This window comes from Streptomyces sp. NPDC088194, assembly GCF_040702025.1.
GTDB lineage: Bacteria > Actinomycetota > Actinomycetes > Streptomycetales > Streptomycetaceae > Actinacidiphila.
In genome coordinates, this window is record NZ_JBFBIV010000005.1 from 122,358 (window position 1) to 177,762 (window position 55,405).

The following is a 55,405-nucleotide window of genomic DNA, read 5'->3' on the forward strand; positions in this document are numbered from 1 at the left end:
CACCCCGCGGTCGGACGCGGTGTCGAAGACCACCCCGCGGTCGGACTCCAGCTCCGCGATCCGCTGCTCCAGCTCGTCGGAGGGCTGGAGCAGCCCGCGGGCCAGCGCCCGGTCCACCGTCGACATGGCCCTGGCCAGGTAGGGCAGCACCGGCCACAGCACGAACAGCGAGGTGAGCGTCACCGCGAAGGTGACGATGCCCCACGGCAGCCGGATCGAGAAGTAGAGCGCGTGCCGCCAGGCCACCGGGTCCTTCAGCGACGCCCACAGCCAGGGCAGGAACCCGCCCAGCGTCTTCTTCCGCAGCGGCCGCGGCTCCTCCACGTGCACCCCGAGCAGCTTGCGCACCCTGGCCCGCTCCAGCTTGCCCAGCAACCGGCAGCCGCCCAGGCCGAACGCCAGCAGCGGCAACCCGATCACCGTCACGGACAGCCCGGCGCCCAGCGACAGCGTGGTCACCACGTAGATGAAGCCGATCAGCGACATGAAGAGGTTCAGCAGGAGATTCGCGATCTCCTTCCACGTCACGGTGTCGAAGGCGAACCGGGCCGGGGGCAGCGGTTCGGACGTCGAGGTCGCGGAGCTGCGCGGGGCGGGCGAGGTGTCCATGGGTCAAGCCTGCCGTTCCGGCGGGGGCCCGCGCCATGGGGTGCGCGCTCCGGCGTGTGGTGGGGTTATCCCCCGTATCCGCTGGAAGCGGCCCGGCGGTGCGGGTTGAGTGCATTCGCCGGGGCTCGTCCCGGGGCTCGCACCGCGGTCCCCTCGGCCGCCCGCCGCGGTCCGGCCGCCCTCTCCTCCGTCATCCGTGGACGGCTGCGTCCGCCGGTGGGACCAGGGCCTAGACTCCCTCCGTATAAATCGTCTAAAGATCCATCCGGATCGCTGGACATCGCTGGTCAACGAGTGAACGAGGGGCGGACGGACGTGGACTACTTCCACGGCTACTCGGTCGTCGGTCTGGTCGCGGTCGTCGGCGTGCTCTTCGTGACGGTCTCGTTCACGGCCGGGCGGCTGCTGCGGCCTGACGTGCCGACGCGGGAGAAGCTGCTCACCTACGAGTGCGGCGTGGACCCGGTCGGCGAGGACTGGGCGCACACCCAGATCCGCTACTACGTGTACGCGTTCCTCTATGTGATCTTCGCGGTGGACGCGATCTTCCTCTTCCCGTGGGCGACGGTCTTCGCGGCCCACGGCTTCGGCGGCACCACGCTCGTCGAGATGTTCGTCTTCCTCGGCTTCCTCGCGGTCGGGCTGCTCTACGCGTGGAAGAAGGGCGTGCTCGAATGGACGTGACCCTGCCCGACCCGGCGCAGCCGGCCCCGCCCGGGGTGGCGCTGCCCGAGCCCCGCCGGCTCGGCCCGCTGGCCCGGCTGGCGCCCGAGCCGATGAAGGTCGTGCTCAACTGGGGCCGCCGCTACAGCCTGTGGGTGTTCAACTTCGGGCTCGCCTGCTGCGCGATCGAGTTCATCGCCGCGTCCATGGCCCGGCACGACTTCATCCGGCTCGGCGTGATCCCGTTCGCGCCCGGTCCGCGCCAGGCCGACCTGATGGTGGTCTCCGGCACGGTCACCGACAAGATGGCGCCCGCGGTGAAGCGGCTGTACGAGCAGATGCCCGAGCCGAAGTACGTCATCTCCTTCGGCGCCTGCTCCAACTGCGGCGGCCCGTACTGGGACTCGTACTCCGTGACGAAGGGCGTCGACCAGATCATCCCGGTGGACGTCTACGTGCCCGGCTGCCCGCCCCGGCCCGAGGCGCTGCTCCAGGGCATCCTCAAGCTCCAGGAGAAGATCGCCCGGGAGTCGCTGGGCGAGCGGTACGGCCACGGGCCGGCCGCGCGGCCCTCGACCGCCGCGCTGACCAGTGGCCTCGTCACACCGCCGCCCCCGCCGGCGCCGTCGGCTGCCTCGGACTCACCCGGGGACGGCTCGGGGAACGCCGGACCGGAGGCGGACGGACCGGAGGCGGGGGAGCGGTGAGCGCCTTCGAGCAGCTCCCCGAGGGCGCGGCCGAGGTCTTCGGCGAGGGCGCGACCGCCGAGGAGGCGTACGGCCTGCTCACCGTCGACGTCCCGCCCGCCGGGTGGGTGGCGGCGCTGACCGCGGCCCGGGACACCCTCGGCTGCACCTTCTTCGACTGGCTCAGCGCGGTGGACGAACCCGGCACCGGCTTCCGGGTGTGCGCCCATGTCGTACGGCTCGAACGCGGCGTCGGACGGCTGCTGGTGCGGACCACCGTGCCGCACGACGCGGCCGAACTGGCGACCGCGACCGGGGTCTACGCGGGCGCGGGCTGGCACGAGCGCGAGACCCACGAGATGTTCGGGGTCGCCTTCACCGGGCACCCGGGGATGGCGCCGCTGCTGCTGCCCGAGGAGTTCGAGGGGCACCCGCTGCGCAAGGACTTCGTGCTGGCCGCGCGGGTGGCCAAGGCGTGGCCGGGCGCGAAGGAGCCGGGCGAGTCCCACGACGGCGGCCCGAAGCGGCGGCAGATGCTGCCGCCGGGCGTGCCGGACCCGAACGAGTGGGGCCCGTTGAAGGGCCAGCTGCCGCCGGCGCCGGCCCGCCCTGCGCGGCGCGCGGGTGCCGCGGGTGCGGGTGCCGGTGCTGGTGCGGGTGGCGCGGGTGCGGGGGAGCGGCCCGCCCGCAGGACCCGCAGCGCGGGCGACGGCTCGGCGAGCCAGACCCCGTCCCGCCCGGCCCGGACACCGCGCCCGGCCACACCGGACGCGCCCTGGCAGAAACCGGCGGAGCAGCCTCCGGCGGACCAACCGCCCGCCGAGCGGCCCCCGGCCGAGCAGTCTCCGGCGGAGCAGCCCCCCGCCGCGCAGCCCCCGGCGCCGCCCGCCCGTGACGAACCCCCCACCGCCGAACCGCCCACCGCCGAACCGCCCACCGACGAAGGAGGCCGTACCCCGTGAACGACACGCTCCATGTCGTCCTGCGGCTGGTCGCCGTCCTCGTCGTGTTCCTGGTGCTTCCGCTGGTGGTCGGGCAGACCGAGCACAAGGTGATGGCGCACATGCAGGGCCGGCTCGGCCCGATGTACGCCGGCGGCTTCCACGGCTGGGCCCAACTCGTCGCCGACGGCGTGAAGTTCGCGCAGAAGGAGGACGTGGTCCCGGCCGACGCGGATCGCCGGATCTTCCAGCTCGCGCCCGCCGTCGCCCTGTTGCCGTACCTCCTGGTGCTGATCGTCATCCCGGTCGGGCCGCACGGCTTCGTCGGGGAGGCGATCGACGCCGGGCTGTTCTTCGTGCTCGCCGTGATGGGTGTCGGCGTGCTCGGGTCGCTGATGGCCGGGTGGGCGTCGGCGAACAAGTTCTCGCTGCTCGGCGGTCTGCGCACGGCCGCCCAGCTGATGGCGTACGAACTGCCGATGCTGCTCGCCGCCGCGTCCGTGGCGATGGCCGCGGGCACCTTGTCGCTGCCGGGCATCGTCGAGTCGTACCACTGGTGGTGGACGCTGTGGCAGCTCATGGGCGGCCTGGTGTTCTTCACCGCCGGGCTCGCCGAGTTGCAGCGGCCGCCGTTCGACATGCCGGTGGCCGACTCGGAGATCATCTTCGGCGCGTACACCGAGTACACCGGGCTGCGCTTCGCGCTGTTCCTGCTCGCCGAGTACGCCGGGATCGTGGTGCTGTGCGCGCTGACCACGGTGCTGTTCCTCGGCGGCTGGCACGGGCCGTGGTCGGGCAGCGTCGGCTGGCTGTGGACGCTGCTGAAGACCGGCGTGCTCGCCTTCGTGGTCATCTGGCTGCGGGTGAGCTACCCGCGGCTGCGCGAGGACCAGTTGATGAAGTTCGCCTGGACCGTGCTGATCCCGATCTCCCTCGTCCAGATCGCCCTGACCGGCGTCGTCAAGGTGGTGACCTCGTAAGCCATGCCTCTTCCCGGCTCCGGTCTGGCCAAGGGCCTGGCCGTCACCCTGCGCACGATGACGAAGAAGACCGTCACCGCCCGCTATCCCGACGCGCAACCCGAACTCCCCCCGCGCAGCCGCGGCGTGATCGCGCTGTTCGAGGAGAACTGCACGGTGTGCATGCTGTGCGCCCGTGAGTGCCCCGACTGGTGCATCTACATCGACTCGCACAAGGAGACGACGCCGCCCGCCGCGCCCGGCGGCCGCGAGCGCAGCCGCAACGTGCTGGACCGCTTCGCGATCGACTTCTCGCTGTGCATGTACTGCGGCATCTGCATCGAGGTGTGCCCGTTCGACGCGCTGTTCTGGTCCCCGGAGTTCGAGTACGCGGAGACCGACATCCTCGAACTCACCCACGAACGCGACAAGCTGCGCGAGTGGATGTGGACGGTGCCGGCGCCGCCCCCGCTCGACCCGGCGGCGGAGGAGCCGAAGGAGATCGCGGCGGCCCACAAGGCGGCGGAGAAGGCGGCGCAAGCGGCGGCGCAGGAAGCGGCGCAGGAAGCGGCCCAGGCGGCGGCTGAGGCGGCGGCTGAGGCGGCGGACCGGTCCGCGGACCAGGCTGCCGACCAGGCCCAGGCGCCCGACGAACCCGGGGAGGACGCGTCGTGAACGTCCACCACAGCGCCCTCGCGCACCACGGCTTCCTCTCGCCCACCGGTGTCGAGATCACCTTCCTGCTGGTCGGCCTCGCCACCCTCGGCGCGGCCGTCATCACCGTCACCACCCGGCAACTCGTGCACGCGGCACTCTGGCTGGTGGTCGCGCTCGGCGGCATCGCGGTGGAGTACCTGCTGCTGACCGCCGAGTTCATCGCCTGGGTGCAGGTGCTGATCTACGTCGGCTCGGTCGTCGTGCTGCTGCTGTTCGGGCTGATGCTCACCCGGGCGCCGATCGGCCACTCGCCCGACGCCGACTCCGAGAACCGCTGGGTCGCCCTCGCGGTGGCGGTCGCCGCCGCGGCCACCCTGGTGTGGGTGGTGGTGGACGCCTTCCGCAGCACCTGGATCGACGTCCACCACGCCGCCGGGCAGAGCGCCACCAAGGTCACCGGCACCAGCCTCTTCCGGTTCTGGGTGCTGCCGTTCGAGGCGCTGTCGGTCCTGCTGCTGGCCGCCCTGGTCGGCGCGATCGTGCTGTCGAAGCGCGGGCCCGACGCGGCGCCCCCCGGCGGCGCGAACGGCCCGGCCGTACCCGGCTCCGGCGGCCCCGCCGCCCCGAACGGCAAGGACCGCTGATGCACCTCGTCTACCCCGCCGTGCTGGCCGCCCTGCTGTTCTGCGTCGGCCTGTACGGGGTGCTCGCCCGGCGCAACGCGATCCTCGTCCTGATGTCCGTCGAGCTGATGCTCAACGCCGTCAACCTCAACCTCGTCGCCTTCGACACCTGGCTCGGCGACCGGCTGCACTCCGGGCAGGCGCTCACCCTGTTCACCATCACCATCGCCGCCGCGGAGATCGGGATCGGCCTGGCGATCGTGCTGCTGGTGCACCGCAACCGCGGCACCGCCGACATCGACCGCCTCACCGACCTGGCCGACCCCGGGCAACCCCTCGGCGTGCCCGGGCCCCCGGAACCGGGCCCGGCCACCGCCTCCGGCCACGACGAGAAGGCAGAGGCCACCGCGTGACCCTGACCGCCCTTGCCGCGCTCGTCCCCGCACTGCCCTTCCTGGGCGCGGCCGCCGGACTCCTGCTCGGCCGGCGCGCACCCGGCTTCGTACGCCCGCTTGCGGTGCTGCCGACCGCGGTCTCCTTCGTGCTCGCCGCGATCGTCGCCGCCCGGCAGGGCACCGGAGCGGCCACCGACGCCTCGCACCGGCTGACCGTCACCGGCTCCGTGCCGATCGACCTCTCGCTGCACCTGGACGGCTTCTCCGTCCTGATCGCGCTGCTGGTCGGCCTGGTCGCCACCTGCGTGCAGGTCTACTCCGTCTCCTATCTGCGCGACGACCCGCGCTACCCCTCCTACGCGGCCGTGGTCTCGCTGTTCACCTCCGCGATGCTGCTCGTCGTCTACTCCGGCGACCTGATGGTGCTGCTGGTCGGCTGGGAGGTCATGGGCATCTGCTCCTACTTCCTGGTCGGCCACTACTGGGAGACCGAGGCGGCCCGCTCGGCCTCGATCAAGGCGTTCCTGGTCACCAAGCTCGGCGATGTGCCCTTCCTGATCGGCGTGTTCGCGCTCGCCGCGGACGCCGGCACCTTCCGGATCAGCGGCATCCTGCACGCCGCCGCCGACGGGCGGCTGCACCACCCGACGGTGATCGCGCTGCTGCTGCTCGCCGGCGTGGCCGGCAAGTCCGCGCAGTTCCCGCTGCACACCTGGCTGCCCGACGCGATGGCCGGCCCCACCCCGGTCTCCGCGCTGATCCACGCCGCGACCATGGTGGCCGCCGGCATCTACCTGGTGGCCAGGCTGCTGCCGGTGTTCACCGCGTCGGCCGCCGCGCTCGTCGTGCTGGCCGTGATGGCCGCGGTGACCATGGTCGGCTCGGGCCTGGCCGCGCTCGCCCAGGACGACATCAAACGGGTCCTCGCCTACTCCACGATCGGCCAACTCGGCTACATGGCGGGCGCGCTGGCCGTCGGCGACCGCGACGCCGCCGTCTTCCACCTCCTGTCGCACGGCGCGTTCAAGGCGCTGCTCTTCCTGGGCGCGGGCGTGGTGATCCACGCGGCCGGCACCAACTCGCTGACCGCGATGTCCCGTACGGGCGGGCTGCGCAAGCGGGTGCCCGACGCGATGTGGACGATGGCCCTCGCGCTGGCCGCGCTCGCCGCCCTGCCGCCGCTGTCCGGCTTCTTCTCCAAGGAGTCGGTGCTGCGAGCCGCCGAGCACGCCTCCTCCGGCGACACGGCGCACGTGCCGTCGGCGGTCGGCTGGACCGTGCTGGTCGCCGGGCTGGCCGCGGCCGTCCTCACCGGCGCCTACGCCACCCGCCTGTTCCTCCTCGCCTTCCTCGGCAACGGCCCGGCCGCCCCCGACCACGGACGGCAGCCGTTGCCGATGACCGCCGTGCTGTGGGTGCTGGCGATCCCCACCCTCGCCTTCGGCGGGCTCACCTACCGCAAGCTGCCCGACTGGTTCGGCGGCGGCACCCCGCTCGGCCCGACCCTGGTCACCTCCCTCCTCGGTACCGGGCTCGCCCTGGTGGGCGTGCTGATCACCTACGGGGCCTGGAAGGCGGTCGCCGCCACCCGCCGGGCCGTGCCGATCGGCGCGGTCGTCTCCGAACCGCCCGGCACCGGCAGCGCGCTCACCGACCACCTGGACGCGGACTCCGAACCCGCCCTGATCGAGGCCGAGGCCGAGGACAGCCACAAGGAGGTCTACGGCGACGTCGCCACCGCGCACGACCCCGGCGACCCGGGCCGGCTGCTGCTCGGCCCGCTGCACGCATCCGCCGCGCACGGCTTCCGCCTCGACGCCCTCTACACCGCGGTGTTCGTCCGCCCGGTGCTGGCCGCGGCCGCGCTGGTCCGCTTCCTGGACCGGGACGTCGTGGAGACCTGGGTACGCGGCGCCGCGGGCACCCCGAACCTGCTCGGCGCGGCCGTCCGCAAGGCCCAGACCGGAAACGTCCAGACCTACCTCAGCGCGCTGCTGGCCGGTGCGGTCGTCCTCGCCGTCCTCGTCGCCGTCGGAGGCTGAGCCCGAAGTGAACGACACCGCCCTTCAGTACATCCTCGCGGCGATCCTCGTGCTGCCGCTGCTCGGCGCGGTCGGCGCCCTGCTGCCGCCTCCGCCCGGTCTGCGCGGCCGCGGCCCGGACCAGGCGGTGCTGCGGCACGGCGTGACCGTCACCGGCGCGGTGCTGGTCCTCGCGATCGTGCTCGCCGCCGGCTTCGACCACGACCACCCGGCGAAGATGCAGGCCACCACCGACCTCAACTGGATTCCCGCGCTGCGCATCCACCTCCACCTCGGTGTCGACGGCATCTCGCTGCCCCTGCTGGTGCTGACCGCGCTGCTGACCTTCCTGTGCGCGCTGTACTCGTACTTCAAGATGCCGGACGGCCCGCGGCCCCGGGCCTTCGTCGCGCTGCTCCTGCTGCTCGAAGGCGGCACGCTGGCCAGCTTCGCCGTCCTCGACCTGATCCTCTTCTTCCTCGCCTTCGAGACCGTGCTGGTCCCGATGTACTTCCTCATCTCCCGCTGGGGCGGCGCGAACCGGGAACGCTCGGCGCTGCGCTTCATCGTCTACACCCTTCTCGGCTCCGTGATCATGCTGCTCGGCCTGCTCCTCATCGGGGTGAAAGCGGGCACATTCGACATGGTGGCACTCGCCACTGACAACGGGTCACACCTCAGTCACACCACGCAACTCGTCGCGGTCCTCGCGATCGGTCTCGGCCTCGCCGTGAAGGCCCCGATGTGGCCGCTGCACAGCTGGCTGCCCGACGCCCACACCGCCGCCCCCACCGTGGGCTCGGTGCTGCTCGCCGGGGTGCTGCTGAAGATGGGCACCTACGGCCTGGTCCGCGTGGTGCTGCCGATCGCGCCCGGCGGGATGCGCACCTTCGCCCCGTACCTGGCGGCCTTCGCGGTCGTCGGCATCATCTACGGCTCGCTCGCCTGCCTCGCCCTGGTCCGGCAGGGCAACGGCGGCGACCTCAAACGGCTCATCGCCTACTCCTCGGTCGGCCACATGGGCTTCGTGCTGCTCGGCATCGCCTCCATGAACCCCACCGGCGTCAACGGCGCCCTGTTCGCCAACGTCGCCCACGGCCTCATCACCGGCCTGCTCTTCTTCCTCGTCGGCGCCCTGAAGGACCGCTACGGCAGCAGCGACCTCGACCAGCTCGCCGGCCGCACCGGCGCGGCCCTCTACGGGCGGGCGCCCCGGCTGGGCGGACTGCTGGCCTTCGGCGCCGTCGCCTCGCTCGGGCTACCGGGCCTGGCCGGGTTCTGGGGGGAGATGCTGGCGATGTTCGGCGCCTTCAAGCCCGGCGCCGGGCTCAGCCGTCCGGCGTATCTCACCTTCACCGCCGTCGCCGCCTTCGGCACCCTGCTGACGGCCGCCTACCTGCTCACCGTGGTCCGCCGGATGTGCATGGGCGACCGCGACACCGCGCGGGCCCAGCCGGCCCTGGCCGACGTACGCGGCTACGAGTTCGCCGCGTGGACACCGCTGGCCGCGCTCACCGTGCTGGCCGGGCTGTGGCCCGCGCTGCTGCTCGGCCTCACCGATCCGGCCGTACGCTCCCTGCTCGGAGGAAGCTGATGACCTCCCTCGGCGCGATCCCCGCCGCGATCCCCGCCGCGCTTCCGGGTGCGATCGCCACCGCGGGCCCCGCCCCCAGCCCGGCCCCCGGCCTGGTGCACGGCCCCGGGTTCGCGCTGGCCTCCTCGCTGACCGAGTCCGTCGACTGGAGCGCGGTCGCCCCGGCCGCGATCCCGGCCGCGCTGGCCGTCGTGCTGCTGGTCGCCGACCTGTTCCTGCCGCCGCGCCGCAAGCAGCTGCTGGCCTGGGTGACGGTCGCCGGGCTCGCGCTCGCGCTGCTCTCCCTGATCCCGCTGCGGGCCGGCCACCACGCCACCTTCTGCCGTACCGACGTCACCGGCGGCGGCTGCTCGTACACCGCCGACCGCTTCGCGCTCGTGGTGCAGGTGCTGGTGCTCGGCGGGGCGCTGCTGACCGCGCTGCTGTCCGCGCCCGCGGTCGAGGAGGAGCTGCCGGCCGGCGAGTTCTGGTTCCTGCTGCTGGCCTCCGCGGCCGGCGCCACCCTGCTGCCCGCCTCCCGCGACCTGGCCACGCTGATCGTCGCGCTGGAGGTCACCACGCTGCCGTCGTTCGCCCTGGTCGGGCTGCGCCGCGGCGACCGGCTGAGCAGCGAGGCCGCGCTGAAGTTCTTCCTCACCTCGGTGACCGCCACCGCGGTGTCGCTGCTCGGCGTCAGCTTCCTGTACGCCACCACCGGCACGCTCTACCTGGACCGGATCGGCCGTACGCTCGGCCACGAACCCGGCCAGCTGCACACCCTCGGCAAGGCCGGTGCCGCCCTGACGCTGCTCGGCTTCGCCTTCAAGCTGGCCGTGGCGCCCTTCCACTTCTGGGTGCCCGACACCTACGCGGGCGCCCCGCTGCCGGTGGCCGCCTACCTCTCGGTGGTCGGCAAGGCGGCCGGTTTCTCCGGCCTCATCCTGCTCACCACGCTCGCCTTCCACCCGTACGCCGGCACCCTGGGCCCGGCGATGGGCGTCCTCGCCGCGCTGACCATGACCGTCGGCAACGTCGGCGCCCTGCGGCAGCGGCCCGACGCCGAGCGCGGCGCCGTACGCCTGCTGGCCTGGTCGTCGATCGGGCAGGCCGGCTACCTGCTCGTGCCGCTCGCCGCCGAGGCCGCCGGCCGCCCCGCGGGCTACCACGTCGGCACCACCGTGGCGTACGCCCTGATGTACGCGGTGGTGAACCTCGGCGCCTTCGCCGTCGCGGCCCTGGTCAGCCGCGGTGCGCCGCGCGGCCGGCTGACGGACTACCGCGGCCTGTACGCGTCCCGGCCCGCGGCCGCCCTCGCGCTCGCCTTCTTCCTGCTGTGCCTCGCCGGGCTGCCGCCCGGGCTGATCGGCCTGTTCGCGAAGGTGGCCGTCTTCTCCACGGCCGTCGACGCCCAGCACGGCTGGCTCGCGGTGATCATGGCCGTCAACGTGGCGATCGCCCTCGTGTACTACCTGCGGTGGACGGCGCTGCTGTTCGGACGCGCGAAGAGCGGGCAGGAAGGGGACATGGACGGCACGGTGGGCACGGCGGGCGACGCAGCGGGCCTCGCGACGGCCGCACGTACGCCCTTCGCCCTGACCGCCGCCATCTCGCTCGCCGCGGCGGCCGGCGTGGTGCTGTCCGGCGCGCCCCAGATCGTGCTGCGTTACGCGGAAGGGGTGCTGCTGTGAGCGCCGCCGCGGGCGCCGCAGGTGGGACGGGTCGCCGACGCGGATCGGACGGTAGCGCTGCGTGCGCGCGGGGGAACCAACGGCGTCCGAGTCGCGTTGACCAGTGCAGGAGGTTTTCCTGAAGGGGGAGATCCCCCCGACGCACACTTTGGAGGGCGCACGTGCACCGCCGGCACAACGGGCTGAAGACCGCCGTACTCCTCGGCGGGCTGTCCGCACTCATCCTGGTCATCGGCGCGTTCTTCGGCCGGACCGGGCTCATCGTGGCGCTCGTCATCGCCCTGGGCACGAACGCGTACGCGTACTGGAACAGCGACAAGCTGGCGCTGCGGGCCATGCGCGCGCGCCCGGTCAGCGAGTTCGAGGCGCCCGAGATCTACCGGATCGTGCGCGAGCTCTCGACGGCCGCCCGCCAGCCGATGCCGCGGCTGTACATATCGCCCACCGAGGCGCCGAACGCGTTCGCCACCGGCCGCAACCCGCGCAACGCGGCGGTCTGCTGCACCGAGGGCATCCTGCAGATCCTCGACGAGCGCGAGCTGCGCGGAGTGCTCGGCCACGAGTTGAGCCACGTCTACAACCGGGACATCCTGATCTCGTCGGTGGCGGGCGCGCTCGCCTCCGTCATCGTCTTCGTGGCGAACTTCGCCTGGCTGATCCCGATCGGCCGCTCCGACGACGACGACGGCCCCGGCATCCTCGGCATGCTCCTGCTGATGATCCTCGGCCCGATCGCCGCCTCCGTGATCCAGCTCGCCGTCTCCCGCTCGCGGGAGTACGAAGCGGACGCCTCCGGTGCCCGCCTCACCGGCGACCCGCTCGCGCTCGCCTCCGCGCTGCGCAAGCTGGACGCCGGCACCCAGCAGCGCCCCCTGGCGCCCGAACCCCGGCTGGAGACCACCAGCCACCTCATGATCGCCAACCCGTTCCGCCCGGGCACCGCCTCCAAGCTGTTCTCGACCCACCCGCCGATGGCAGAGCGCATCTCGCGCCTGGAAGAGATGGCAGGTCGTAACCGATGAAGACGATCCTGAACGTGATCTGGCTCGTGCTGTGCGGGCTGTGGATGTGCCTGGGCTACTTCCTGGCCGGGCTGATCCTGTGCATCACCATCATCGGCATCCCGTTCGGCATCGCGGCCTTCCGGATCGGCATCTACGCCTTGTGGCCCTTCGGCTACACGGCGGTCGAGCGGCGCGACGCCGGAGCCGGTTCCTTCGTCGGGAACGTGCTGTGGCTGATCCTCGCCGGCTGGTGGCTGGCACTCGGCCACATCGTCACCGGGATCGCGCTGTGCATCACGATCATCGGCATCCCGTTCGGCCTCGCGAACTTCAAGCTGATCCCGCTGTCGCTGATGCCGCTGGGCAAGGAGATCGTGCCGACCGATCAGCCGTTCGCCACGCGCTGAGCGGGCGGGACCGGACCGGGGGCCGGGCGCGCGCCGGTCGACTCGGGGCGGGGCGCGAGGTGGGGCACGGGACGGGGCGACCTACGGCGGGGCGCAGGGTCGGGCGTGCGGTGAACGGACCGTCGCCCGGGCCCGTACTCTCCTAGTCCAGCCCTTACCGAGGAGATCGCGATGACCCTGCAAGTCGGCGACAAGGCACCGGACTTCACCCTCCCCGACCAGTCGGGCACGGGGGTGACGCTCAGCGAGCGGCTGCGGGAGAAGGTCGTCGTCCTGTACTTCTACCCCAAGGACAACACCCGCGGCTGCACCGCCGAGGCGTGCAGCTTCCGCGACGGCTACGAGAGCTTCACCGACGCCGGTGCCGAGGTGATCGGCGTCAGCTCCGACACCGTCGAGTCGCACGAGAAGTTCGCCGGGCGGCATGAACTGCCCTTCACCCTGCTCTCCGACCGCGACCGCGCGGTCCGCAAGCAGTACGGCGCCACGACGCTCGGCGTCGTCCCCGGCCGGATCACCTTCGTCATCGACCAGGACGGCACCGTCCGGCACGCCTTCTCGTCGATGATGAACATCGGCGGGCACGTGGACGACGCGCTGGCGGTGGTGAAGCGGTTGCAGGGGGAGGGCGCCGCCGCGGGTGAGGGCTCAGGTGCGGGTGCGGGCTCGGGCGAGGGCTCAGGTTCGGGTGGGGGCGCCGGCTCGGGTGAGACCGGGAGCGGGGAGTAGCGGAGCGCGGAGGCGGAGACGGAGGCCGGCGTGGGTGCGTGGACGCCCAGCCGGCCTCTCGCGCCGCCTAGCTCGTGCGCTTTCGCAGCTCAGCGCCATCTCCTGGCGCGGTTCGTAACGCGTGATCGCCACGGAACCACGACTCCGGGGTGATCACGGCGTTGAGCCTTCAGGGGCGTGGTGGACGAGGTAGTCCGATCGTGTGGTCGTACAGGTGCCAGGCGGGTACGCGCAGAGCGCCACCGCCACCGCCGTCTCCGGTCGCGAGTAGTTGCCGCCGCCGGAGCATCAGGCGGAGATGACGGCCTGCGTCGGTCGCGACGTCGTGTCCGAGGTCGAGGAGAACTGCCCGCGTACTCTGATCGCTTCGGGTCACGGCATCGGCTTGGTGGCCGTTCACCGCGGCATCGAGCTCGACGGTCGATCCGGGTTGGCTGGACAGCAGGGTGTACAGCCGTTTCAGCAGTTCGTTGTATCCGTCGTGGTCGGCTCGGTCGGGCGCCTCCGTTGACGCAGAGGCCCGGAACAGGGCAGCGCCGATTCCGCCACGTTGCTGCCAGAGGCCGGCATCGCCAACGACGATCAGGTGTGAGCGAGCACGGGTGATGGCGACGTTCCACAGGTTGAGCTGTCGGTCGATCCAGCCGATCGCACCGGGGTGCATCCCCTCACCCGCGACCAGGGAGAAGATCACGACGTCGCGTTCGCCACCCTGGAAGGTGTGGACCGTTCCGGTGCGGACCCGCTCCGGATCGTAATCACGGAGGCGCCGCTGCAGCGCTTCCTCCTGGGCCTTGAAGGGGGTGACCACCCCGATGGATGCTTCGGGAGGCAGATCTTGGAGCAGGCTCCGGACGAAGCTCGCCACCTTGGTGATCTCGCCCTCATTGACCCAGGAGCTACCCGAGCGTGGCCTTGCAGCCGGAGCTCTGACATCTGACCAGAAGAGCGCTGGTCGGTCCAGCGACGGGCGCGATCGGACGTCAGTGAGAACGGTCAGCTGGCCGTCGTAGAAGAGACGGTTGGAGACTGCGGCGATCGCTGGATGGCAGCGGAAGTGCTCGTCCAGGAGCATGCTCGTGCCTGCGGCCCGCTCTGCGGCGTGGAAGGCACTGTGTCGCCGGTAGGCGAGCTGGTGGCGCTCGAGCCAGTCCGAGCGTAGACCGCTTCCCCGCCGGATCACCGATTCGTGCTCCGGGCCGATCTTGGCGATGTGCGGAAGTTGCATGGCATCGCCGATGATCAATGCTCGACGTGCCCGAAACAGCAGGGGAAGTACATGGGGGATGGCACACTGGCTGGCCTCGTCGACGATCACCAGGTCGAAGAGGGCGGCATCCGGCGGGAAACGCCGGGCAGAGAGGCTGGTCACCGCCCATCCTCGAACCGAGGGCAGCACGGACTTGACCGCGGGCCAGTCACTCCCGCTGGCGTCGCGAGCGGTCAGCAAACCCATGATCGCCTGCCGCCCGGTACGGGCCGCCGTCCGTACCGCGCTGTCGAGCAGTATGCCGCTGGCCGAGCGCACCCCTGACTCGACGTTGTCGAGTTTCTCGGTCAGCAGGGCGTCGTCCAGGACGGTCGATGTGCGCTCGCGTCCTCTGCGCCAATCCTGTTCGGTCGTGGCGAAATCCGCCAGAGCAGAGCAGACTTCGGCGGTCGGCCGCCCGGCGGGCGCGATCCCGACCCGGCGCAGCAACCGCTTGCGGCGCCTTTCGCCGAAGAACCAGGCACGTGCCAGTCCTGCAGCTTGACGGGCCAAGCGCTCCGGATCGTCAACACCCAGCAGCTCGACCAGATCGCGGACCGGGGTGCCGAGTCGATCAGCATGCTGTTCTCGTGCCTCGCCAGTCCGGCGCAATGCACGCTCGGCGCTTGCGATCCGGGCGAACTCCTCCTGTAGCTGGGAAAGTTGGTCGGCCGCGACGTCGACCGCCAACTCGGCGGTCTTGGTATTGCGGTCCGGCGCGGGAACCTCCAGCAGCTTGCGCAGAGTCGCGGCTTCGATCTCCCGGTAGTCGACCTCACGCCCGGTCGACCCGGTGCGCACGACGCTTCCCGGCGAGTGCTGTTCGCAGCGTCGCCAGACCTCGTCCACAGCCTGGTTGTTGGTGGAGGCGATCAGCACCCGCTCGCCAGTGGCCAGGGCCGTGGCGACGAGGTTGGCCACCAACTGGCTCTTGCCGGTACCGGGGGGTCCGGTGGCCACCGTGAGTCGACGCGTCATCGCCGACCGCAGTACGGCTGACTGCGCCTCGTTGGAGGGCAGCGGTGTCACCAGCCGGACCGATTCAGGCTTCCGCTCGTCGGACGCGGAGCGCTCTTCGGGTATCGGGGAGAGCGCTGCGAGCGAGGTCCGCCCGATCTCGGAGATCTTCTTGGCGATGCTGTCGAAGTCGGCCAGCAGCTTCTTGGTTGCCTTCGAGTCCCGGGGTGCCAGGAAGAGCACGGCGGAGTTTCGTGCACCATTGCCTGGTGTGCGGATGTCGATCCGGTCGGCCAACTGATCGGGGCGAGGCTCTTGGACGCAGGGAAGCTCGTACTCCTGCATCAGGAGATTGTGGACGTCCACGGCCATTCGGTCATGCTGCCCCGCGTGCCAGGTGGGCTGGTAGGTCTCCGAGAGTTCTGCGGCTTCCTCTTTGCCGAGCCATTCCTCGGCGAAGCGTGGATGCGGGACGACCGGCCCGTAGGGCTTCAGGCGGGGGCTGCCCTCGTGGTGCACCACCTCGACTCGGCGCACCAGGAGCGGAGCGAACTTCGGGGCGGACCAACTCCTGCCGTTGCGCGGGCCGTTGATGAGAACAGCGGGGTAGCCGGCCCAGAGGTCGGCATCCTGGGCTGCGGCGGCCTCGATCAGGTCCGCAGCCTCGGAGGGTACTTCGGTGCAGTCGTCCTCATCCAACTCGCCGGACAGCAGGCGCTCTGATCCGGTGAGGCAGACGTACGAGGTGCCGTGGTCGTGAACGGACATGAGCGGAGTGTCTGCCTCGTCCGACAGCACGCACTCCCGGTAGTAGGTGAGGAGTTCGGGCCAGCCTGGCTGGCTCCGGCCCGGCGTTGCCGCCTTGGGGCTCTGCGTGGTCGAAGGAGTCTGTGAGGGAGCCCGCCGGGTGAAGGGTGCGAGTCGCGGAGCGCTGCCGACAGGGCAACTGGCGAGGATCATCCGATCGTCGACGCCTTGGGCTGAGTTGACCGGAATCTGGCTTGACCCCTTGGCGCGCATGCGTCGGTTGACGTAGTCGAATAGCTCGCCAACGGAGACTTCGCCGGTCCCGCTCTTGCTGACCTTGCCGGTCCGCAGGGCTTCGACGACCTCCGCAGTGAAAGCCGACGGCTCGACTGCGCCATCGGTCTGGGCGCCGCTGTAGGAGTCCTCACCCGCTCGTGAGGATGAGAGCACATAGACGCCGTGGCTGCGCAGTGGTGCGTCCTCGCCGGACTTCGCGGCCGCAGGAGCGGACCGATCCGTTGTTCGCAGGCCGACCGCGAAGCCACCGCTCCGGCAGCAGTCGATCATTACGACCTTCTGCCTCGCCCAGCAGGCTTCCAAGCGCTCGTTGACGAAGCCCGCACCGACCGCGGTCGCGGCGACCCGGTCGTAGTCGGTGTCCTTGGCTACGAAATGGAATTCGCCGCCCGCGCTGGCGGAGAGCCTGGTGCCGTGACCGGAGATGTAGAGCAGCGCAAGTTCGTCCTGATCACAGCTTTCGAGGAACTCGCTGATCTCGTACTGCATGTCGTCCGCGGTGAGGTCGGCGGCCGTCTTCACGGAGACGAAGGCGCCGATGCTGCGGTGCTCGAGCACTTGTGCCAGGTGCCAGATGTCGGCCTGGGTGGACGGCAGGGAGCCGAAGCGGCCGTCATCGTAGTTCTCGTTGGCGATCAGCAGCGCGCGGCGGCGCACCAGGCGGGTCACTCCTGTTCGCCTTCAGGAGCGACCGGTTCGTCGGCATGGTCGAGGAAGGCGCGAATGATGCGCTCCTGCGCGTCGTCGGGGCGACCGGTCACGGTGATTGACCGGTCTCCTTCGGTGATCGCCACCTTGCGGTGGCGGTCCTTGGCGCACCATTCCTTGATCAGCTCGATCAGGACACGCGAGGCCGGCCTGACCGCTGCAGCCGCAACGCCAAGCGCGGTGATCTCCGAGACCACTCCGCCTTTACGGCCGTCATGCGTGGGTGCGCCTTCCTCGGCGGTCAGGAACGTCGTCTCGGCGGCACCAGCCCGGTGGAGTGCGTCTTGCAGATCCCGGGTGAGGCGTTCCTGGCGGAGCGTGTCGCCGTCGGCGAGCACCTCCAGCCGCCACAGCGGTTGCTCCTGACTCACGCTGTCCCCCTTGCTCGATGCCGGCAGGCGACTTGACGGGCTGAGGACAGGTTACGCCGACGGTTCATTCTGGGTGATCAGCCGATCACTGGCTGATCCGCCATCGACGTCCAGAGCCAAGCCCTCCGAGGCGTCGACCGTTCTCGACACCTATGCCCCCTGCGGCCCAACGACGAGGGCACAGCGAGGGCGGCGGTGGAGTCGGTCCTCGCCGGAATGCCCTCGTTGTGCCCTGTGGCCGCCTAGCTGACGCGTTTCCGCAGGTCAGCGCAGTGTTCTAGCGGTAGTTGACGAACTGGAGCGCGAAGTCCAGGTCCTTGCCCTTGAGCAGGGCCTGCACGGACTGGAGGTCGTCACGGCTCTTGGAGCTGACCCGCAGCTCGTCGCCCTGGACCTGCGCCTTGACGCCCTTCGGGCCCTCGTCCCGGATGATCTTCGCGACCTTCTTGGCGTTCTCCTGGGAGATGCCCTCTTCGATCGTGGCGAAGATCTTGTACTCCTTGCCGGACAGCTGCGGCTCGCCCGCGTCCAGCGACTTCAGCGAGATCCCCCGCTTCACCAGCTTGGTCTCGAAGACGTCCAGGATCGCCTTCACGCGCTCCTCGGAGTTCGCCTCCAAGAGGATCTTCTCGCCCGACCAAGCGATCGACGCGCCCACGTTCTTGAAGTCGTAGCGCTGCGAGATCTCCTTGGCGGCCTGGTTGAGGGCGTTGTCGACCTCCTGCCGCTCGACCTTCGAGACGATGTCGAAACTGGAGTCGGCCATCTTCAGTGGGCTCCTTGACTGTGTTCATCGGTACGTCGGTTCCATCACTTCCGCGACGGCCCAACCCGGCACCGCCACCGGCCCAGCCTAGTCACCCGCGCCCCCGATGCCCTGATCAATCCGGTGGCGAACCACCCCTCTGCATCAGGTATCGTTTACCCCGTCGCCACGACCCCCGGCCCCCCAGGCCGGCCCGAGGCACATCTCATGGCGGTATGCCCGAGCGGCCAATGGGAGCGGACTGTAAATCCGTCGGCTTAGCCTACCGTGGTTCGAATCCACGTGCCGCCACACCATGAAGAGGCCCCTCACCTGCGCTCGCGCGGGGGAGGGGCCCTTTGGCGTATCGGGGCTCCTCCCGGCTCGCCGTGGGGGTCGGCCCACCGCATTCTGGGTCCATGAGCGAGCCAACGCCGGGGCAGGACCCCGGTCCGGAGCGGAAGGAGCCCCGCGGAGGGCCAGCCGCGGGGCCGGCGCCCGAGCCGCACGGACATGTGCACCCTCCTCCGCCGCGAAGGAGGCGGAAGCGGCCGTGGGTCCTGCTCGCCGCGGCCGTGGTCTTCTTCGGCGGCATCATCGCCATCGCGGCCGTCGTCCGCGGTGACGCGGGCAAGTCGGTCACCGTGAGATACCGCGTCACCGGCACCGCCCGCGACGTGACCATCGGGTACCCCACCTGGCACGACGACACCATCTCGACGACCAAGGTGACGGCGAAGACGCTGCCGTGGCAGAAGGAGTTGACGACGAAGAGTTTCGTCAAGGGCGGCTCGCTCTCCCTGACCCTGGGACCGGGCGGCGGCACGGCGACCTGTTCCGTCGTGGTCGACAACGGCAAGGCGCACACGGCCACCGCGACCGGCCCCTCCGCGACGGTCGACTGCAACGGCTTCTGACCCCCCCACCCCTCCGGTCCCGATCCGAACGCCCGCGGCACGGAAACGCCCTGTCCGGCCTTCAGATGCCGTACGCGCCCGGCGGCACCCCGTGTGCCGCCGCGTACGGGGTCAGCGCGATGACCCCGGTCCCGCGCGAGGGCGTGTCAGGCCCGATGGCGGGTTCGAGGGCGAGCGGGCTCACCCCCAAGGCGCGGGCGATGTCCGGTGCCATCTCGTACGCCTCGTGCGTCCACGTGTCCTCGTCCTCCTCGCTCTCCTGGGCCGGGTCCCATTCGGGCCGCAGGCCCACCTTCGTGCGGTGCTCACGTTCGAACGCGAGGGGCTCGCCGAGGGTCAGCAACTCGTCGTCGGCCTCGCCCGATTCGCAGTAGCGCCGCACCACGGCGCCGCGCTCGGCGACCAGCCAGGCGGAGCCGTCTCCCTGGCCTCCCCAGTAGTACGCCTGGGCCTGGCCGTAGCGTGCGCTCAGTTCGGTGCACAGGCGCAGGACGTCCGCGCTCCGCTCCTCGTGGCACGGGCTGCACCATGCGCCGAGGACGAGGGTCCAACCGTCGAGTTCAGGGGTCACGAAGACCCGGGAGTAGGCGGAGTCGTCGTGGCAGTGGCCGTCGGAGTCGATGACCTCGTGGGCGAGCTTGAAGGTCGCGGGCCTGGGGTCGGTCAGGCCCAGGGCCGCCATGACTCCTGCCTGGTCCCCACTCGGAACGGCGATCCAGTGGTTCCAGCAGGCCCAGATCCCCGTCGGTCTGTCGTCCCGGAGCCTGATCCTGATGAGCCGTTCGACCGCGGCCACGTCAGCGGCGGACAGCGCCGCCTCCCCGCCGATGTCGGCGAGCACGGTCAGCGCCCGCGCCCGCAGCCGGCCCGGTCCGCGCCTGCGGACGTCCTGGAGCAGCGGTACCACCTCCTGCCCGTGGTGGACCAGCAGGAACTGCGCCTTCCTGGCGATTTCCGGGTCCGGGTCGGCGAGCAACGGCAGCGCGGACGGGAGTGCGGTCCGCCCGGCTTCGTCGCATCCCCGGACGCCTTCGACAGCCGCGGCCCGGATGAACGGCTCGTTGCTCGCGAGCGCCGTCCGGTAGTGGTCGAGAGCGACCGGGCCGAAGGAGGAGAACGCGTAGCCCAACCGACTCCGGGACGCCTCGGCAGGTGCCGACCGGAATCCCTGCCACAGTCCCTCCAGCGCCCCGCTGCCGATCCGTTGGAGCACTTCGCGGATCTGCCGCGGCCCCACCGGTGAGTCGCCGTCCGCCAGTTCCCGCACCAGCGGCTCCACCGCCTCCGCGCCCAGCGCCACCAGGGCGTTCGCGGCCGCCTCACGTGTGTCGTCCGACGCGAGGCCCCGTATCGGATCTGTCGCCACTCCGGCCCCCTCTGCCTGCCCGTGATCGTCCCCGGCTTCAGCATCGCGCACGGGTCCGACACTCGGCCGCCACCGATTCCGCCACCGATTCCGCCACCGACTCCGCCACCGATTCCGGCACCGCCGCTGACCCCGATGTCGCTGTGACCGTCGGGGCAGAGGAGACCGGCTCCGACGAGCGCGGAGGACCCCGGAGAACCGGTGCGGCGGGCTCAGAGGCCGGGGATGCCCTCCTGGTCGACCTCGAACCGGCCGGGGCGCCGCACACTCGCGTTCCCGCCCAACTTGCGCCGGCAGTTCTCCCCGAGCCCCCATGCGCGGCTCTCCGCGTCGGACAGCGGATGCCCGCACATGCCGCAGAGCACCACCCGCCGCCCGGCAGCCGCCAGTTCCTCGTCGGTGGCGAGGCCGGGGAGCGGGGCGTCGGAGGGCATGAGGACAGTGTGCGCGATACCCCGGCCGCCGCGGGAATCCGGTCGCGCCGGACGGGTGGTGCCTGGCAGGCTCGGCGGCGTGGATCACGCGGAGGTGTTGCTCATCGGCGGGCGGGCCGGGGTCGGGAAGTCGACGGTGGCGTGGGAGGTTTCGGCGGGCCTGCGGGGAGCGGAGGTGCCGCACGCGGTGGTGGAGGGCGACTTCATGGGGCAGGTGCACCCGGCGCCGGAGGGGGACCCTGACCGCTCGCGGATCACCGAGCGCAATCTGGCGGCGCTGTGGGCGAACTACGCCCGGCTCGGCTACCGGCGCCTGGTCTACACGAACACGGCGAGCGTGCTGCCCGAGTCGGCCGCGATGTTCACCCGCGCGATGGGCGCGGACCTGCGGATCTTACGGGTCCTGCTCACCGCGTCCGACGCCACCGCCACCGCGCGGCTGACGGGCCGCGAACTCGGTTCGGAGCTGGAGCGGGAGGTGGGCAACAGCATCCGCAAGGCCCGCCTCCTGGACGAGCGGACCCCGGCGGACGCCGTACGCGTGGCCACCGACGGCAGAACGGTCCCCGACATCGCCCGCGAGGTGCTCGCCGCCACGGGCTGGATCACCGCGCGGAGTTGACGGGATCACCGCGCGGAGTTGTCGGCGCCGCGCGGAGTTGCCGGCACCGCGTGGAGCTGGCAGCGCCGCACCGCAGGTCTCAGACGGGCGTGCCGCCACCGGTGCTGACGGTGTGTCGGACCTTGTCCACGGCCTTCTGGTAGAGCGCGGAGGCGAGTTGGGGCGAGTCGCCGGCGATCTGGAAGAACGTGTAGCCGACCAGGACCGGGCCGACGCGCCCGAACGCCATGTACCCGTTGACCTGCACGCCGCTCAACTTCCCTTCCATACGCGTCGCCGTGCTCTCGCCGCCGCCGAAGTGGATCGGCTTCAGGGTGAGGGCGAGCCGGGTGCCGCCCTCGGTGAGGGTGAGGTCGCGGCAGGAGGTGAGCGCGGCCTTGGCCCGTGCGTAGACGGCGCCCTCCTTGGCCGACGTGCCCGCGGTCAGCTCTTCGCTCAGCAGCGGCCCGGTCTGGCCGCCGCTGAAGTCGGCCTCCTGCGTCCCCGCTCCGGGCGGCGCTTCCAGCACCTTCACCAGCGCCGGGCAGCCGGAGATCCCGTCGCCGCCGACGCCACCGCCGCCGCCGGTCGAGTCCGCACCGCTCAGCCCGGTGTCCCCGGGGGTCAGCAGCGCCGCCTTCAGCTCGGACGGGCTCGGTGCCGGCCCCTCGCCGCTCCGCGCCCCGGTGGCGGCCCCCGCGGTGTCGGCGGCCACCGTCCCGCCGAGGACGGCCGCAGCGGTGAGCACCGCGGCCGTACACATCAGACGGTTCCTGCGCACCCCGTGTCGACGACGCGTCCCCAGCATGGCGTCTCCCTAGGACTCGGCACCCGGTCCACCTTCCCGGCCAGTGTGCGCCGACCCCCGCCGCACCGCATTGTCAGAGCCCCCGACCGCCCGGCCGCCTGGGTTCATGACACTCCGTGACGGTACGGTCGCCCCGGTCGCCCGGTCGCGGCCACTCGTCTTCTGCCTGACGGCCCCGTCGGTCAGGACGCTGACTTCTCCTGCGCCGCCTTCTGGACGTACTCGTCGGTGTAGGTCTTCGCCAGGTCGATCTTGTGACCCTTGACGGCCGGGTCGATCGCGTTCAGCACCCGCAGTACGGTCTGCGGCGCGTCGGCCGGCATCTGGCCGGTGGGGTTGTACATGCCCATCTCGTTCGCCAGCGCCTGGATGTACTGGTCCTTGCCGCTGCCGGAGTAGAAGTCGGCCGGGACCTGGGCGGTGATCTGCGCGGCCGAGTGCGACTCCATCCACTGGAGCGTCTGGTAGATCGCGTTGACCATCTTCTGCGTGGTGTCCTTGTGGCTGTTCGCCCACGCCGTCTGGACGGTCAGCGCGGTGCCCGGGTACGGGCCGCCGAGGGCGGCCTTGGTGCCGGCGGCCGTGCGCATGTCGGCGACGATCGTGCCGAGGTGCTTCTTCAGCAGGGTCGAGATCGTCGGTTCGGTGGTGACACCGGCGTCGACCCGGTTGTGCTGGAAGGCCGCCACGAAGGTGGGCCCGGCGGCCACGGCCACCAGATGGGTCTGGGCCAGCGGGATGTTGTTGTGGACCGCCAGGTAGGAACCGATGTTGGAGCTGGCCGAACCGAGCGAGGTCACCCCGACCGTCTTGCCCCGCAGGTCCGCCGGGGACTTGAGCGACTTCTCGTTCGCGCGGGTCATCTCGACCATGCCGGGCGCCTGGAGCAACTGGACGACCGCTTCGGTGTTCTTGCCCTTGGCCTGGAGGTCGAGGTTGTGGTCGAAGAACCCGATCATGCCCTGGACGTCGCCCTTGAGCAGCGCGTCGGAGACCTGCGGGGTGCTCTGCAGGTTGTCGATCTTGACGTCCAGCCCCTGCTTCGTGAAGTAGCCCATCCGCTCGGCCAGGATGAGCGGGAGGTAACTCTGGTTCGCCTGGTTCGACAGGGCGATGGTCACCTTCGTCAGGGAGCCCTCGCTCGCCGCGTCAGTGCTGCCGGACTTGTCGTCCGAGCAGGCCGTCACCCCTGTAGCCAGGAACGTCGTCGCGGCTATGAGAACGATCTTCTTGCGCCACATGAGCCTTGCTTTCTTCTCGGGAGCGGACGCGCCGCCGGCCGTCTTCGGCCGTGCCGCGTTCCGCCGGTCATTGCGGGGTGGACATGCGTCAGGGAGTTCACGTCGATCGCCGGGTCAGGCTCCCGCGCCGGACCGCTGCGGGCGCGGTTGCCACCGCAGCAGGCGCCGTTCGAGGAGCGTGATCAGGCCCTCGGCGGCCAGGGCGAACGCGGCGGTGATGACCAGGCCCGCGTAGACGCCGTCGGGGTCGAAATTCGCCTGCGCCTGGAAGATGAGCAGCCCGAGGCCCTGCTGCGCCCCGAGCAGTTCCCCCACGATCGCGCCGGTGACCGCGAAGCCGAACGCGACGTGCAGGCTGGTGGTGATCCAGCTCAGCGCGGACGGGACGACGACCTGCAGGGTCACCTTGGCGTTCCCGGCGCCGAGGATGCGGGCGTTGGCGATGAGGTTGCGGTCCACCTCGCGGGCGCCCTGGAAGGCGTTGAAGAACACGCCGAAGAAGACCAGCACCGCCGACAGCGTGACCTTGGAACTGATCCCGAGGCCGAACCAGATCGCGAACACCGACCCGAGCAGGATGCGCGGTATCGAGTTCAGCGTCTTGATGTAGGGGGCGAAGACGTCGGCCAGGAAGCGCAGCCGACCCAGCAGGATGCCGAACACGACGCCGAGGGTCACGCCGATCCCGAAGCCCATCAGCGTCTCCTGGAGCGTCACCCACACCTGGTCCCACAGCGAGCCCTGCGAGGTGCCGTGGCGTACCCAGTCCCACAACTTCGAGCAGATGCCGGACGGTTCGCCGGTGTAGAACTTGTCGATCGTTCCCGCCGAGGCGAGCCACTGCCACAGCCCGACGAACAGGGCGAGGACGAGGACCCGGGTCAGGTTGACCAGCACGTGGCGCCGCAGTCGTTGCCGCCGGGCCGTGGACCCGGTTCGGGCCTCGCTCTTCGACGGTTCGGGGCGGGCGGTGCGGTCCGCGGCGTCACCTGCGGCATCACCCGTGGCTTCACCGCTCGCGCCGTCGGTCACTTCCTCGACCGCGTCACCGGTCGCGCCCTCGGCCGTACTGGTGGTGTCGGGATCGGCGTCCGCCGTATCGGCAGTGGACCGGGGACCGTGCACGTTCATGCGCTCTTGCCTCTTCCGGCGGGGGTGGGTCAGGCCGCGGTCTCGGGCGTCGCGGTCACGGTGCGGCGGTAGGCGACCTGGACCTCGTCGCGCAGCGATTCCCAGATCCGCTCGTGGAGCTTGACGAAATCGGGGGTGTGCCGGATCTCGCGTGGATTCCTCGGCCGGGGGAGGTCGATCTCGAACGTCTCCTTCACGGTGGCCGGTCCCGCCGTCATGACCACGACCTTGTCGGCGAGCGAGATCGCCTCCTCCAGGTCGTGGGTGACGAACACCACCGACGGGCGGGTCTGGTCCCACAGGGAGAGGAGCTCGTCCGACATGATCTGGCGGGTCTGCACGTCCAGGCCGGCGAACGGCTCGTCCATGAGGAGCACGCGCGGCCGGTTGATCATCGTCTGGGCGAGCGCGACCCGCTTGCGCATCCCGCCGGAGAGCTGGTGCGGGTGGTACCGCTCGAACCCCGTCAGGCCCACCCGGCCTATCCAGTCGGTGGCCTCGGCGTGTGCCTCCCGGCGTGACGCGCCGCGGAAGCGGGGGCCGGCCGCCACGTTGCCGAGCACCGTCTTCCAGGGGAACACCGCGTCGGTCTGGAAGACGAAGCCGACGTCCTTCCCGATGCCGTCCACCGGGCGGCCGTCGATGAGCACCTCGCCGGTGTCCGGCCGGTCCAGGCCGCAGATCAGCGACAGCGTGGTCGACTTACCGCAGCCGGTGGGACCGACGACCGCGGTGAACTCGCCGGCCGCCACCGAGAAATTGACGTCGCGCAGGACATCGTGATTGCCGCCCTGCGGCGTGTTGAAATGTTTGGTCACATTGCGCATCACGATAGGAGGCGTCGTCGGTTGCGGCGATGTGACCGACCCATTGGTGTCTGCACGCTGGGATTCGCTTGTCACGCGAGTGAGGCTGCCAGAACCCGGCGCGGGACAACAACCTCGCCGAACAAGGGTCCACTGACTTAAGCGCGGGCAGGGCGCCTATCTGCGGCTCCTCTCCGCACGACGACCTCCCCGTGTCCGGAGAAAATCCGCAAAGTGTGCTTTCTGTGCATTGTCGACGATGGTTAGACGCGGCGCGTTCTTCGGAGGTAACTTCTAGCGATGACGTTCCGTTATCTCGGCATACCGTCTGAAACCCCCCTTCCGGACCGGCTTGCGCTGCGCATGCTCGTACAGACTTTCCGGCCGGAACTAATGGATCGGCTGGTGGACAAAGCCGAGCGGAGAGAGCGCCGCAGACGGCTGCTGCCCGCGCGGCTCATGATGTATTTCGCTCTCGCGATGTGGCTCTTCGGGACCTCTTCCTACGAGGAGGTGCTCGCCAAGCTGACCGGCGGCCTCCCGGAGATGTTCCAGGACGCCGGTGACCTGGCCTCCGCCGCCGCGATCGCCCGGGCCCGCATGCGGCTGGGCGTCGAACCGCTCAAGGAACTCTGCGCCCACGTGGCCGCGTCGGCCGGGCAGCCGGGACCGCCGGGCACCGAGCGGGTGTTCGCCTTCGAGAGCGTCGCCATGGAGGTGCCGGACACGCCCGCGAACCGGGCCGCGTACGTGCTGCCCGGCGTCGACGGGGAGGCGACGGGCGAGGCGACGGGCGAGGCGACGGGGGACGGCGAGCGCGGCGACGGCGCCGACCGCGGCGACCGGACGAGGAGACCTACGAAGGGTCGCGCCCTGGACGTGTGGCTGGTCTCGCTCACCGAGTGCCGGATGTGCCTCTCCGTCGCCTCGGCGATCGCCCCCAGCCCGGAGTTGGGCATCGAGGGCATCATCGCCGAATGGCCGCACGACCTCCTCGGCGCGGGGGCGCTGGTGGTCGGCGAACGTGAGGCGGTCCCCACGGCGATGTGGAACGCGCTGGCCGCGGCCGGCGCCCATCAGATCTGGCGGCTGGACGGCCGCACCGACACCGCGCGGCCCCTGCCGGTGGTGCGCGCGCTGCCCGACGGGTCGTACCTGTCGAAGCTGCCGCCGGACGGCCGGGCCGCGGGCGCGGAGCCGGGTGCGGAGTTGGGGGCGGAGTTGGGTGCGGGGGCCGTCGTCCGCGTGGTGCCGTGCGGACCCTCCGCTTCCGCTCCCGGCCGGTCGCGGGGACCGGCCGGGAGTGCTCCGGTGCTGGTCACGTCGTTCCTCGACGATTCGGTGACGGCGGGCGAGATCACGGCCCGGCACGAGAGTGTGGCGGAGATGTGCCGAAACGGTGTCGGCCGGTTCGCCGATCAGATCGCGGGGCTGCGGGTGGTATTGCGGTCGAAAAGTCCCGAACTCGTCCGGCAGGAAATATATGCGATGCTCTGCACGTATCACGCCGTCGGGCACCTGCTATCCCCGATGCATTCGGCGGACCAGCTTTCGGTCGAAGCGCGCGGACGGACGGTGTGACCGGGGGAGACCTCTTAAGTCAGTAGCGAGATCCTTTGCTCCCGCGGGCGTGCGTGTGCTGCAATGAGGTCCCCGACCAGCGCGCGGAAGTAACGCGCCGGCGACTTGGTGTGTACCTGAGTCGAGCGCTTGTTGTGGTGAACCGAATGACCGAGCGCCGCCGCGTCATGCTGCGACGTTATGAGGGTTGAGGGTTAGTAAATGGAAGACCAGGGGCCTCGCGAAGCCGGCTATCCGTTGACGTGCGGGGACCGCTTGGCGCAGCACAATGTGGCGATGCCGTGACAACGGCACGGAGATCCCGTTCCGCTTCCGCACCGAAGTGGATCACCGCCACCGGCGGAAAGGTCCTCGCCCGGCTGCACGTCAAGCGCCACCTGGGCGACTGGCGGCTCCGCAGCCGCATGCTGGTCCTGGTGCTGGTCCCGCTGATCGCGATCATCCCGCTCGTCGGTGTGCGCGTGGTCTCCGAGGTCGGCAGCCTCCGGTCCGCGGCGCACATCCAGGGGCAGACGCAGCTCGCCCGGCAGATCTCCACCCTGGTCGGCGCGCTCGACGACGAGCGCGACCTCACCGAGGTCGCGCTCAACGGGTCGGGCGTCGCCCGGGACAAGGAACTGACGGCGGCCCAGCGGACCACCGACGCGCAGGTGCGGGAGTTCGACGAGAGCCTGCGCCGGCAGCAGGACAGCGTCGACGCCCTGCCCGCTATGGTGCGCCAGCTCGGCGCGCGCGGGGAGGCCCGGCTCGGTGACCTGAGCCCGCTGCGTGCCTCCGCGCAGGGCCTCGCGGCCGGCGCCGGCACGCCGACCTTCAGCGCGTACAGCACGATCATCGGCGACCTGCTCGACTTCAGCGACCAGCTCGCCGCGGTCAGCTCCGATCACACGCTCGGCAGCCTGGTCGCCACGCTCTCCTCGATCGAGCAGATCGAGCAGCAGACGTCGAGCGAGCGCGGCTACCTCGTCGACGTGCTGGACAGCGGCGGCTTCACGCTGGAGCAGAAGGAGAACATCGAGCAGGCGCAGTTCGAGACGGCCGGCGACGCGCTCGCCAACAACGCGCCGACCTCGCTCCTCAACCTGTACCAGTCGACGGTCAGCGGCGACAAGGTCGGTGCGGCCGACGGCACCGTCCAGGCGGTCTCCACCGCCGCGCAGGAGGACATCCCGCTCGCCGACCTGGGGATCAGCAAGGCCACCGCGTTCAACCAGCTGACGGACAAGCTCGACGCGGTGCGGATCGTCGAGCGGCAGGCCGTCGCGGACATGAACGACCGCGCCTCGCACCTGCTGTCGGCCGGGCGGACCCAGCTCTACGAGAACATCGCGATCATCGTCGCGGTGGTCGCGCTGTCCTTCCTGGGCGCCCTGGTCCTCGCCAGGTCCGTCGTACGCCCGCTGCGCCGGCTGCGCGTCTCCGCGCTGGACGTCGCGGACAACCGGCTGCCCGAGGCCGTGCGCCGGCTTCGTGACGTGGAGCCCGCGGAGACCGACGAGCCGGTGCAGGTCCAGCCGATCGAGTTGCAGACGCAGGACGAGGTCGGCCAGGTGGCGCGCGCCTTCGACCGCGTGCACTTCGAGGCGGTCCGGCTCGCCACCGAGCAGGCGAGGATGCGCAGCAACGTCAACGCGATCTTCACCAACCTCTCGCGCCGCAGCGAGAGCCTGGTGCTGCGGCAACTCCAGCTCATCGACGACCTGGAGAACAGCGAGCAGAACCCGAGCCAGCTCGCCAGCCTGTTCCAGCTCGACCACCTCGCGACCCGGATGCGCCGCAACAACGAGAACCTCCTGGTGCTCGCCGGCGAGGAGCAGAGCCGCCGCTGGAACCAGCCGGTGTCGCTGTTCGACCTGGTCCGCGCCGCCACCGCCGAGGTCGAGCAGTACGAACGCGTGATGCTGTACGAACTGCCCGACGTGGCGGTGGCCGGCCATGCCGCGACCGACGTCGTCCACCTGGTGGCCGAACTCATCGAGAACGCCACCGCGTTCTCCGGCCCCGAGACCCAGGTGCTGGTGGGCGCCAAGATGCTCACCTCCGGCGATGTCGTGCTGGACATCGCGGACGCGGGCATCGGCATCCGGCCCGAGGAGCTGAACCGGATCAACCGGCGGCTCGCCGAGCCGCCCGTGCTCGACGTGGCGACCTCCCGCCGGATGGGTCTGTTCGTCGTCGGGCGGCTGGCGGCCAAGTACGGCATCCAGGTGCGGCTGACCGGGTCCGGCCGGACCGGCCTCAACGCGCTGATCCGGATACCGCCGGCCCTGCTGCTGCCGGTCAGCGAGATCGACGCGGGCATGGGGCCGGCGTTCGACCAGGCCACCATGCGCCCCGGCCCGTACGACCTCCCCGAGCCCGGCACGCTCCCCGCCCGGGGCCCGTCGTCGGCGGTCGGCGACCCGCGGTTCGGCGACCCGCGGGCCACTGACCCGCGGTTCGGCGACCCGAGGTTCGACACTTCCTACGGTCCGGCGGTGGAGACCGGTGCGGGCGCGCGGCGCCTTGAGGAGGCGCCGTCCGGGCGCCACTCGGGTCCGCCCGACGGCGGCTTCCCGTGGTTCAACGAGGAGGAGCAGGCGGCGGGGCAGTCCGGCCACGGATTCTCCTGGTTCGCGCAGCCGGTCGAGGAGCACCCGCTGCCGGGCGGTATGGACGGCCGGCCGGCGATGGAAGGACCTCCGCAGGCCGGGTCCCACGTGGCGGGCAGTCACACGGCGGGCACCCACGCGGCGGGCGCCCGTATACCCGACGCGCCGCAGGCCGGCCGGCACGCGTACCCGGACCCGGCGCCCGGCGGCCACGGGTCCGAGCGGCTGCCGATCTTCGAGTCGACGAGGTCGGGGTGGCCCGGCCCGGAGAGCGGCCAGGGACAGCCGGACCGCGGGCAGCCGACCCGTGGCCTGCCGGACCCCGGCCGGCCGGCGATGGGCGGGCCGCAACCGGCGCAGCCCGGGCCCGCCCCGCTCCCGCAGCGGCCCCAGCCCCAACCCCCGCGGTCCGCGCAGCCCCAGCCGCAATCCCAGCCGCAATCCCAGGCACAGCCGCAAATCCAGCAGTCCGCGCAGCCCCAGCCCCAGCCGCAGCCTCCCCGGGACGGCGCCCACCCGTCGCCTTCGTGGGCGCGGCCCGACACCAGCCCGCGCCCCGGGGCCGGCGGAGAAGCCGGGCCGTCGACCGGCGGTTCGGTGGTCGGAGGTTCGACCGCTCAGGGACTGCCCCGGCGCGTGCCCTTCGGCAACCTCGCCCCCGGCGCGGGGGCACGCGACAGGGCGGCACAGCCGCACGCGGCGCCGGTCGCACCACGCCAGGCCGACCTGATGCGAGAGCGGCTGTCGAGCTTCCACCAAGGCGTCAGGCGAGGGAAGGACGGCACCGAGCGCGGCGACGGGTCCGAGCGTGACGACGGGCGCGGCCGGTCACCGGGCGGATCGGGTCCGGTATGAGCGGGTCGCCGTCCCCTCTGCCCGCAGCGCCCTCGGCCGATGTCCCCCGCAGCATAGGAAGCAGCCACACCCATGAGCGATCTGAGCACCGAAGCGCAGAACCTGAACTGGCTCATCGCCAACTTCGTCAAGCAGGTGCCGGGGGTCGCGCACGCGGTGGTCGTCTCCTCGGACGGAGTCCAGCTGCTGGCCTCGGCGTCCATGCCCAAGGACCGGGGCGACCAACTCGCCGCGATGGCCTCGGGACTGGCGAGCCTGACGCAGGGGGCGGCCACGCTCTTCGAGGCCGGCGCGGTCACCCAGACCGTGGTGGACATGCTGAACGGTTTCCTCTTCCTGACCTCGATCAGCGACGGCTCCGTCCTGGTGGTGCTCGCCGCGCCCACCTGCGACATGAAGGTCGTCGGTTACGAGATGACCTTGCTGGTCGAACGGACCGGCGACGTGCTCACCCCCGCCGTGCGCCGAGAACTGCAGAGCGCGCTGGCCGGCTGAGGCCCGGCGCGATCAGCCGTCCGCGTCACACCCGGAAGGATGTGCGTTCGTGAGTGCAGACCGCAGGCGCAACTCGTCGCCCTTCGTACGCCCGTACGCCGTCACGCGCGGACGTACCACGGCGCGGACCGACTTCGCGCTCGAGGCGCTGGTCAGCACCACCGCACGCGCCTGGGAGAACGGGGTACGGCTGTTCCCCGAGCAGCAGGCGATCTGCCGGCTGTGTCTGAACCTGACCTCGGTGGCCGAGATCTCCGCGCTGCTGCACATCCCGCTCGGCGTCACGCGCGTCCTGGTGGGCGACCTGGCCGAGAGCGGCCTCGTCAACGTCCAGCAGCCGGGCCACGAGGGGGGACGGCCGGACGTCACCCTGCTGGAGAGGGTGCTCACCGGCCTGCGCGGCCTGTGAGTTCCCGCCCGTCGCCCACCTTCCCGGGCCACGCGACAACCTAGGGAGTGCCATGTCCCAACTGCCCGAGCTCGCGGTGTCCTTCGGTGCCGCGGCGCAGGACTACGACCGCTACCGGACGGCGCCGCCGGCCCAGGCGCTCGACTGGCTGCTGCCCGCGGACTGCGCCTCGGTCCTCGACCTGGGCGCCGGCACCGGCCTGCTGACCCGTCAACTCGCCGACCGCGCCGCCGAGGTCGTGGCGGTCGAACCCGACGCCCGCATGCGCGAGGTGCTGGCCGCCGCCTGTCCGCGGGCGACGGTGCTGGAGGGGACCGGCGAGCACATCCCGCTGCCCGACGCCCGGGTCGACGCGGTCACGATCTCCGCGGCGTGGCACTGGATGGACCCGGCGGTCGCGCTCCCGGAGATCGCCCGGGTGCTCAAGCCGGGCGGGACACTCGGCATCCTGTACACGCGCCGGGACCGGCGGGTGCCGTGGCTCAACCGCCTGGACGCCTACGTGCACGACGAGATGGGGACCGACGACCGGGTCGGCGACCTGATCGGGCGGATGAACGACGGGCCGTGGCTGCCGGACGGCGTGCCCTTCACCGAACCGGAGCCCCACGCCGACACCTGGACCGCCGCGATGAGCGCCGAGGAGGTGACCGCCATGTTCGCCACCTACAGCAGGTTCATCGCGCTGCCGGCCGACCGGAAGCGGGAACTGGCGGCCCGGATCGAGGCGAAGGTCCGCGAGACGGCGGAGATACGGGACGACCTGGTCCGGCTGCCCCTGGTCTGCTACTCCTGGCGCACCCGGCGGACCGGCTCCTGACGCGCGGACCCTTCCTGGAGCGCGCACCGTCCCCCTGACTCAGGGACCCTCTCCTGACTTAGCGGGGCTCCGGACCGCGTGACCCGGCCCCTTACTCCCGCCGACTCCCGGTCCCGGCACTAGCTGCCGGACGCCACCGCGCGCACCGCCTCCGCCACCGGGTCGGGCCCCGCGATCAGCTCCAGGGTCAGCCCGGCCGTGCCCGGCACCGTCAGCAGCTCCGCCAGCACCGCCGCCACGTCGTCCCGCGGCACCGAGCCGCGCCCGGTGGACGCGGCGAGGTGGACCCGTCCGGTGCCGCTGTCGTTCGTCAGGGCACCCGGGCGCAGGATCGTCCACTCCAGCCCCTTCCGGGCCCGCACCGCGTCGTCCGCCGCGCCCTTCGCCCGCAGGTATGCCGTGAAGACCGGGTCCACACCGGTCGCCTCCGCGTCCGCGCCCATGGACGAGACCACCAGGAAGCGCCGTACCCCGGCCCGCTCGGCCGCGTCCGCGAGGAGCACGGCGGCGCCCCGGTCCACCGTCTGCTTGCGCTCCGCCCCGGAGCCCGCGCCGGCGCCCGCCGCGAACACCGCCGCGTCGGCGCCTTCCAGCACCGCCGCCACCTGCTCCAACGTCGCCGACTCCAGGTCGAGTACGACCGGTTCCGCGCCCACCGCCCGCAGGTCGTCAGCCTGGGCGGCGTTCCGGATCAACCCGGCCGCGCTGTCCCCGCGCCCGCTCAGCAGCCGTTCGAGCCGCAGCGCGATCTGTCCGTGTCCACCAGCGATCACCGTACGCATGCCGCGACGCTACGCCTCGCGGTGCGCCTGACGCGGGAGGTCGAGGGTCGCGTCGCCCGCCGAGTCGCAGTACTCGCGTACCGCGCTGGTCCGGGAGACCACCCGGCCGCGGTGGATCACGATCCGGCTGTAGGCGAGCGAGAGCACGCCGGCCAGGCTCTCCCCGCGCACCGCGAGCAACTCGGCCGGGAAGCCCGCCTCCACGCGTACCTCCGGCAGCCCGAGCACCGCCCGGGCCTCGGCGCTCACCAGGTCGTACGCCCGCGGGGGAGGGCACTCGCCGTGCGAGGCCAGCAGGTAGGCCGCCTCCAGCGGGTCGCCGCGGCCGACCGGGTTGGCCAGGTCGCAGAGCGCGCCGCTGCCCGCGGTGACCCGTACTCCCGCCGCGCGCAGCGCGCGGACGGCGGTGAGCGGCGCCAGCGGGCGGACGGAGGCGGCGGCACGGGCGGCCGGGGTGTCCGGCGCGGGCGCGCAGCGGTCCAGGGCGCCGCAGCCGCCCTGGGGGAGCGCGACGACGGAGACGCCCGCGGCGGCCAGCCGGTCGGCGGTGCGCGCCACCCCGTCAGGACCCTGCGCGGCCAGGCCGTGGCAGGGGCCGAGGGTGACGCCGGGCCGCAGCCCGCCGGCCATCGCGGCCAGCCGGGCCATCCGCGCCGGGTCGTCGGCGGCGGTGTGCAGGTCGACCGGCAGCCCGAACTCGGCGGCCAGCGCCAGCACCGCCTCGGTGTAGCCGCTCGGGTCCGGGTCGAGGTCCGGGCAGCCGCCCACCGCGGAAGCGCCCATCTTCAGCGCGTCCCGCAGCATCGCCAGGCCGTCCGCCCCCGCGGCGCCGGTCAGCACCCTGGGCACGGCCACCGCTTGCACGTCGAGCAGCCCGCGCAGCGACTGCCGGGCCTGGAGCACCGCCTCCAGCGAGCGCAGCCCGCGGACGTCGCCGATCCGTACGTGGCTGCGCACCGCCGTGGCGCCGTGGCCGAGTTGGAGCAGCGCGGCCTCGGTGGCGCGGCGCTGGACGTCCTCGGTGTCGCCGGAGGGCGGGCCGCCGGCGGTGAGCGCGAAGTCCAGGTGCGCGTGCGGCTCGGCGGGCGCGGGCAGCAGGAGGTAGCCGCGCAGGTCGATCCGGGCACCGCGCTCGATCCGGCCGCCCCGGTCCGGACGGTCGGGACGGTCGGGGGTCCGCTCGCCGCCGAGGCCGCCGCCGCGGTCGGGGCGTTCCGCGGACACGGCGAGGCTGCCCGCGGTGCCCACGGCCTCGATCCGCGAGCCGCTCAACCGGACGTCTACGGTCCGGCCGTCGGTGAGGCGGGCGCCGCACAGCAGCAGGGTGGCGGTCTCCGCGGTGGTGCCGCGGGAACTGTCGGTCATCGCGCTCCTCCGGTACGGGCCTTGCGAGCGGTGGGAGGCAGGATCACGGGACAGGAAGACGGACGATCATCTGCAGATCACGGAAGATGATCGGTGAGCAGGACATACGGCATGATCACGCACTCCGAGCGTAGGGCGCCGGACGGCGAGGTCCTGGCAGGAGCGCATTAGTCGTACCGGCCGGGGTCGCGCCAAACGTCCTGCGCACGGGCCGATTCACCGGCCGCGCGCCGGCCTGGGCGCGGTACGCGAAAGGGTGCCGACAGGCCCCGGGCGAGGCGCGGTTCGGGTGTCCGCCAGGTCCGATGTGCCCTGCCGGATACGGATTTCACGTATCGCTGCGGAGCGTGTAATGTCTTCCTCGCTCGCCCCAATAGCTCAGTCGGTAGAGCGTCTCCATGGTAAGGAGAAGGTCTACGGTTCGATTCCGTATTGGGGCTCTGATGGATCGCACCCCCGTCGTTTCGGCGGGGGCCGGTTCGTCGAGGCGGCGTAGCTCAGTCGGTAGAGCAAGCGGCTCATAATCGCTGTGTCACCGGTTCAAGTCCGGTCGCCGCTACTCTCCGTAGCCGATTGCGGGTTCGGTCCCTCGATCGGCTACTCTTTCTGTGTTCATAACACCCGTTCGTCAAGGAGCACTCACGTGGCCGCCACCGACGTCCGCCCTAAGATCACGCTGGCCTGCGTGGAGTGCAAGGAGCGGAACTACATCACCAAGAAGAACCGGCGCAACGACCCGGACCGTCTTGAGATGAAGAAGCACTGCCCCCGCTGCAACGCCCACACCGCGCACCGCGAGACCCGCTGACCCAGGCGGTCCCTCTCCCAGTGCCGCCGAGGCGGGGCTGTTCGCGGCAGGCCGCCGGTACCCTACGGTTCCGGCAGACCGCGACTTCGGGCTCCGCAGCGGCGGAAGCCCGGGCCAAGTCCGGCTGAAAGCTTTACCGTGAGGCCGTTCCCGTATTCCGGGGGCGGCCTCACGGCATGTCCCGACCCGCGCCGGCCCCCTCGCGCCGACCGCACTCCCGCCGACCCCATCCGTATCCGGAGGTAACGATGGCCCTCGACCCGTCCTTCGTGGGGCGGAGCTATCCGCCCAGTAGCGTCTACGAGGTCGGCCGGGAGAAGATCCGCGAGTTCGCCGAGGCGATCGGCGACCCGAATCCGGTGTACGTCGACGCCGACGCGGCCAAGGCGCTCGGCCACCCCGACGTGATCGCGCCGCCGACGTTCCCCTTCGCGATCAGCTACAAGGCGGCCGGCGTGGTGGTCCGCGACCCCGAACTCGGCCTCGACTACAGCCGGGTGGTGCACGGCGACCAGAAGTTCTCCTACCGCCGTCCGGTTCGGGCCGGCGACCGGCTCACGGTCACCTCCACGATCGACACGATCAAGTCCCTTGCGGGCAACGACGTCATCGAGATCCGCGGGGAGATCCACGACGAGTCCGGCGAGCACGTGGTGACCGCCATGACCAAGCTGGTGGCCCGCGCGGCCGAGCCGGACGACGCCGACGTGAGCGGCAGCGACAAGAGAGGGGACGCGTGATGGCCGCGGCAATCGCCTACGACGACGTCGAGGTCGGTACCGAGCTGCCCGCCCGGGAGTTCCCGGTCAGCCGGGCGACCCTCGTGCAGTACGCCGGCGCCTCGGGTGACTTCAACCCCATCCACTGGAACGAGAAGTTCGCCCGCGAGGTCGGGTTGCCCGACGTCATCGCGCACGGCATGTTCACGATGGCCGTCGCCATCCGTGTCGTCACCGACTGGACGGTCGATCCCGGCGCCGTCGAGGAGTACGGCGTCCGCTTCACCAAGCCGGTCGTCGTCCCCAACGATGACCAGGGTGCCACCGTGCACGTCGCCGCGAAGGTCGCGGCCAAACTCGATGACCGCCGCGTCCGGATCGACCTCGTCGCCACCTCCGACGGCCAGAAAGTCCTCGGCATGTCCCGTGCGGTGGTCCGCCTCACCTGACCCCCGGGCGCCCCCGCCCCTCGGCCGAAGGCCCACCCCCCGATGCCCGGTGCGGTGCCCTACGGGTCCCCCCCGTATGGGTGACGGTTCGTCCCCGGCTCACGGCCGGTGGTGGGTTGCCCCGTTCCCGGGGTGGCCGGGCGCTGCGGAGGAGCCGCACATCCCCAGGGGCGCGGGGAACTGCGCGACAAGCCCACCACCGGCGGGCGGGCAAGCACGCACCGCACGGGGCACCCACCCAGAGCCGGCGGTCAGACGAGGACGAGGCAGCCACCCCGCAGGGGACCACACGGAACCACGACGGCGCACCCCACCCGCCGAGTTGACTGGTAAGTGATTGACCACTAACTTAGTCCCCATGGCAAGGATGAGCGCCGAAGACCGACGCGCCAGCGTCATCAGCGCGGCAATGAGCGAGTTCGCCCAGGGCGGCTACAAGGGCACGTCCACCGAAGCGATCGCCCGCCGCGTAGGCGTCTCCCAGCCGTACCTGTTCCGCCTGTTCCCCAACAAGCAAGCCATGTTCATCGCGGCCGCCGAACAGTGCCTCACCCAGACCCGCGAGGTCTTCGCTCGCGCCGTGGAGGACGTCCCCATCGAGGGGCGGCTGCCCGTGATGGCCGCGGCGTACCAGCAACTCCTCCGGGACGACCCGGAGAAGCTGCTGATGCAGATGCAGATGTACGCGGCGGTCGCGGCGGCCGAAGCCGCCGGCGACCACGACTTCGGCTCGACCCTCAGGACGTCTTGGCAGCAGATGTGGGACGAGGTCCGCACCGCGCTGGGCACGGACATCGACGAGACGACGCAGTTCTTCGCGTACGGAATGCTGATCAACACCTTCGTCTCGTTGGGCTTCCCGCCGGGTCACCGGAACTGGGAGGGCTTCTACGTGGAGGCGAGGCCCGAGTGACCGGGGCCGAGCGGGCCCCGGTGCCGGCGGGCATATTTTTTTGACCTCGTAACTTAGTGACCAATAACTTACTATCGAGCGCGGCACCTACTGCCGGCGAACGCAACAGGGGGTAGCACGATGAGTACCGCAGAGCAGCAGCCGCAAGGCCGTACGGAGGCACCGGCACCGGAGGCGAAGAAGGGGCCGGGGCTCGGGTGGGCCCTGGTCATCACGAGCGTCGCGGGCTTCATGGCCGCGCTGGACAACCTGGTCGTCACGACCGCGCTGCCCTCCATCCGCAAGAGCCTCGGGGGAGCGCTGTCGGACCTGGAGTGGACGGTGAGCGCGTACACCCTCACCTTCGCGGTGCTGCTGATGTTCGGCGCCGCGCTCGGCGACCGCTTCGGCCGGCGCCGGCTCTTCCTCGTCGGGATCACCATCTTCACCGGCGCGTCGGCCGCCGCCGCGCTCTCCTCCGGCATCGACGCGCTGATCGCCGCACGGGCGCTGCAAGGCGTGGGCGGCGCGATCATGATGCCGCTCACCCTGACCCTGCTGACCGCGGCCGTCCCGAAGGAGAAGCGCGGGATGGCGTACGGGATCTGGGGCGCCGCCAACGGCCTCGCGGTCGCCTGCGGCCCGCTGATCGGCGGCAGCCTCACCCAGCACATCTCCTGGCACTGGATCTTCTGGCTGAACGTCCCGATAGGCCTGGCCCTGCTGCCGCTGGCCCGGCTGAAGCTGCGCGAGTCCTACGCACCCGACGCCCGGCTGGACTTCCGCGGCACCGTACTGATCAGCCTCGGCCTGTTCGGCATCGTCTACGCCCTGGTCAGCGCGAACGACCACGGCTGGAGCAGTGCCCGGGTGCTGGCCGGACTGATCGGCGGCGGCATCCTGGTGGCGGCGTTCGTCCGGCACGGCTTCACCGCGAAGCGGCCCATGGTGCCGATGCGGATGTTCGCCAACCGCGGCTTCGCGGCGACCAACGCGACCAACATGCTGATGTTCATCGGCATGTTCGGCTCGATCTTCCTGCTCAGCCAGTTCCTCCAGACCGTCGTCGGGTACGGACCCACCGAGGCGGGGCTGCGGATGCTGCCCTGGACCGGCATGCCGATGATCGTGTCGCCGTTCGCGGGCTACCTCGCCGACCGGATCGGCGGGCGGGTGGTCGTCGCCACCGGGCTGGCCTTCCAGGCCATCGGCCTCGGCTGGTACGCGTCGGTGGTCTCGACGGACGTCTCCTACGCCGCGCAACTGCCCGCGCTGATCATCAGCGGCGTCGGGATGGCGCTGTTCTTCGCCCCCGCCACCACCCTGATGATGGGCGCGGTGAAGGAGTCGGAGCAGGGCATCGCCTCCGGCACGAGCAACTCGCTGCGCGAGGTCGGCGGGGCGCTCGGCATCGCGATGCTCAGCACGATCTTCTCCTCGCACGGCGGCTACCAGTCCCCGACGGCCTTCGTGAACGGCATCACCCCGGCCCTGTGGGTCGGCGCGTCGGTCCTGGCGCTCGGGATGGTCGCGGCGCTGTGCAACCCGACGCGTCGGGCGCTCGCCGCGAAGGGCGGGGCGCCGGGCGCGGAGGGCCCGCGGGACGCGGCCGAGCCGGCGCTGAGCGCGCGGTAGCGGCCCTGGCGGGCAGCGGGACACGGAGCCTGCGTTCCACGCGGGGAACAGAACGTTCCTCGCGGGGAACGTAGGCTTTCCGCGTGGATGTCGTGGATACAACGGAGAACGCCCGGCTCGCGCCGCTGACCACCTTCCGGTTGGGCGGCCCGGCCCGGCGGCTGGTGACCGCCAGGACCGACGAGGACGTGGTGGCGGCGGTACGCGAGGCGGACGCGCGCGGCGAGCCGGTCCTGCTGATCGGTGGCGGCAGCAACCTGGTGATCGCCGACGAGGGCTTCGAGGGCACCGCCGTCCGGATCGCCACCCGGGGCGTGGCGCTGCGCGGCACCGCCCTGGAGCTGGCGGCGGGCGAGGTGTGGTCCGACGCGGTGACCCGGACCGTCGAGGCGGGCCTGGCCGGGGTGGAGTGCCTGGCCGGCATCCCGGGCTCGGCCGGTGCGACACCGATCCAGAACGTGGGGGCGTACGGCCAGGAGGTGTCGTCCACGATCACCGAGGTGGTCGCGTACGACCGGCAGCGCGGCGAGGTCGTCACGCTGCCGAGCGCCGAGTGCGCGTTCGCCTACCGGTTCAGCCGTTTCAAGGCGGACCCGGCGCGGCACGTGGTGCTGCGGGTGCGGTTCGCGCTGGAGGACGCGGGCGGGCTGTCGGCGCCGCTGAAGTACGCCGAGACCGCGCGGGCGCTCGGCGTCGAGGCCGGCGACCGGGTGCCGCTCGGCAGGGCCCGCGAGACGGTGCTGGCGCTGCGGGCGGGCAAGGGGATGGTGCTCGATCCCGCGGACCACGACACCTGGTCCGCCGGGTCGTTCTTCACGAACCCGGTGCTGAGCGCGGCCGAGCACGCGGAGTTCCTGGTGCGGGTGAAGGAGCGGCTCGGCGCGGAGGTCATCCCGCCCGCGTATCCGGCCGACGCCGACCACGTGAAGACCTCCGCGGCCTGGCTGATCGACAAGGCCGGGTTCGCCAAGGGGTACGGCACCGGGCCGGCCCGGATCTCCACGAAGCACACGCTGGCGCTCACGAATCGTGGTGCGGCCACCACGGCTGACCTGCTGGCGCTCGCCCGTGAGGTCCGTGACGGCGTCCACGACGCGTTCGGCGTCACGCTGGTCAACGAGCCGGTGTTCGTCGGCACGGCTCTCTGACCGCCGGGGCCTGACCGCCGGGGCCTGGCCACCGGGCCTTGACCGCCCGGGCCGCCCCGTCCTGCCGGTTCCCGCACCTCGCGGTCGTGACGGGTTGCGCGCGCGGCTCTCCCCCCAGAGCCTCGCCTGGGAGGCGCCCCCACGCGCCCCTGAGGGACCCCGGAGGGTCAGGGGGCCGCCCACTGGGTGATGCCGGACAGGAGGCGGTCGCGGACGTCCTTGGGGGCACGGGAGGCGCGGACCGACTGGCGGGCCAGCTCCGCCAGTTCGGGGTCGGAGAAGCCGTGGGCGTCGCGGGCGAGGTCGTACTGGGCGGCGAGGCGGGAGCCGAAGAGGAGGGGGTCGTCGGCGCCGAGGGCCATGGGCACGCCGGCGTCCCAGAGGGTGCGCAGGGGGACGTCCTCGGGTTTGTCGTAGACGCCGAGGGCGACGTTGGAGGCCGGGCAGACCTCGCAGGTGATCCCGGAGTCGGCGAGGCGGCGCAGCAGGTAGGGGTCCTCGGCGGCGCGGACGCCGTGCCCGACCCGCTGGGCGTGCAGGTCGTCGAGGCAGTCGCGGACGCTCGACGGCCCGGACAGCTCGCCGCCGTGCGGTGCGGCGAGCAGGCCGCCCTCGCGGGCGATGGCGAAGGCCCGGTCGAAGTCCCTTGCCAGGCCGCGCCGTTCGTCGTTGGACAGGCCGAAACCGATCACGCCCTGGTCGGCGTAGCGGACCGCGAGGCGGGCCAGCGTGCGGGCGTCCAGCGGGTGCTTCATCCGGTTGGCGGCCACGATGACGGCCATGCCCACCCCGGTGTCGCGGGAGGCGGTCCGCACCGCGTCGAGGATGATCTCGATGGTGGGGATCAGCCCGCCGAGCCGGGGCGCGTACGAGGTCGGGTCGACCTGGATCTCCAGCCAGCCGGAGCCGTCGGCGGCGTCCTCCTCCGCGGCCTCGCGCACCAGCCGCTGGATGTCCTCGGGCGTGCGCAGGCAGGAGCGGGCGATGTCGTAGAGCCGCTGGAAGCGGAACCAGCCGCGCTCGTCGGTGGCGCGCAGCTTCGGGGGTTCGCCCGAGGTCAGCGCCTCCGGCAGGTGCACGCCGTGCTTGTCGGCCAGCTCCAGCAGAGTGGCGGGCCGCATGGACCCGGTGAAGTGCAGATGCAGATGTGCTTTGGGCAGCTCGCGGATCTCGCGTGCCGTCGTCCCTACCTCGCGTGCCATCTGTAGATCCTGCTATACGTCGGCCCCCGCCCGGAACCATTTTCTCCGAACGGGGGCTTGCCCGAAAACGCGAACGGGTGCGAACGGGCACGGAAGGCGCGCGGAACGCGCCCGGAAGCGGAGGGCGCCGAAGCAGCGGACTAGTCGGTGGCCTCGCCGAGCAGCTTCTGAATCCGGGAGACGCCCTCGACCAGGTCCTCGTCGCCGAGCGCGTAGCTCAGCCGCAGGTAGCCGGGCGTGCCGAACGCCTCACCGGGCACCACCGCGACCTCGGCCTCGTCGAGGATCAGGGCGGACAGCTCCACCGAGGTCTGCGGGCGCTTGCCGCGGATCTCCTTGCCGAGCAGGGCCTTCACCGACGGGTAGGCGTAGAAGGCGCCCTCGGGGACCGGGCAGAGCACGCCGTCGATCTCGTTGAGCATCCGGACGATGGTCTGCCGGCGGCGGTCGAACGCGGCGCGCATCTCGGCGACCGCGGACAGGTCGCCGCTCACCGCGGCGAGCGCGGCGACCTGCGCCACGTTGTTGACGTTGGAGGTGGCGTGCGACTGGAGGTTCGCGGCGGCCTTGACCACGTCCTTGGGGCCGACGATCCACCCGACCCGCCAGCCGGTCATCGCGTACGTCTTGGCGACGCCGTTGACCACCAGGCACTTGTCGCGCAGCTCGGGCACGATCGCGGGCAGCGAGGTGAACTTCGCGTCGCCGTAGACCAGGTGCTCGTAGATCTCGTCGGTGAGCACCCACAGGCCGTGCTCGACCGCCCAGCGGCCGATCTCCTCGGTCTCGGCCTCGCCGTACACCGCGCCGGTCGGGTTCGACGGGGAGACGAAGAGCAGCACCTTGGTCCGCTCGGTGCGGGCCGCCTCCAGCTGCTCGACCGACACCCGGTAGCCGGTGGTCTCGTCGGCGACGACCTCGACCGGCACGCCGCCCGCGAGCCGGATCGACTCGGGGTAGGTGGTCCAGTACGGAGCGGGCACGATGACCTCGTCGCCCGGGTCGAGGATCGCGGCGAACGCCTCGTAGATCGCCTGCTTCCCGCCGTTGGTGACCAGGACCTGCGAGGCGTCCACCTCGTAGCCGGAGTCGCGGAGCGTCTTGGCGGCGATGGCGGCCTTCAGCTCGGGCAGGCCGCCGGCCGGCGTGTAGCGGTGGTACTTCGGGTTCCGGCACGCTTCCACGGCCGCCTCGACGATGTAGTCGGGGGTGGGGAAGTCGGGCTCGCCGGCGCCGAAGCCGATCACCGGACGCCCGGCGGCCTTGAGGGCCTTGGCCTTGGCGTCCACGGCCAGCGTCGCGGATTCGGAGATCGCCCCGACGCGGGCCGATACCCGCCGGTCGGTGGCGGACGGTGCGGAGGGTGTGGCGGAGGGAGTGGCTGCGCTCATGACTGCATCGTCCCAGACCCGGCCCGGGCCTGGCACCTGTGTTGGCCGGGCCCGTTCGGCTCTTTCGGGTGCAAGGCGTTCGACGGGGCGGCCCGGACCACGTACACTCATCGGTCGGTGGCCTTCCCGTCGTACCGTTGCGGTACGTTGGGGGTGTCAGCGTAGGGTCGTAGCTCAATTGGCAGAGCACTGGTCTCCAAAACCAGGGGTTGTGGGTTCGAGTCCCTCCGACCCTGCTCCACACGTCCGACGGTGGGCGTGGGCGCAGGTAGCAGACAGAAGCACTCGCCGTACCGCGCGACGGGCGCGGCATGGCCACGACCCGGAGTCAGGTGAGGACGAGTGACTGAGATCACGGACTCCGTTGAGGTCCCTGCTGAGGACGACAAGGAGACCGACAAGAAGCCCCGCCGCGGTGGTAAGCGCGGCAAGAAGGGCCCGCTCGGTCGTCTCGCGCTCTTCTACCGTCAGATCGTCGCCGAACTGCGCAAGGTCGTCTGGCCGAGCCGCAATGACCTGTCGACGTACACCACTGTGGTGATTGTGTTCGTTGTCGTCGTCATCGCGTTCGTCAGCGTGGTTGACTACGGTTTCGAGAAGCTTGTCTCGTACGTCTTCGGATGAGCCTTCCCTCGTAACCGCGGCCCGCTCCGGATTCCACGGCGGCGAGCCGTATGTCCCACCCTTTGAGAAGTCAGGAAGAAGCAGTCACCGTGTCTGACCCGAACGTGCACGATGCCGACGTCGCCGACGAGTCCGTGCAGGACGAGGACTCCGCACTCGACATCGTCGACGCTGCCGACGGCGACATCGACGAGGCCGAGGCTGCGGACCTGGCCGCGGGGGAGCCTGCCGAGCAGGGCGCGGTGCACGACGTGGACCCCGAGGCCCCCGAGAAGGCCGAGGAAGCCGCTGACGACGACCTGGGCCAGGCCGACGCGGTAGCCGCGAACGCCGCCGCTCACGCCGAAGAGGCTGACGACGAGGCCGCGGCCGAGGACGACGAGGCGGAGGACGGCGCTGAGGACGACGCCGACGCCGAGGAGGCCGCTGACGCTGACGCCGACGCTGCCCCCGCCGCCGAGCCGGTCGACGCGGTCGCCGCGTTCCGCGAGGAGCTGCGCACGCTGCCCGGCGAGTGGTACGTCATCCACACCTACGCCGGCTACGAGAACCGCGTGAAGTCCAACCTTGAGCAGCGCGCCGTCTCGCTCAACGTCGAGGAGTACATCTACCAGGCCGAAGTGCCCCAGGAAGAAGTAGTCCAGATCAAGAACGGCGACCGGAAGACCATCCGGCAGAACAAGCTCCCCGGCTACGTTCTGGTTCGCATGGACCTCACCAACGAGTCCTGGGGCGTCGTCCGCAACACCCCCGGCGTCACCGGCTTCGTCGGCAACGCCTACGACCCCTACCCGCTGACGCTGGACGAGATCGTCAAGATGCTCGCCCCCGAGGTGGAGGCCGCGGCCGAGGCCGCCGCGATCGCCGAGGGCACCGCCCAGCCGCGCAAGGTCGAGGTCCAGGTGCTGGACTTCGAGGTCGGCGACTCGGTCACCGTCACCGACGGCCCCTTCGCCACCCTCCAGGCGACGATCAACGAGATCAACCCGGACTCCAAGAAGGTCAAGGGCCTGGTCGAGATCTTCGGCCGCGAGACCCCGGTCGAGCTCAGCTTCGACCAGATCCAGAAGAACTAGCCCCACCCGCCTTCCGAAAGAACCCCCGGCCCACGGATTTCCGTAGCCCGGGGGTTCTTTGGCGTGCGGGGGTTCTTCGGGTGGCGCGTGGGCGGTCAGGACGCGTGGGTGGTCAGGAGGCGTCGGTGGTCAGGACCGGGAGGTAGCCGTCGGCGTGGCCGGTGGCGGTGGGGTGGTAGGACTCCCAGGTCGGGCTGATGACCAGGGAGTGCAGCCAGTCGTCGCCGGAGCACAGCTCGTGGCCGTTGAAGGTGGTGCGCACGTCGCCGAAGGTGAAGCCGTGCGCGGCGGCGCGGGCGGCGATGGTGGAGTCGATCAGGTCGGCGGCCTCGTTGAGCTTGTTGTGCTTGGTCGCACTGAGGCCGAGGCAGAGCGTGTTGAGCTTGTACAGGTGCGGGTAGTCGAGGACGACGACCTTCGCGGAGGGCGCCTTCGCGCTGATCGCGCTGTAGACGGCGTCCAGCCGGCCCGGAAGCGTGTTCTGGATGTAGCTCTCGGCGGTGTTGACCCGGCTGACGCAGGTGTCGTCGGACCCGGTCACGCAGGTGGTGATCACGTCGGAGAAGCCCGCGTCATCGCCGCCGACGGTGACGCTCACCAGACCGGTCGAGGCGTTCAGAGAACCGAGCTGGTTGTTGATCACGTCCGTGGTCACCGCACCGGAGCACGCGGCGAACGTGAACGAGGACGGGCTGTGCGCGCCGGCCCACAGGGCAGGGTAGGCGCTGTTGCTCCGGTGGCAGTCACCACTGGAACTGATGTAGTTTCCGGCGCCGTTGCCGGCCGCGTACGAGTCGCCCAGTGCGACGTACGCCGGTCCGGCAGCTTGCGCAGGGGCCGCCAGCAACATCGCTGCCACCAGGGCGAATGCCACGGCGGCAAGGGCGGTCAGGGACTTGGTCAGTCTCACGAAACCTCCAAGGGCAGGATCGCTGCGACACCTTGGTACCGCGCGGTAGCTTCGCTTGGGAAGTGTCCATGCCAAGAATTCTCCCCGCGTAGACCTGAGTGTCAGTCAGTGGTACCCGAGAAGCAGGTGTGTTGGGGAGCGGCACGTGAGACGCGTGGGGGCGCACTGGGGTGTTAGGGGGTCGTGCTGGGGTACGGGGTTGCGGCAGGGCGATGCCGGGCGCCGTGCCAACGGTTCAGCCTGGAGTGCGAGGTTGTGGGAGTGAGCCAAAACGGGCGCCGTGCCGAGGGTTCAGCCGTCGGTCCGCTGCTTGCGGCGGGAGACCACTTCGGTGAACGACCGCCGGGGCGGCCGCGCGGTGATGTCGCCGCCGCGGGACTCGCCGGCCAGCCGTACCCGCAGGATCGTCGGGCTCTCCGGCTCGGCCGGGCGGATCTTGATCTCGCCGCTGCCGCGTTCCAGCCCGTCGGTGTCGACGACGATCCCCGGCCTGGTCACCAGCAGCAGGTTCCCGCCGACCCGCAGATTGAGGTCCACGTCAAGGGTGTTGTGGGTGATGACCGCGTCCGTGAAGTCGAGCTTCGCCTCGCAGAACATCAGCCGGATCTCCATCCGGCGCGGCACCAGCCAGCGGCCGGCCCGCGAGACGTCCCCGAACCGCTGGTCGATCCGGATCAGCTCGGCGGCCTGAGGCGGCATCCCGTCGGAGGGCAAATCCGCGGTGAGCCGGGCGAGTTCGCCGACGGTGCGCGAGGACAGCGCGGCGTCCAGCCGCTCGTCCAGCTCCTCCGCGGTGATCCGCCCGTCGCCCGCGGCCACTTGGAGGATCTCCACGACCTGGTCCCGTTCCCGATCGGACGCCCGCAGATCCGGTGCCCGTAGGTCCGGCGCCCGCAGGTCCGGCGCCGCACTTCGCCCGGGTACTCCGTCGACGGGCCCGGCTTCATCAGTCATGCGGGCAATTCTGCTGCGCGGGCCGAGGCCAGGGCAACGTACGGCGTTCAGGTGCAGCGGGTGAGTTCCAGGGCGAGTTGGGAGGCGAGGAACCAGGGAGCCGCCTCCCGGTCGCCGTAGGGCATGTACGTGTCCGCGGAGTTGACCAGGGCGCCGGTGGGGGAGGGGGTGACGAAGCCGCCGAAGACGCCCCAGACACGGGGTTTGCGGGAGCGGACGTAGAGGGGCGCCGCGAGGTGGGGGCAGTGGCGTACGGCCAACTCCGCGCAGGGGTGGCAGATCGGCGGCTTCGTGGTCAACGTGCCCTCGATCGGCTCCGGTTCGGCGCAGCCCTCCTCTCCCGGCGGCGCGGCCGGCATCAGAAAGAGCCAGCCCTTGGCCGTACGGTCCGCCGGCCCCCCGCACACCTGGCACAACTTGCACAGCGCGGCGACCCGTTGGCGGTGGGAGCTCATCGCGCGGTAGTCGGGCCGCCCGACCCCCACGGCCTCACCCATCCGGGCCCACAGCACCCCGTGCCCGTCCCGATCCGCGGCGACCTCGTCCTCGTACGCCAACCCCGAACCGTCCGGCTTCACGACCAGCCCCGCGGTGCTGACGGATTCCCCGCTCCAGCGGGCCACATACGGCACGGGCAGTTCCCGGGGCCCCCACGTAAGGAGGGTGGGCGGGGCGGAAGTGGTCGCGGTACGGGGCATGGGTAGCTCCTTTGTGCGAGGGCGACTGGGTGGCTTTCGCGGGGTGCGTGACCTCCGGCCCCTCCAGACTGCGCAGCTTGCGATGGGCGGCGCAACGAAATCCGCTCGTTTCACTGCGAAGTGCATAGTCGGTTGCATATGCTCTACGTGACTCGTTAAGTGCTCTGCGTCAGATTCGTCGGGCTCGCGGAGCGTTCGACTGCACTCACTGCTTGGGGAGGACGACTCATGGCGGCGCCAACAGGGCCCACTGTTCGACGCGTACAACTAGGCGCGGAACTGCGTAGGTTGCGCGAGAAGGCCGGGCTCACCCTGGTCGACGCTGTGGATGGACTGGCCCTGTCAACCACGAAGGTCCATCGTGTGGAGAACGGCCTGACCGCGTTCAAGTCGACTGCCGAACTGCGTCTGCTGCTCGATCGCTACGGCGTTGAGGACGAAGAGGACATCGAGTTCCTGGTCGAGATCCAGCGGGACTCGCTCAATCGCGGTTGGTGGTCGCAGTATCGGAGTGTGCTGCCGTCCGGTATGGAGATGTACGTCGGTCTGGAGGCCGGCGCGCGCACTATCCGGGCATGGCAACCAAGCGTGGTGGTGGGCCTCTTGCAGACCGAGGGTTATGTCCGCGAGATGCTCCAAGCGGCGAAGCCCGTTGAGGAAACGACGACCGAGTTCGTCGAGCGCATGATCCAACTGCGGATGGAACGCAAGGAGCGGCTGATCGGCAGGGCCAACGGCCTGGAGCTGTGGGCCATTGTGGACGAGGCCGCGTTGCGCCGGGTGATTGGCGGACCGGACACGATGCGGGAGCAGTACGAGGAGATCATCCGCTTGACGAAATTGGATAATGTGACGGTTCAGATCCTCCCGCTGGCCAGCGCCACCTATCGCTCCAGCGTCAACTTCACCCTGCTGGAGTTCGGCGATCCGAAACTCACGGTTGTTCAGACCGACGTGCCGGAGGGATCGAACGTCAGCGACAAGGACACGACGACTTGGGCCTACACCCGCAGGTTCGACGCTTTGCGAGCTGGCGCCCTGCCTCCGGGCGAGACGCCGACCTTCCTGCACCGACTAGCCGGAAAGATCTGATCACTATGACGCACCGCACGGCCCCTGACCTCGCGCTCGACGTTGACTGGTTCACGTCGTCCTACAGTCAGGAACAGGGCAACGCCTGCGTAGAGGTCGCCGATCTCGCCCCCACCGGGCAGGTGGCCGTGCGGGACTCGAAGGACAAGGCCGGCCCGGCCCTGCTCTTCCCGACGGAGTCGTTCACCGCATTCGTGGCTGCCGTGCGGGACGGTAGTTTCGGCGCTTGACCGTAGGGCCGGATCTGGCCTAGGTCCGGTGCGTGACCCGCCCTCACACTGTGGGGGCGGGTCATTTCGCATGCGGATCGAGGAGGTCGCGGTGCCGAAGCGCGTTGTTCCAGAGAGCGCCTGGTTCAAGTCCTCCTACAGCCAGGAAACGGCCAACGCCTGCATAGAGGTCGCCGACCTCGCCCCCGCCGGGCAGGTGGCCGTGCGGGACTCGAAGGACAAGGCCGGCCCGGCCCTGCTCTTCCCGACGGAGTCGTTCGCCGCGTTCGTGGCTGCCGTGCGGGACGGTTGTTTCGACGCTTGATCGGAGGGCCGGATCTGGCCTAGGTCCGGTGCGTAGCCCGCCCTCACACTGTGGGGGCGGGTCATTTCGTATGCGGATCGAGGAGGTCGCGGTGCCGAAGCACGTTGTTCCAGAGGGCGCCTGGTTCAAGTCGTCCTACAGCCAGGACAACGGCACCAATTGCGTCGAGGTCGCCGATCTCGCCCCCACCGGGCAGGTGGCCGTGCGGGACTCGAAGGACAAGGCCGGCCCGGCCCTGCTCTTCCCGACGGAGTCGTTCGCCGCGTTCGTGGCTGCCGTGCGCGGTGGGCGGTTCGGCGGCTGAGCCGCTGGGGAAGCACCCCCTCCCTTCCACTTTCCGACAACTGCCCTCCCAGAACAAGACTGCAGTTTTCACGGTCAAACCAGGACACTTGCTCGCGGGGGCGGTGGCACGCGCCGCTTCCGACGGGAGGTGCCGCATGGCAGAGATCTGGGACCCGCACGGCAGCCTGCACCGGATGCTGTGGATCGGGGGAGCGCAGTGGTGCGGGAAGAGCACCGTGTCCGAACTCCTCGCCCGTGAGCACGGGTTGACGGTGTACCACTACGACTACCACGACGCCCGCGGCCACCAGGACCGCAGGGTCGCGCGGCGGCTCGCGCGGGGGGAACCGCTGGGGGAGCGGACACCCGACGAGAGGTGGGTGGGCCGGAGTTCGCGGGAGATGGTCGAGGAGACGCTGGCCGGGTTCCCGGTGCGGTTCGCGTGGGTGCTGGACGACCTGCGCGCGCTGTACACGGGCCGCCCGGCGATCGCCGAAGGCTGGGGGTTGCGGCCGGAGTTGGTCGCGCCGCTGCTCGACTCACCCGGGCGGATGGTCGTGCTCGTCCCGACGGAGGATTTCCGGCAGCACCAGATCCGTACGTTCCCGCGCGCGGGCCGGCTCGGCGTCACGGTCCGCGACCCCGACCGCGCGCAGGCCAACCGGGTCGCCCGTGACCGTATGGTCGCCGAGGACGCGGGTCGCCACGCCCGCCGGCTCGGCATCCGCGTCATCGAGATCGACGGCTCGCTCGACGCAGCGGGGGTGGCCGCGGAAGTGGCCGAGCAGTTCGCGCCGTACCTGGAGCTGTACGCGTAGCGCTGCCGGCCGGTCGATGGCCCGAGGCTGACGTGGTGCCGCCGTGGTGAAGCGGAACGTCTACTTCACGGCGCGCCGTCGGCGCGTTCGGCGAACAGGTGGTCCGCAAGGTGCGCGCGGGCTTTCCGTACGGTCACCGTGTCCTCGGTCGTGGAGTAAGCGTGCGCGCATCCGTGTACACAGGCTTCGGTGTGCGTGAGCCGTGGCCGAGTCCTCCACTGGGTGAGCCAAGGGGCTCGGAATAAGGCTCTCCTAGTCTAGAATGTGTGCCACGCCGTGGCGGCCATCCGGCAGTTCGGCCGCGTTGATCCGCGTGGGCCGGAAGTCGGCTCCGCTCACGGCCGACCGGCACACTGGAGGAGCCTTGAGATCGATGATCGCGCCATCGGAGAATGGTGCGGGCGGCGAGCGGGAGGACCACATGCCTGAGACGGATGCCTGGCGGGAAGCCGTTCGGGAGGCCGCGGAAGAGCTCGGGCACCGTGACCCGGGTATCCCGCGCACCGTCGCCGGCGTCCAGGATGCCCTGCGGCAAGAGCTTCGCGACGAGTTCCTCGCGGAGTTGGGGACGCTGTCCGACGGTGGCCCCTTCGAGGTGTTCCTGGACCACTGGTGGACGCAGGTCGTGGTGGACGCCGCCACCGACGAGCAGGGCCGGGATGCCGCGCTGGATTTCGCGGACCTGGCGGTGTCGCTGCGCATCCTGAGCGACGGGCGTCCTCCGGTGCCCACGGCCGAGGTCGAGGCCCTGATCAGTTCCTTCGGCACGGCGGAGGCCCAGTGAGGTACACGATCATCTGGGAACGTGCGGCCAAGGACGGGATCAACCGACTGCGTCAGAGGGACGGCGACGCGGTGAAGCCGTTCGTCCGGGCCATCAACGGCTTAGCCGTGAACCCGGAGCCACCGGAGAGCAGCAAACTCGGCGGGTCGCGCGTCCGTCGGCTGCGCGTCGGCAGATACCGGGCGACTTACGAAGTCGACGGCGACAGGATTGCCGTTCACCTGGTCCTGGTGGGCAGCGTCCCCGCGTAACTGCCCTTCGGGCGCAGGAGTCAGGGTGGAATCCCGCCTCGGCCCAGCCGCACCCGGGCCGCTACTCCCCGGACGGCCGGCCGAACTTCGCGAGGGCGGCGTCGGTGACGGGGGTGAAGAAGTTGACGAGGTTGCCGTCGGGGTCGCGGAAGAGGAGTGCGCGGTTGCCCCAGGGCATCGTGGTGGGCTCGTTGACGAAATCCGCTTCGTCGATGAAGCCGGCGAGGTCGCGGTAGATGGCGTCCACGTCGTCGACGAGGAACTCGATGATGACGCTGCGGTTGGCGGCGGGCTCGGCGGAGCCGGGGGCGAAGAGGGGGACGGTGCGGGTGCTGCCGATGGCGAGGGTGGCCGCGGAGGTGCGGATCTCGGCGAAGTCCTCGGTGGCCCAGTCGGCCGGTACCCCGGTGACGCGCTCGTAGAAGGCGACGAGGCGGGCGATGTCGTCGGTGATGACGCGGATCGAGACGAGGTTCATGGGGTCGCTCCGTAAGTCGTCGGGTGCCGTCGATGGCGGCGGGTTCGGCACCGGTCGGTGCCCCTGACCACACGCTAGGGCGGATACCGGGCAGAATCCGCCCGCTATCCGGGGGAGAATCGGGGGCATGGCCCGACCCATCGCCCGCGTGCTCACCCTGCTGGAACTCCTCCAGTCCGGCGGCATCCGCACCGTGGGCGAGCTGGCCGACCGGCTCGGCGTGGACGAGCGCACCGTGCGGCGCTACGTCGACCACCTGCTCGACCTCGACGTGCCCGTCGAATCGGTCCGCGGCCGCTACGGCGGCTACCGGCTCGGCCCCGGCTACCGCATGCCCCCGCTCATGCTGAACGACGACGAGGCGCTCGCCGTACTCCTCGGCCTGGTGGCGGGGCGCCGGGCCGGCCTGACCACGGCCGCGGGTGCGGGTGCGGGTGCGGGTGCGGGCGCGGGCACGGCGAGCGAGGCGGCGGCCGGCGAGACCGCGGCGGCCAAGATCCGGCGGGTGCTGCCCGAGCGGCTCCGGGCCCGGCTCGACACCGTGCTCGGCTCCCTCGCCCTCACCGGGCCGGGCGGCGAGGAAGCGGCGGTGCCGGACACCACCATCCTGCTCGCGCTCGCCGACGCGGTGAGCCACCACCGCCCGGTCGCCCTCCGCTACACCACCGCCGGCGGCCGGCGCGGCGAGCGCACCCTGCGCCCGTACGGCCTCGTCGCCCACGCGGGCCGGTGGTACGTCACGGGCGCGGCCGAGCCGAGCGGCGAGGACCGTACGTTCCGGTTGGACCGCATCGCGGACGTACGCGCCCTGCCCGGCGCGTTCGAGCCGCCCGCCGACGTCGATCCGGCCGCGCGCGTGCTGACCGGCCTCGCCACGGCGCCGTACCGGTACGAGGTGGTGCTGCGGATCGCGGGCACCACCGAGCAGATCCGCACCCGCCTGCCCGCGTCCGTGGCGGTCGTGACGGCGCCGCCGACCCCGCCGACCCCGGCGAGCGGCCCGGACGACCCCGCCCACTGGCCCCGCGTCGAGCTGCACGTGGAACGGCTGGACTGGCTGCCCGGCGTGCTCGCCTCGCTCGACCTGCCGTTCGCCATCGAGCGCCCCGACGAACTCCGCGCCCTGGTCACCGCCCTGTCCGACCGCCTCCACCACTCGGCCCACCGCCCCCCGCCCGGGGTGACGTAACGGCATCGCGGCCGCCGCCGCATGGTGCCGGGGCTTACGATTTCAGGGCGCGCCCCGATACCCGCTATCGTGGTGCGGTATGCCTGCTCGCAGGCATGAACACTCTCAACAAGACCCGGAGAGAGCAATGCCTCCCAAGAAGAAGAAGGTCACGGGGCTGATCAAGCTCCAGATCAACGCCGGTGCGGCCAACCCGGCGCCGCCGGTCGGCCCCGCGCTGGGCCAGCACGGCGTGAACATCATGGAGTTCTGCAAGGCCTACAACGCGGCCACCGAGTCGCAGCGCGGCATGGTGATCCCGGTGGAGATCACGGTCTACGAGGACCGTACCTTCACGTTCATCACCAAGACCCCGCCGGCCGCGAAGCTCATCCTGAAGGCCGCGGGCGTGGAGAAGGGCTCCGGCGAGCCGCACGTCAAGAAGGTCGCCTCGCTCAGCCGTGAGCAGGTGCGGGAGATCGCCACCACCAAGCTCCCCGACCTGAACGCGAACGACCTGGACGCCGCGGAGAAGATCATCGCGGGTACGGCTCGTTCCATGGGCATCACCGTCCAGGGCTGACGCCTCGCTCACGGGTACCCGCCGACGCGGCGGCCCGGAGCACCCCCCGGCAGTGAGTGGCAGGGCCTGCTCGGCTCGGACCACGACTCCAAGACAACGTAGGAGCAGCAAGTGAGCAAGCGCAGCAAGTCTCTCCGCGCTGCGGACGCCAGGATCGACCGGGAGCGCGTGTACGCGCCCCTGGAGGCCGTCCGTCTCGCCAAGGAGACCGCGACCACCAAGTTCGACTCGACCGTCGAGGTCGCCTTCCGCCTGGGTGTGGACCCGCGCAAGGCCGACCAGATGGTCCGTGGCACCGTGAACCTTCCGCACGGCACCGGCAAGACCGCCCGGGTCCTGGTCTTCGCGACCGGTGACCGTGCTGCGGCCGCGGAAGCCGCGGGAGCCGACATCGTCGGCTCCGACGAACTGATCGACGAGGTGTCGAAGGGCCGGCTCGACTTCGACGCCGTCGTCGCCACCCCGGACCTGATGGGCAAGGTCGGCCGGCTGGGCCGCGTGCTCGGCCCGCGTGGTCTGATGCCGAACCCGAAGACCGGTACGGTCACCCCGGACGTGGCGAAGGCGGTCACGGACATCAAGGGCGGCAAGATCGAGTTCCGCGTCGACAAGCACTCGAACCTGCACTTCATCATCGGCAAGGTCTCGTTCGACGAGACCAAGCTGGTGGAGAACTACGCGGCGGCGCTGGACGAGGTCCTGCGCCTCAAGCCGTCCGCGGCCAAGGGCCGTTACATCAAGAAGGCGGCCGTCTCCACCACGATGGGCCCGGGCATCCCGCTCGACTCGAACCGCACCCGCAACCTCCTCACCGAGGAGGACCCGGCCGCCGTCTGACGGCAGCCAGGTCGCGCGTCAGCGCGGTAGCCGGGTCCCCGCCCGGCCGCACCAGTGGCACCAACCGCACCACGGCACCACCGCAGCACCACGGCGCCCCGCTCCCCCGGTATCCACCGGGCGGAGCGGGGCGCCCGCCGTTTACAGTGGGGCGCTCACCCGTGACGCAGGGGCACGGGGAGCATGGGGCAACCAGGGGTGGGGACCACGCGATGAGATCAACCACGGCTGTCTGCTGCGCTGTCGCCGCGACAGCACTGCTCGCCACGGCAGGCTGCGGCGGCACCACGCACCACGCGGCGGGGGACCGCCACACGGCCGCGGCCCCCGCGAAGGGCGCGGCGAAGGACACCGGGACCACGCCCCCGGCCGGCGACAGCGCGGCGAGGGCCGCCCTGACGGCAGCGGCAAAGCTGGCGGAGTCGAAGAAATCCGCGGACATCACGCAGACCATCGACCTGTACGGCAAGCGCACGTCGGCGAAGGGCAGTTACACGTGGGGGACCGGCGAGGCGCGTAGCGACACGATGGTCGATGCCGCCAAGGTCGGCTTCCAGAAGCTCGTCCACACCGATCAGATCGAGGCGCGGCAGATCGGCACCGCCACCTACTACCGCATCGACCCGCAGCCCAGCGGCCCGCTCCAGGGCAGGCACTGGGTGAGGATCGACCTGTCGGCGTACCTGGGCGCGGCTGCGGCGAACACCGACGCCGGGGACGCGGCCAAGGGTGATCCGGCCGTCGCGCTGCGCCGGCTCGCGGCCTCCACCGATCTGCGGACGGTCGGACCGGCGACGGTCGACGGCAGGCGGACGACGCACTACCGCGGCCACGTCCCCGCGTCCGCGGCCATGAAGAAGCAGGGCCTCGTGGAGTCGCCGCTCGAGGACGTGTGGCTCACGCCCGACGGCACGCTGGTCCGCGTCCGGCAGGACGTCAGCTCGGTGATCACCACCCTGGACTTCACCAGCTTCGGCGGGGTCAAGGAGATCGCGGTTCCGCCGGGCTGGGACACCGCCGACAGGACCGACGAGGTCGCGGCACAGCGCCAGAAGGCGCTGCACCCGTCGACCCCGGGCGCGACGTCATGAGAACCGCCCGCGCCCTCCCGCTCGCCCTCACCGGCACCGCCGTCGCCCTCGCCGCACTGACGGCCTGCGCCGGATCGAGCAGCCCCGGCAGCCGCGCCCACACCGGGCAGCCGACCGCGGCCACGTCCGCCGCTCCGCCGTCCCACCCGGCTCCCCGACCCGCCTCCGCCGTGGCCGCGCTGAAGCAGGTCCAGGCCCGGCTCGCCCAGGTGCACTCGGTGCGGGAGGACTCCTCCGACGCGTCGGGCGCCCTCAGTTGGCGGGAGAAGGGGGTGAGCGACTGGTCGCACGGCACCGTCGACGACACGGTCGTGACGTTCACCGACTCGGTCGAAAAGGCCGTCCTTCAGCAGTTCGGCGTGAGCCACAGCCTGGAGACCAGGTCGGTGGCGGGCACGAGCTACGTCCGCATCGGGCCGCAGGAGGCGGCGAAGAACGGCGGCCGGACCTGGGCGAGGTCGGCGGGCGGCGTGGGGGCCTTGGCGATGCTCCAGACGGTTCCCCAGCAGGGCGACGCCGGCCCCGCGGGGATCGTGTCGAAGCTGCTGGCGGTGCCCGGCGTGCACAGCGTGGGGACCGAGACCGTAAGCGGTGTGCGGGCGGTCCACTACACCGGGACGCTGACCGCGAAGCCGCCGACCCGCGACGCCGACGGGAAGCGGGTCATGGCCCCGGACACCCTGCATCAGGACATGCAGGCGGCCAACCTCACCCGGGAGAAACTGGACGTGTGGGTGTCGGTCGAGG

The 55,405-nt window shown here is 71.2% G+C and carries 57 protein-coding genes, 4 tRNA genes and 1 pseudogene (1 of these 62 running past the window's edge); 44 read left to right on the forward strand and 18 right to left on the reverse strand.

The window, feature by feature from the left end:
* The coding region (locus AB0399_RS04030; RefSeq protein ID WP_366410135.1) for a sensor domain-containing protein at positions 1–609 on the reverse strand (609 nt) is incomplete at its 3' end.
* A gap of 294 nt (positions 610–903) precedes the next feature.
* Between AB0399_RS04030 and AB0399_RS04035 the strand changes: the two genes are divergently transcribed.
* From AB0399_RS04035 to AB0399_RS04095, 13 genes are all read left to right on the forward strand, one after another.
* Entirely contained in the window at positions 904–1,293 is a 390-nt protein-coding gene (locus AB0399_RS04035) for an NADH-quinone oxidoreductase subunit A (RefSeq protein WP_328467895.1), read from the forward strand.
* Positions 1,284–1,979 (forward strand): NADH-quinone oxidoreductase subunit B family protein, encoded by a 696-nt coding sequence (locus AB0399_RS04040; protein ID WP_366410136.1) that lies wholly within the window; start codon positions 1,284–1,286, stop codon positions 1,977–1,979. The genes AB0399_RS04035 and AB0399_RS04040 overlap by 10 nt, the downstream gene beginning before the upstream one ends.
* The gene (locus tag AB0399_RS04045) at positions 1,976–2,920 is read left to right on the forward strand and encodes an NADH-quinone oxidoreductase subunit C (RefSeq protein ID WP_366410137.1); all 945 of its coding nucleotides are present in this window, start codon (positions 1,976–1,978) and stop codon (positions 2,918–2,920) included. Before AB0399_RS04040 ends, AB0399_RS04045 begins: the two co-directional genes overlap by 4 nt.
* On the forward strand, positions 2,917–3,879 hold the full coding sequence (gene nuoH, locus AB0399_RS04050) for an NADH-quinone oxidoreductase subunit NuoH (RefSeq protein ID WP_328467901.1): 963 nt from the start codon (positions 2,917–2,919) through the stop codon (positions 3,877–3,879). Before AB0399_RS04045 ends, nuoH begins: the two co-directional genes overlap by 4 nt.
* Positions 3,880–3,882: 3 nt before the next feature.
* Complete coding sequence (locus AB0399_RS04055) at positions 3,883–4,533, forward strand: NADH-quinone oxidoreductase subunit I (RefSeq protein WP_366410138.1); 651 nt, start codon at positions 3,883–3,885, stop codon at positions 4,531–4,533.
* Positions 4,530–5,159: an NADH-quinone oxidoreductase subunit J gene (locus AB0399_RS04060; RefSeq protein ID WP_366410139.1), complete on the forward strand. Its 630-nt coding sequence runs from the start codon at positions 4,530–4,532 to the stop codon at positions 5,157–5,159. Before AB0399_RS04055 ends, AB0399_RS04060 begins: the two co-directional genes overlap by 4 nt.
* Positions 5,159–5,551 (forward strand): NADH-quinone oxidoreductase subunit NuoK, encoded by a 393-nt coding sequence (gene nuoK, locus AB0399_RS04065; RefSeq protein ID WP_328467907.1) that lies wholly within the window; start codon positions 5,159–5,161, stop codon positions 5,549–5,551. The genes AB0399_RS04060 and nuoK overlap by 1 nt, the downstream gene beginning before the upstream one ends.
* The gene (locus AB0399_RS04070; RefSeq protein WP_366410140.1) at positions 5,548–7,575 is read left to right on the forward strand and encodes an NADH-quinone oxidoreductase subunit L; all 2,028 of its coding nucleotides are present in this window, start codon (positions 5,548–5,550) and stop codon (positions 7,573–7,575) included. The genes nuoK and AB0399_RS04070 overlap by 4 nt, the downstream gene beginning before the upstream one ends.
* Before the next feature lie 7 nt (positions 7,576–7,582).
* The gene (locus tag AB0399_RS04075) at positions 7,583–9,148 is read left to right on the forward strand and encodes an NADH-quinone oxidoreductase subunit M (RefSeq protein WP_329365902.1); all 1,566 of its coding nucleotides are present in this window, start codon (positions 7,583–7,585) and stop codon (positions 9,146–9,148) included.
* Positions 9,148–10,815 (forward strand): NADH-quinone oxidoreductase subunit N, encoded by a 1,668-nt coding sequence (locus AB0399_RS04080; RefSeq protein WP_366410141.1) that lies wholly within the window; start codon positions 9,148–9,150, stop codon positions 10,813–10,815. Before AB0399_RS04075 ends, AB0399_RS04080 begins: the two co-directional genes overlap by 1 nt.
* 161 nt (positions 10,816–10,976) lie before the next feature.
* Positions 10,977–11,837, forward strand: coding sequence for a zinc metalloprotease HtpX (htpX, locus tag AB0399_RS04085; RefSeq protein ID WP_329365899.1), 861 nt, complete (start codon positions 10,977–10,979; stop codon positions 11,835–11,837).
* Positions 11,834–12,226, forward strand: a complete 393-nt coding sequence (locus AB0399_RS04090; protein WP_366410142.1) for a YccF domain-containing protein — start codon at positions 11,834–11,836, stop codon at positions 12,224–12,226. Before htpX ends, AB0399_RS04090 begins: the two co-directional genes overlap by 4 nt.
* A 171-nt stretch (positions 12,227–12,397) precedes the next feature.
* Positions 12,398–12,955: a peroxiredoxin gene (locus AB0399_RS04095; RefSeq protein WP_366410143.1), complete on the forward strand. Its 558-nt coding sequence runs from the start codon at positions 12,398–12,400 to the stop codon at positions 12,953–12,955.
* Between the two features lie 169 nt (positions 12,956–13,124).
* On the opposite strand, the gene AB0399_RS04100 is transcribed toward AB0399_RS04095, so the two are convergent.
* The 3 genes from AB0399_RS04100 to AB0399_RS04110 all read right to left on the reverse strand — a co-directional run bounded on the left by AB0399_RS04100 (position 13,125) and on the right by AB0399_RS04110 (position 18,050).
* Positions 13,125–16,874 (reverse strand): AAA domain-containing protein, encoded by a 3,750-nt coding sequence (locus AB0399_RS04100; RefSeq protein WP_366410144.1) that lies wholly within the window; start codon positions 16,872–16,874, stop codon positions 13,125–13,127.
* Positions 16,871–17,284: a hypothetical protein gene (locus tag AB0399_RS04105; RefSeq protein ID WP_366410145.1), complete on the reverse strand. Its 414-nt coding sequence runs from the start codon at positions 17,282–17,284 to the stop codon at positions 16,871–16,873. The genes AB0399_RS04100 and AB0399_RS04105 overlap by 4 nt, the downstream gene beginning before the upstream one ends.
* 277 nt (positions 17,285–17,561) lie before the next feature.
* Positions 17,562–18,050, reverse strand: a complete 489-nt coding sequence (locus AB0399_RS04110; protein WP_328467921.1) for a YajQ family cyclic di-GMP-binding protein — start codon at positions 18,048–18,050, stop codon at positions 17,562–17,564.
* A gap of 209 nt (positions 18,051–18,259) precedes the next feature.
* Here AB0399_RS04110 and AB0399_RS04115 point away from each other — a divergent pair.
* Both AB0399_RS04115 and AB0399_RS04120 read left to right on the forward strand, forming a co-directional pair.
* A tRNA-Tyr gene (locus AB0399_RS04115) sits at positions 18,260–18,341 on the forward strand.
* Between the two features lie 203 nt (positions 18,342–18,544).
* Positions 18,545–18,946 (forward strand): hypothetical protein, encoded by a 402-nt coding sequence (locus tag AB0399_RS04120; RefSeq protein WP_328467987.1) that lies wholly within the window; start codon positions 18,545–18,547, stop codon positions 18,944–18,946.
* 61 nt (positions 18,947–19,007) lie between these two features.
* On the opposite strand, the gene AB0399_RS04125 is transcribed toward AB0399_RS04120, so the two are convergent.
* Positions 19,008–20,312 (reverse strand): hypothetical protein, encoded by a 1,305-nt coding sequence (locus AB0399_RS04125; RefSeq protein WP_366410146.1) that lies wholly within the window; start codon positions 20,310–20,312, stop codon positions 19,008–19,010.
* 212 nt (positions 20,313–20,524) lie between these two features.
* On the reverse strand, positions 20,525–20,746 hold the full coding sequence (locus AB0399_RS04130) for a DUF6011 domain-containing protein (protein WP_329365887.1): 222 nt from the start codon (positions 20,744–20,746) through the stop codon (positions 20,525–20,527).
* Positions 20,747–20,825: 79 nt separating this feature from the next.
* On the opposite strand from AB0399_RS04130, the gene AB0399_RS04135 reads away from it, so the two are divergent.
* Positions 20,826–21,368, forward strand: coding sequence for a hypothetical protein (locus AB0399_RS04135; RefSeq protein WP_366410147.1), 543 nt, complete (start codon positions 20,826–20,828; stop codon positions 21,366–21,368).
* Between the two features lie 79 nt (positions 21,369–21,447).
* Here AB0399_RS04135 and AB0399_RS04140 read toward each other — a convergent pair whose 3' ends face one another.
* From AB0399_RS04140 to AB0399_RS04155, 4 genes are all read right to left on the reverse strand, one after another.
* Complete coding sequence (locus AB0399_RS04140) at positions 21,448–22,110, reverse strand: hypothetical protein (protein ID WP_329365883.1); 663 nt, start codon at positions 22,108–22,110, stop codon at positions 21,448–21,450.
* A 227-nt stretch (positions 22,111–22,337) separates the two neighbouring features.
* Positions 22,338–23,396: an ABC transporter substrate-binding protein gene (locus AB0399_RS04145; protein ID WP_329365881.1), complete on the reverse strand. Its 1,059-nt coding sequence runs from the start codon at positions 23,394–23,396 to the stop codon at positions 22,338–22,340.
* A gap of 114 nt (positions 23,397–23,510) precedes the next feature.
* Positions 23,511–24,527: an ABC transporter permease gene (locus AB0399_RS04150; RefSeq protein ID WP_366410148.1), complete on the reverse strand. Its 1,017-nt coding sequence runs from the start codon at positions 24,525–24,527 to the stop codon at positions 23,511–23,513.
* Positions 24,528–24,556: 29 nt separating this feature from the next.
* Positions 24,557–25,354: an ABC transporter ATP-binding protein gene (locus AB0399_RS04155; protein WP_329365877.1), complete on the reverse strand. Its 798-nt coding sequence runs from the start codon at positions 25,352–25,354 to the stop codon at positions 24,557–24,559.
* A 342-nt stretch (positions 25,355–25,696) separates the two neighbouring features.
* On the opposite strand from AB0399_RS04155, the gene AB0399_RS04160 reads away from it, so the two are divergent.
* The 5 genes and pseudogenes from AB0399_RS04160 (at position 25,697) to AB0399_RS04180 (ending at position 32,084) form a co-directional block, all read left to right on the forward strand.
* Positions 25,697–26,914 (forward strand): transposase domain-containing protein, encoded by a 1,218-nt coding sequence (locus AB0399_RS04160; protein ID WP_366410177.1) that lies wholly within the window; start codon positions 25,697–25,699, stop codon positions 26,912–26,914.
* A 281-nt stretch (positions 26,915–27,195) separates the two neighbouring features.
* Positions 27,196–30,360 (forward strand): nitrate- and nitrite sensing domain-containing protein, encoded by a 3,165-nt coding sequence (locus tag AB0399_RS04165; RefSeq protein WP_366410149.1) that lies wholly within the window; start codon positions 27,196–27,198, stop codon positions 30,358–30,360.
* Positions 30,361–30,432: 72 nt separating this feature from the next.
* Entirely contained in the window at positions 30,433–30,855 is a 423-nt protein-coding gene (locus tag AB0399_RS04170; RefSeq protein WP_328468007.1) for a roadblock/LC7 domain-containing protein, read from the forward strand.
* A 76-nt stretch (positions 30,856–30,931) separates the two neighbouring features.
* Positions 30,932–31,264: pseudogene (locus tag AB0399_RS04175) on the forward strand (DUF742 domain-containing protein); the annotation flags it as partial.
* A 52-nt stretch (positions 31,265–31,316) separates the two neighbouring features.
* Positions 31,317–32,084, forward strand: coding sequence for a class I SAM-dependent methyltransferase (locus AB0399_RS04180; RefSeq protein WP_366410150.1), 768 nt, complete (start codon positions 31,317–31,319; stop codon positions 32,082–32,084).
* 119 nt (positions 32,085–32,203) lie between these two features.
* On the opposite strand, the gene AB0399_RS04185 is transcribed toward AB0399_RS04180, so the two are convergent.
* Both AB0399_RS04185 and AB0399_RS04190 read right to left on the reverse strand, forming a co-directional pair.
* The gene (locus AB0399_RS04185) at positions 32,204–32,866 is read right to left on the reverse strand and encodes an NAD(P)H-binding protein (RefSeq protein ID WP_329365866.1); all 663 of its coding nucleotides are present in this window, start codon (positions 32,864–32,866) and stop codon (positions 32,204–32,206) included.
* A 9-nt stretch (positions 32,867–32,875) separates the two neighbouring features.
* Entirely contained in the window at positions 32,876–34,231 is a 1,356-nt protein-coding gene (locus tag AB0399_RS04190) for an amidohydrolase family protein (protein WP_329365864.1), read from the reverse strand.
* Between the two features lie 367 nt (positions 34,232–34,598).
* On the opposite strand from AB0399_RS04190, the gene AB0399_RS04195 reads away from it, so the two are divergent.
* The 8 genes from AB0399_RS04195 (at position 34,599) to AB0399_RS04230 (ending at position 39,882) form a co-directional block, all read left to right on the forward strand.
* A tRNA-Thr gene (locus tag AB0399_RS04195) sits at positions 34,599–34,671 on the forward strand.
* A 46-nt stretch (positions 34,672–34,717) separates the two neighbouring features.
* Positions 34,718–34,790: transfer RNA gene (locus AB0399_RS04200), tRNA-Met, on the forward strand.
* An 84-nt stretch (positions 34,791–34,874) separates the two neighbouring features.
* A complete protein-coding gene (rpmG, locus tag AB0399_RS04205) occupies positions 34,875–35,039 on the forward strand; it encodes a 50S ribosomal protein L33 (protein ID WP_004571794.1) in 165 nt (54 codons plus the stop codon).
* Between the two features lie 248 nt (positions 35,040–35,287).
* Positions 35,288–35,779 (forward strand): MaoC family dehydratase N-terminal domain-containing protein, encoded by a 492-nt coding sequence (locus AB0399_RS04210; RefSeq protein ID WP_366410151.1) that lies wholly within the window; start codon positions 35,288–35,290, stop codon positions 35,777–35,779.
* A complete protein-coding gene (locus tag AB0399_RS04215; RefSeq protein ID WP_329365861.1) occupies positions 35,779–36,207 on the forward strand; it encodes a MaoC family dehydratase in 429 nt (142 codons plus the stop codon). Before AB0399_RS04210 ends, AB0399_RS04215 begins: the two co-directional genes overlap by 1 nt.
* A 367-nt stretch (positions 36,208–36,574) precedes the next feature.
* Positions 36,575–37,120 carry a helix-turn-helix domain-containing protein gene (locus AB0399_RS04220; protein ID WP_366410152.1) on the forward strand — a complete coding sequence of 182 codons (546 nt, stop codon included), beginning with the start codon at positions 36,575–36,577 and terminating at the stop codon, positions 37,118–37,120.
* A gap of 120 nt (positions 37,121–37,240) precedes the next feature.
* Positions 37,241–38,734, forward strand: a complete 1,494-nt coding sequence (locus tag AB0399_RS04225; RefSeq protein WP_366410153.1) for a DHA2 family efflux MFS transporter permease subunit — start codon at positions 37,241–37,243, stop codon at positions 38,732–38,734.
* 92 nt (positions 38,735–38,826) lie between these two features.
* Positions 38,827–39,882 carry a UDP-N-acetylmuramate dehydrogenase gene (locus AB0399_RS04230; protein ID WP_366410178.1) on the forward strand — a complete coding sequence of 352 codons (1,056 nt, stop codon included), beginning with the start codon at positions 38,827–38,829 and terminating at the stop codon, positions 39,880–39,882.
* 167 nt (positions 39,883–40,049) lie between these two features.
* Here AB0399_RS04230 and AB0399_RS04235 read toward each other — a convergent pair whose 3' ends face one another.
* The gene (locus AB0399_RS04235; RefSeq protein WP_329365855.1) at positions 40,050–41,084 is read right to left on the reverse strand and encodes an adenosine deaminase; all 1,035 of its coding nucleotides are present in this window, start codon (positions 41,082–41,084) and stop codon (positions 40,050–40,052) included.
* A 140-nt stretch (positions 41,085–41,224) separates the two neighbouring features.
* A complete protein-coding gene (locus AB0399_RS04240; RefSeq protein WP_366410154.1) occupies positions 41,225–42,475 on the reverse strand; it encodes a pyridoxal phosphate-dependent aminotransferase in 1,251 nt (416 codons plus the stop codon).
* Positions 42,476–42,638: 163 nt separating this feature from the next.
* On the opposite strand from AB0399_RS04240, the gene AB0399_RS04245 reads away from it, so the two are divergent.
* The 3 genes from AB0399_RS04245 to nusG all read left to right on the forward strand — a co-directional run bounded on the left by AB0399_RS04245 (position 42,639) and on the right by nusG (position 44,175).
* A tRNA-Trp gene (locus AB0399_RS04245) sits at positions 42,639–42,711 on the forward strand.
* Between the two features lie 106 nt (positions 42,712–42,817).
* Positions 42,818–43,099, forward strand: coding sequence for a preprotein translocase subunit SecE (gene secE / locus AB0399_RS04250; RefSeq protein ID WP_202235495.1), 282 nt, complete (start codon positions 42,818–42,820; stop codon positions 43,097–43,099).
* Between the two features lie 89 nt (positions 43,100–43,188).
* On the forward strand, positions 43,189–44,175 hold the full coding sequence (gene nusG / locus AB0399_RS04255; RefSeq protein ID WP_366410155.1) for a transcription termination/antitermination protein NusG: 987 nt from the start codon (positions 43,189–43,191) through the stop codon (positions 44,173–44,175).
* A gap of 112 nt (positions 44,176–44,287) precedes the next feature.
* On the opposite strand, the gene AB0399_RS04260 is transcribed toward nusG, so the two are convergent.
* The 3 genes from AB0399_RS04260 to AB0399_RS04270 form a co-directional block, all read right to left on the reverse strand.
* Positions 44,288–45,025, reverse strand: a complete 738-nt coding sequence (locus AB0399_RS04260) for an SGNH/GDSL hydrolase family protein (RefSeq protein ID WP_329374025.1) — start codon at positions 45,023–45,025, stop codon at positions 44,288–44,290.
* A 351-nt stretch (positions 45,026–45,376) separates the two neighbouring features.
* Positions 45,377–46,039 (reverse strand): DUF1707 domain-containing protein, encoded by a 663-nt coding sequence (locus AB0399_RS04265; RefSeq protein WP_329365850.1) that lies wholly within the window; start codon positions 46,037–46,039, stop codon positions 45,377–45,379.
* A 47-nt stretch (positions 46,040–46,086) separates the two neighbouring features.
* Complete coding sequence (locus AB0399_RS04270; RefSeq protein ID WP_366410156.1) at positions 46,087–46,737, reverse strand: hypothetical protein; 651 nt, start codon at positions 46,735–46,737, stop codon at positions 46,087–46,089.
* 228 nt (positions 46,738–46,965) lie between these two features.
* On the opposite strand from AB0399_RS04270, the gene AB0399_RS04275 reads away from it, so the two are divergent.
* From AB0399_RS04275 to AB0399_RS04305, 7 genes are all read left to right on the forward strand, one after another.
* Entirely contained in the window at positions 46,966–47,829 is an 864-nt protein-coding gene (locus AB0399_RS04275) for a helix-turn-helix transcriptional regulator (RefSeq protein WP_366410157.1), read from the forward strand.
* Between the two features lie 5 nt (positions 47,830–47,834).
* Positions 47,835–48,059 carry a DUF397 domain-containing protein gene (locus AB0399_RS04280; RefSeq protein WP_366410158.1) on the forward strand — a complete coding sequence of 75 codons (225 nt, stop codon included), beginning with the start codon at positions 47,835–47,837 and terminating at the stop codon, positions 48,057–48,059.
* 91 nt (positions 48,060–48,150) lie between these two features.
* Positions 48,151–48,363 (forward strand): DUF397 domain-containing protein, encoded by a 213-nt coding sequence (locus AB0399_RS04285; protein WP_366410159.1) that lies wholly within the window; start codon positions 48,151–48,153, stop codon positions 48,361–48,363.
* Positions 48,364–48,454: 91 nt separating this feature from the next.
* On the forward strand, positions 48,455–48,667 hold the full coding sequence (locus tag AB0399_RS04290; protein ID WP_366410160.1) for a DUF397 domain-containing protein: 213 nt from the start codon (positions 48,455–48,457) through the stop codon (positions 48,665–48,667).
* 136 nt (positions 48,668–48,803) lie between these two features.
* On the forward strand, positions 48,804–49,466 hold the full coding sequence (locus tag AB0399_RS04295) for a hypothetical protein (protein ID WP_366410161.1): 663 nt from the start codon (positions 48,804–48,806) through the stop codon (positions 49,464–49,466).
* A gap of 421 nt (positions 49,467–49,887) precedes the next feature.
* The gene (locus AB0399_RS04300) at positions 49,888–50,250 is read left to right on the forward strand and encodes a hypothetical protein (protein WP_366410162.1); all 363 of its coding nucleotides are present in this window, start codon (positions 49,888–49,890) and stop codon (positions 50,248–50,250) included.
* Entirely contained in the window at positions 50,247–50,501 is a 255-nt protein-coding gene (locus AB0399_RS04305) for a type II toxin-antitoxin system RelE/ParE family toxin (RefSeq protein ID WP_329365834.1), read from the forward strand. The genes AB0399_RS04300 and AB0399_RS04305 overlap by 4 nt, the downstream gene beginning before the upstream one ends.
* Before the next feature lie 61 nt (positions 50,502–50,562).
* On the opposite strand, the gene AB0399_RS04310 is transcribed toward AB0399_RS04305, so the two are convergent.
* On the reverse strand, positions 50,563–50,979 hold the full coding sequence (locus AB0399_RS04310) for a VOC family protein (RefSeq protein WP_366410163.1): 417 nt from the start codon (positions 50,977–50,979) through the stop codon (positions 50,563–50,565).
* A 127-nt stretch (positions 50,980–51,106) separates the two neighbouring features.
* On the opposite strand from AB0399_RS04310, the gene AB0399_RS04315 reads away from it, so the two are divergent.
* The 5 genes from AB0399_RS04315 to AB0399_RS04335 form a co-directional block, all read left to right on the forward strand.
* Positions 51,107–52,168 carry a WYL domain-containing protein gene (locus AB0399_RS04315; RefSeq protein WP_366410164.1) on the forward strand — a complete coding sequence of 354 codons (1,062 nt, stop codon included), beginning with the start codon at positions 51,107–51,109 and terminating at the stop codon, positions 52,166–52,168.
* A 127-nt stretch (positions 52,169–52,295) separates the two neighbouring features.
* On the forward strand, positions 52,296–52,730 hold the full coding sequence (gene rplK, locus AB0399_RS04320; RefSeq protein ID WP_103886934.1) for a 50S ribosomal protein L11: 435 nt from the start codon (positions 52,296–52,298) through the stop codon (positions 52,728–52,730).
* Between the two features lie 111 nt (positions 52,731–52,841).
* On the forward strand, positions 52,842–53,567 hold the full coding sequence (gene rplA, locus AB0399_RS04325; RefSeq protein ID WP_202235500.1) for a 50S ribosomal protein L1: 726 nt from the start codon (positions 52,842–52,844) through the stop codon (positions 53,565–53,567).
* A 212-nt stretch (positions 53,568–53,779) separates the two neighbouring features.
* Positions 53,780–54,658, forward strand: coding sequence for a hypothetical protein (locus AB0399_RS04330; protein ID WP_366410165.1), 879 nt, complete (start codon positions 53,780–53,782; stop codon positions 54,656–54,658).
* Positions 54,655–55,405: the 5' portion of a hypothetical protein gene (locus AB0399_RS04335; RefSeq protein ID WP_366410166.1), read on the forward strand. Its footprint extends 164 nt past the window's final position; the window shows 751 of its 915 coding nt (coding positions 1–751); the start codon lies at positions 54,655–54,657; its stop codon lies off the right edge, out of view. The genes AB0399_RS04330 and AB0399_RS04335 overlap by 4 nt, the downstream gene beginning before the upstream one ends.

Excerpts from the sequence above, each read along its gene's own strand:
- AB0399_RS04280 (WP_366410158.1), top strand. The coding sequence starts at position 47,835 with ATGACGCACCGCACGGCCCCTGACCTCGCGCTCGACGTTGACTGGTTC.
- AB0399_RS04265 (WP_329365850.1), bottom strand. The coding sequence starts at position 46,039 with ATGACTGATGAAGCCGGGCCCGTCGACGGAGTACCCGGGCGAAGTGCG.
- AB0399_RS04225 (WP_366410153.1), top strand. The coding sequence starts at position 37,241 with ATGAGTACCGCAGAGCAGCAGCCGCAAGGCCGTACGGAGGCACCGGCA.
- AB0399_RS04110 (WP_328467921.1), bottom strand. The coding sequence starts at position 18,050 with ATGGCCGACTCCAGTTTCGACATCGTCTCGAAGGTCGAGCGGCAGGAG.
- AB0399_RS04190 (WP_329365864.1), bottom strand. The coding sequence starts at position 34,231 with ATGACCGACAGTTCCCGCGGCACCACCGCGGAGACCGCCACCCTGCTG.
- AB0399_RS04330 (WP_366410165.1), top strand. The coding sequence starts at position 53,780 with ATGAGATCAACCACGGCTGTCTGCTGCGCTGTCGCCGCGACAGCACTG.
- AB0399_RS04260 (WP_329374025.1), bottom strand. The coding sequence starts at position 45,025 with ATGTTGCTGGCGGCCCCTGCGCAAGCTGCCGGACCGGCGTACGTCGCA.
- AB0399_RS04095 (WP_366410143.1), top strand. The coding sequence starts at position 12,398 with ATGACCCTGCAAGTCGGCGACAAGGCACCGGACTTCACCCTCCCCGAC.
- AB0399_RS04220 (WP_366410152.1), top strand. The coding sequence starts at position 36,575 with ATGAGCGCCGAAGACCGACGCGCCAGCGTCATCAGCGCGGCAATGAGC.
- AB0399_RS04295 (WP_366410161.1), top strand. The coding sequence starts at position 48,804 with ATGGCAGAGATCTGGGACCCGCACGGCAGCCTGCACCGGATGCTGTGG.
- AB0399_RS04055 (WP_366410138.1), top strand. The coding sequence starts at position 3,883 with ATGCCTCTTCCCGGCTCCGGTCTGGCCAAGGGCCTGGCCGTCACCCTG.
- nuoK (WP_328467907.1), top strand. The coding sequence starts at position 5,159 with ATGCACCTCGTCTACCCCGCCGTGCTGGCCGCCCTGCTGTTCTGCGTC.
- AB0399_RS04140 (WP_329365883.1), bottom strand. The coding sequence starts at position 22,110 with ATGTGTACGGCCGCGGTGCTCACCGCTGCGGCCGTCCTCGGCGGGACG.
- AB0399_RS04155 (WP_329365877.1), bottom strand. The coding sequence starts at position 25,354 with ATGCGCAATGTGACCAAACATTTCAACACGCCGCAGGGCGGCAATCAC.
- rplK (WP_103886934.1), top strand. The coding sequence starts at position 52,296 with ATGCCTCCCAAGAAGAAGAAGGTCACGGGGCTGATCAAGCTCCAGATC.
- AB0399_RS04040 (WP_366410136.1), top strand. The coding sequence starts at position 1,284 with ATGGACGTGACCCTGCCCGACCCGGCGCAGCCGGCCCCGCCCGGGGTG.
- AB0399_RS04215 (WP_329365861.1), top strand. The coding sequence starts at position 35,779 with ATGGCCGCGGCAATCGCCTACGACGACGTCGAGGTCGGTACCGAGCTG.
- AB0399_RS04300 (WP_366410162.1), top strand. The coding sequence starts at position 49,888 with ATGCCTGAGACGGATGCCTGGCGGGAAGCCGTTCGGGAGGCCGCGGAA.
- AB0399_RS04310 (WP_366410163.1), bottom strand. The coding sequence starts at position 50,979 with ATGAACCTCGTCTCGATCCGCGTCATCACCGACGACATCGCCCGCCTC.
- AB0399_RS04170 (WP_328468007.1), top strand. The coding sequence starts at position 30,433 with ATGAGCGATCTGAGCACCGAAGCGCAGAACCTGAACTGGCTCATCGCC.
- AB0399_RS04150 (WP_366410148.1), bottom strand. The coding sequence starts at position 24,527 with ATGAACGTGCACGGTCCCCGGTCCACTGCCGATACGGCGGACGCCGAT.
- AB0399_RS04160 (WP_366410177.1), top strand. The coding sequence starts at position 25,697 with ATGCTCGTACAGACTTTCCGGCCGGAACTAATGGATCGGCTGGTGGAC.
- AB0399_RS04180 (WP_366410150.1), top strand. The coding sequence starts at position 31,317 with ATGTCCCAACTGCCCGAGCTCGCGGTGTCCTTCGGTGCCGCGGCGCAG.
- AB0399_RS04080 (WP_366410141.1), top strand. The coding sequence starts at position 9,148 with ATGACCTCCCTCGGCGCGATCCCCGCCGCGATCCCCGCCGCGCTTCCG.
- AB0399_RS04145 (WP_329365881.1), bottom strand. The coding sequence starts at position 23,396 with ATGTGGCGCAAGAAGATCGTTCTCATAGCCGCGACGACGTTCCTGGCT.
- AB0399_RS04130 (WP_329365887.1), bottom strand. The coding sequence starts at position 20,746 with ATGCCCTCCGACGCCCCGCTCCCCGGCCTCGCCACCGACGAGGAACTG.
- AB0399_RS04315 (WP_366410164.1), top strand. The coding sequence starts at position 51,107 with ATGGCCCGACCCATCGCCCGCGTGCTCACCCTGCTGGAACTCCTCCAG.
- AB0399_RS04090 (WP_366410142.1), top strand. The coding sequence starts at position 11,834 with ATGAAGACGATCCTGAACGTGATCTGGCTCGTGCTGTGCGGGCTGTGG.
- AB0399_RS04210 (WP_366410151.1), top strand. The coding sequence starts at position 35,288 with ATGGCCCTCGACCCGTCCTTCGTGGGGCGGAGCTATCCGCCCAGTAGC.
- AB0399_RS04235 (WP_329365855.1), bottom strand. The coding sequence starts at position 41,084 with ATGGCACGCGAGGTAGGGACGACGGCACGCGAGATCCGCGAGCTGCCC.
- AB0399_RS04185 (WP_329365866.1), bottom strand. The coding sequence starts at position 32,866 with ATGCGTACGGTGATCGCTGGTGGACACGGACAGATCGCGCTGCGGCTC.
- AB0399_RS04275 (WP_366410157.1), top strand. The coding sequence starts at position 46,966 with ATGGCGGCGCCAACAGGGCCCACTGTTCGACGCGTACAACTAGGCGCG.
- AB0399_RS04240 (WP_366410154.1), bottom strand. The coding sequence starts at position 42,475 with ATGAGCGCAGCCACTCCCTCCGCCACACCCTCCGCACCGTCCGCCACC.
- AB0399_RS04270 (WP_366410156.1), bottom strand. The coding sequence starts at position 46,737 with ATGCCCCGTACCGCGACCACTTCCGCCCCGCCCACCCTCCTTACGTGG.